A 57,671-nucleotide genomic window follows, 5' to 3' on the forward strand; every position below is an offset into this window, starting at 1 on the left:
GCACGCTGCTGATCTATCCCGGTGCCTTTAAATCTGTGCAACCTCGCCGCAACGGATTTGTTGTGACAAAACGTGAAATCATCCGCGCAGGCGAAAGCTGGCACCGCGGACCAGTGATCCTGTCCTGGGCGCATAGTTTGCGTGGCGCACAAAACCCTGTCGATGGCCAGAATGTGGTTATTCACGAATTTGCCCATCAGATCGACGATCTGACCGGCCAGACCAATGGCGTGCCCCTGCTGGCAAGAGGACAAAGCTTTGCGGATTGGGAAAACGCCATTCTGCCCGCCTATGAACAACACGTAAAGGATGTCGAACGTGGCCGTAAAACCGTGCTGGATGCTTACGGTGCTGAGGGACATGAAGAATTTTTCGCCGTTGGCACAGAAACGTTCTTTGAGAAACCTGAAGCCATGCAAAAGGATATGCCAGAGGTCTATCACCAGTTTGTAATGCTGTTCGGTATGAACCCGCTTGACTGGCAGGCAAAATAAAAAGGCGACCTGACGGGCCGCCTTTCCTATCAATACAAATTTCAGTCGCGATCAGCTGCGTTCCAGCAGGCCTTTTTGGCGGGCCAGTTCGCGCATGCGTTTCTGCAGCTTTTCAAAGGCGCGCACTTCGATCTGACGGATGCGTTCGCGGCTGACGTCATATTCGCCGGACAGGTCTTCCAGCGTCTTTGGCTGATCCTCAAGGCGGCGCTTCATCAGGATGTCTTTTTCCCGGTCATTCAGCGCTTCCATGGCTTCAGCCAGTAGCTCACGACGTGTTTCCAGCTCGTCCTTCGCTTCATAGTCGCCCGCCTGATCCGCATCTTCATCTTCCAGCCAGTCCTGCCATTGCATGGTGCCTTCGCCTTCAGACCCAACGGTCGCGTTCAGCGAGGCATCACCACCGGACATACGGCGGTTCATAGAGATGACTTCCTGTTCGGTTACACCCAGGTCATTGGCGATACGTGCCACATTTTCCGGGCGCAGATCGCCTTCTTCCAGCGCGCCAATCCGGTTCTTCGCCTTACGCAGGTTGAAGAACAATTTCTTCTGGGCGCTTGTTGTGCCCAGTTTCACCATAGACCAGGACCGCAGAACATATTCCTGAATGCTGGCACGGATCCACCACATAGCGTAGGTCGCCAGACGGAAGCCTTTTTCCGGATCAAAGCGTTTCACCGCCTGCATAAGGCCAACGTTTGCTTCTGAAATCACCTCAGCCTGCGGCAGACCGTAACCACGATAGCCCATGGCGATTTTCGCGGCGAGACGCAGGTGGGACGTTACCATTTTGTGGGCGGATTCAGAATCCTGATCTTCCACCCAGCGTTTGGCCAGCATGTATTCTTCTTCCGGCTCAAGCAGCGGGAATTTACGGATTTCCTGCATATAGCGGTTCAGCCCCTGTTCCGGGCTTGGCGCTGGAAGATTTGCATAATTGCTCATATCGGCCCTCGTCCTGTAAAATACGGGCTTACCCCACCCGCTGCGCAAACTTATGTTTACGCGATTAACATACTATCAGATAGTTCGTCCTAGCACATTTTCAAGCCCCCGCCCTAACAAATGCGCCTTAATGCACGGTTAAGTGACGCGATAAAAACTCTCTATTTTAACCTGATTAACCATCACATCAGAGATACACCTCTGAAAAACGCGATTCATGCCCTTGAAAACCCACGATCTTATGGGCTTTAAAATCTGCATACAACGCGTCCGAAACGACGGGATCGCCACGTTTCAGATCGGCATCTGTCCACAGATGGCGTTCACCAACCACGCTTTGACGCACATCAACCGAGGGTGAAGAGCGGTTGGCGTAAGCGATTCCAGTTTTGGGTTAACACGACGCCAGGCAAGGTCTGATTCCTCAATCACCAACCCGCCGTCTAACGGTTCCTGTGGGTAAAAGAAGAAATGATCAGTATTCAACAACTCCCCTCGAGGCTTCCCCTCTCCTTTGAATGCATAAATTTCGACAGGAACGTAGATATGTTGCGCCGGATCCTTTGCCTCAACCAAATCGCGAAAACGCTGACTGACCAGAGTGTCGCTGGTTGTTGCCCCAATTGTATAGTCAGGGCGGGTCTTGTCTTTTGTGGTCTGCAGCAGGCGAATAGGCCAGTGTTTCTCATCAGGCACCTTCCCCCTGCGGATTAAGAACAAGGCATCCTCCTGGCCAGGTTCATACACCAGATCTAACGGGTTTCTGGTATGGGCATTCCACGCGATCTTGTCCAGCTTCCAGGGCATTAATGTGTTCCTTCTGCAATAAAGTCGTGGCTTATAACGGACACATTCACACAGAAAGAAGGCTAGCTTGTGATGCCCGCCCGCAATTTATCCGCCAGCCCCTGCATATCCACAGGATCCGGTGCTTCAAAACGCAATGTCTCGCCGGTATCAGGATGCACAAACCCAAGGCTGGCCGCATGCAGCGCCTGACGGGGGAAGGCGCGCGCGGCGGCGGCGGCCACTGGACCAACCGCTTTATCCGCCAGTTTGCGTTTACCACCATAGGTCTGATCCCCGATCAATCCATGACCCGCGTGTGTCATATGCACACGGATCTGGTGTGTGCGGCCGGTTTCAAGCCAGCATTCCACCTTGGCCGCCACCGCAGGATTGCCATAGCTTTCCAGAATACGCACCCGTGTCACCGCATGGCGTCCACCCGTGAAAATCGCCTGCTGTTTCTGACGGTCATGTTTGTGCCGCGCCAGCATGGTGGTGATTTTCATGATGTTGCTGGTTTCGAAATTCACGCCCTTCACGCCGCGCAGGCGTGGATCAAAGGCATCCGGCACACCGTAAACCATCGCGTGGTAGTGGCGTTCAACCGTGTGTTTCTCAAACTGTTTTGCCAACCCCTGATGGGCTTTATCGGTTTTCGCAACCACCAGCAGACCGGACGTATCTTTGTCGATCCGGTGCACAATGCCCGGACGCGCCTTACCACCGACACCCGACAGATCACTGCCGAAATGATGCAGCAGGGCATTCACAAGCGTGCCAGATGGCGTGCCTGGGGCGGGATGCACCACCATACCCACGGGTTTATTCACCACAATCAGGTGATCATCCTCATAGAGGATTTCCAGTGGAATATCTTCCGGCAGAATGTGTGTGTCCTGCGCCTGTGGCACGGCAATAGAGATCACATCGCCTGAAGCCACTTTCGCCTTCTGATCCGTGACAACCACACCTGCGCGGCTGACAGCCCCTTCTGCGATCAGTTTCGCAAGGCGCGAGCGTGACAGCGCAGCTTCCTCTGGCACATCGCGCGCAAGGGCTTTATCAAGACGAGGCGGAGGATTTTCCGCAATCACGACCTCAATGATATCCTGAGAAAGATCCTGCATGTCTGATGTCCCTTCTGACGTCCCGAATGAAGAACCGGTGGAACTGCCCGCCAGCCTGAAGTTTCTGAAACTGCTGGTCACAGTGCTGACCGGCGTGATGATCCTGGGCGTTGTAGTGATCATTTACCTGCTTGTCACGCAGCTAACGCGCATGCCAGATCCTCTGGTGCTGCCGGAGGTGATTTCCCTGCCCGAAGGCCACAGCACCACGGCGTTTACCCGCGGCACAGACTGGTTTGCCGTGGTGACAGAAAGTGAGGCTGGCGAGGCGATCCTGATCTATGACCTGGGCAGCGGCGCATTGCGTCAGGAAATCACGGTGGAGTAACTATTCCTGCGTCGGTTGAGGTGCAAAGTCGAGATCATACCCCTTCACTTCCCAGGCCAGATCGAGCCGGTTCTGACGCAGGTTTTCATGGAAATACAAATCCTGGAAAAATACCTGTTTCCCGCCCACCTCTTGCGCAGATTGCAACCGTGTCTGTTCCTGAAGCACTAGGGTTCCCTCACTGCCCGGATAGCAGCCCATAATCGCATCATATAATATAATGGCCTGCGCAACTGTGATCATATTGTCTTGCTTAACCTCAATCTGGGCGATTGTTGCCCCTGTGTAAGATGTAGCAGCAACAATCCATGATTTGTCCGGATCCTGCATCGCTTCATAAAGTGAAATTCCGTTTTCAAGTGGCTCCAAAATTCCCGGCTCTGCTACAGCGCTTAACTCAATCGCGTCTTCACAACTGATTTCAGGCCGATCGCCACGCTTTTCCGGCCAAAGCGACGGGCAATCATCTCCCGCCCCCAGGCAGTTCACCAAAAACAAACCGGCAGCCTTTGCATTCTCTGGCTCACGCCGAACCAACCCCTGAAGCGCGAATGCACTTAGTGCGAACTCTTCGCGCGTCGAATGAAGTGACCCCAGAAGATACAGCGCAAAACGATCCCCCGGCTCAGCATCAATCTGATCGGTTAATTCAGCAATCCGCGCCTCGGCCTGGCCGCTCTCATTCACCATCCGCGCCAGTTGCATAAACAATTGGCGTTCATCCTTTGCCTCCGCCTGCAACAGGTCAAATTCCGCCTCAAGCAGCTCTGCCGCCTGCACATATTCCCCAGACTCTTCCAGCGCATCAACCCATTTCTCAGTGATTGAGGCCCGGTCAGGTGTATGTTCGACTACGATAGTATTGTGGATTTGAGCAACATCATCCTCACGATCCAGCTGTTTCAAAGTATATAACAGCGCTCTTATTCCCCTGTCATGCTCAGGATCGATCTCAAGCGAACGTATTATAAGCCCCAGGCCAATCTCATACTCCCCATCCAAACGGTGAAGCCAAGATTTATGACGCAGTGTATACGCGTGATCAGAGGCAATTTCATATGCGATTTGTACGGCTTCGCGCGCCTCCTCAAAGCGATCCAGTTTTTGGTAACGCCAGGAAAGACGGGTCCAGGCACCCGCGACATCTTGAGAGGAAGCATTTTCAGGAACAAGAGCCAGGCCGCGCTCAAAGGCGCCGACGGTTTTCTCATAGTCTTCATCATCGACATCAGTGTATTCATCGGCCATCTCAAGCCAAAACAAATATTCCAGTGTTTTCAGGTCAGGATTGGCCTGTGTAAGCTGATCCAAAATATCGTCCAGATCATCCTGACGCTCCATCAAGCTTAACAAATATGGCAATTCTCCAACGGCCCAATCATCCGTTGGTCCCAGTTCAAGGGCGCGGATAAGTATCGGCAGTGCTATGTCATATGCACCGTTTTTCCGGTGTAGCCAGGCATTAATTTCAACAGTGTATGGATAATCCGGCGCAATTCCCATGGCGGTTTCGGACGCGACCATCGCATCACTCAAACGTCCCGCAGCCTCATAGCGCCAGGCCAGTTGGCTCCAGATGTTTGCAACCCGCTCAGTTGGATAACTTTCCGGCAACACATCAAGCGCTCGCTCAAAAAGTTCAACGGAATTCTCATATTCCTGTGAATCGGATAACGCAGAGGCTCCAGTCAACAAGGCGCGATAGCGGTCATCCCAGTCACTGTTTTGTAATTCAGTCAGTTCACGAATTGCAAACGCCACCTGACCCGATTCATGCAAACCGAAATAACGCCAATAACGGAATTGGTAGTGTTCATTTGCATGAAAGCCGCCCCCCTCTAACAGTTCGTTGCAAGCGGCGACACCCTCCGCCGGGAAGCTTCCTGCCTGGGCACATGCAAACATCATGCGTTTGTCTGGTTTTTGGCTCCAAACAAATGCCGCAGCAACAACGCAAAAGATCGAAATGAGACGTAGTGTTCCAGATGACATAATGGTGACCTTAAAAATCTTGCCTCCATTTGACATGCGATTATGTCTAAAAGTTGTTAGTCACTCACATTTTTCGCTTGAGTTCCGCCAGAACCGCATCTGTATCTGCCCCAAAACGCGGCGGGGCACGGCGGTAAGTAACCGGGGTTGCAGAGAAGTTCAGAGGGTTGCCCAGCACCGGGATCACACCGTCGGCAGCGTCATCCGAGGGCAGACCCGGTGCCATGTTGCGCGCGGCCACCTGGTCGCTTTCCATCACCTGATCCAGCGTATTCACAGGGCCAACCGGCACTTTGATCGCTTCAAGACCTGAAATAATCTCTGCCATCGGGATCTTCGCCAGTTCAGGTTCAATCATCGCATAAAGCGTGTCGCGGTTTTCAAGCCGCGCGGGGTTGGTCGCATAACGCGGATCAGAGGCATGTTCGCCCAGACCCAGCCACGTCATAAATCGCTGAAACTGCGTGTCATTGCCAACAGCCAGGATCACATGCCCATCACTTGCCGCACAGGTTTTATAGGGCACAATATTGGGGTGACCATTGCCACGCCGTTTCGGCAGTTCGCCCGATACCCGGTAGTTCACCCCCTCATTGATCAGCCATGCAATCTGACTGTCCACCAATGCAATATCAATCTGCTGCCCTTCCCCGGTCGCATCGCGATGACGCAGGGCCGCGAGGATCCCCGTGGTCGCATACATGCCGCACATCACATCTGCGATGCCAACGCCGACTTTCATCGGCTCGCCTTCGGGTTCGCCCGTCAGCGACATGATCCCGCCATAGCCTTGGGCCATCAGATCATAGCCGGGTTTTGAAGCATTCGGGCCGGTCTGACCGTAGCCAGAGATCGAACAATAAACGAGGCCAGGCAGATCATCTTTCAGGCTGGCATAATCCAGCCCGTATTTCGCAAGAGACCCGGGTTTAAAATTCTCAATCAGCACATCTGCATCTGCCGCCAGATCACGGATCACCTGCTGGCCCTCGGGCGTGGAAATATCCACAGAAACGGATCGTTTATTGCGATTGGCACAGATGAAATAAGCACTGATATCACTGTCAGACCCATCCGCCATTTCCACATAGGGCGGGCCCCAGGCGCGGGTATCATCGCCGCCCGTGCGCGGATTTTCGATCTTGATCACATCCGCCCCCATATCCCCCAGAAGCTGGGTGCAGGTCGGACCAGCCAGAATGCGCGACAGATCGAGAACTTTCAGCCCGTGCAGGGGGCCATTTACCGGGGTTTCAGACATGATCAGATCTTTCCATCATAGGCGCGGGCTTCAATTTCTGCCGCAATCACGGTGAATGTACCCGCCGTTTTCGCCGCTTCAAGTGCTGCGCGCAGCTCGTCACGATTTGTCACACGATAGCCCTGCCCGCCCAGCGATCTGCCAAGACCTGCAAAATCATGCCGCCCAAAGGCCACCCCATGTTTCGCCATCTGACGGCCACGTTGTTTCAGCTCGATCAGGGCAAGTTCCGCATCGACAAAGACAACAAAGATTGGGTTGCCGCCCAATTCCGCAGCAGTCGCCAGTTCTCCCGCGCACATCAATGTGCCCGCATCACCTGAGAAACTGATCACCTGACGATCCGGGGCTGCGAATTTCGCCCCCATCGCCAGAGGCAGCGCGCAGCCCATGGTGCACAGCGCCGAGCTTTGCAGCAAACCACGTGGGCTGTCACAGTTCCAGATCTGAGACAGAAGGATACGGTGTGCGCCACTGTCTGCGGTGGCGATGGTGCCTTCCGGCATGGCGTCACGACATTCCGCGATCACCGCTGCAGGCCCCCAGTCTTCCGATACGTCAAACAGGTCCGAAAGCGCCGCTTTCGCCGTCGCAATCTTATTTCCAGACCAAGTTTCAACTGGCTCAACACCCTGGCTCAGCGCCTTCAGAGTTGCGCCAGTATGCGCGATGAAATTCACTGTCGCCTGATGCATGTAATGATCATTCATAACCGGCGCGATATCGATGACATTAACCTGCGCAGGATCCCAGATTTCACGCCAGCCCGGGCGCATTTCAATCGGGTCATAGCCCGCGCAAATGATCAGATCCGCGTCTTTGACAAAAGGCACAAGCACCGTATCTGCACGCGGCGACAGGCCCGCGCCCCCAAGGCAAAGCGGATGATCCTCGCGCAAAACGCCCTTAGCTTTGTAGCTGGTGATCACGGGGATGTTGAAGCGTTCTGCAAACGCCTGCAGATCCGCGTGAGAACCTTCAGTCAGCACATCAAGCCCGGCAATAATGACAGGTTTCTTCGCTTTACCCAACCATTCACGCGCCTGCGCAAGATCCGGGCCTAAAGGAACCACTGGACTTGCAGGCGCGAGGCGACGCAGACGTTTTGGGGCAACCTCCATATCTGCAACCGAAATCGGCACGTCAATATGCACAGGGCCCGGGCGCGGCGCCATCGCAATAGACACCGCCTTATCTGCAATAATATCAGCACCTTCAGCAGTTAACTTAAAGGTTGCCTTGGTGACCTCATTTAGTACCGCCTGGTGATCCAGAACCTGGTGGGTATAGGTCAGGGCTTCGTCATCATCGACACAACCTGACAGCACAATCATCGGCACGCGATCCTGATGGGCGTTGGCAATCACATTGACGCCGTTCAGAACCCCAGGCCCTAATGTCGCCACCAGGATACCAGGCGCGCCATCCACGTGATGCACGCCTTCCGCCATAAAGCCCGCCGCATTTTCGTGCTTACAGAGGGTGAATTTGATGCCCGCGTTTTCCAGCGCATCCACCATGGTCAGAACCTCGCCGCCGGGCATGCCAAAGGCGTGGCGGCATCCGGCCTCATACAGGCGGCGGGCCACCAGATCTGCGGCACGTGTTACTTCAGTCATTTTACGGATCCTTCGGCGATTTTTACGTAACCATCACGGGTTTGCGGCACTTTAATGCCCAGCAGGCCACCCGCAACCTGTGTTTTGAGAATTTGCGCCGTACCTCCCCCGATTGTGAACATACGGACATCGCGGTACATGCGTTCAAGCGGCTCCTGGCTGCCATAACCGCGCGCACCAAACATCTGCAGCGCGTCATTCACAACAGATATCGCATTTTCACTGGCGAACATTTTCGCTCGCGCTGCCAGATGCATGTCCGGAAAGCCCTTGCCGCACAGTGTCTGCGCCGCCTCACGTAACATCAGACGCGACGCATGCACTTTTGCGTCCATCTCAGCCAACATCCATTGCAACCCCTGAAATTCCCCAATGGGCCGCCCGAATTGTTCCCGTTCCTTCAGGTAGCGCGTGGCATGGTCCAGCGCGCCAGCGGCGATGCCCATAGCAATTGTCCCCGCACCCACGCGCTGACTGTTATAAGCTGTCATCAGATCGGCAAAACCACGTTTAAAACCGGAGGGCGGCAGAACGACCATATCATCTGCGATAAAGGCATCCTCAAAATGCAACTCTGCCTCGGGCATGCCACACAGCCCCATGGTACGTTCACGTCGCGCGACAGTGAATCCTTCGCAATCGTCACCATTGTCCGGGTCATGTAACAGAAGAAATCCACCAATGCCCTGATCCACACCTGCATCATCCAGCACCCGCGCAAAAACCAGATGCAGCTTTGACATGCCCCCGCCGGTGATCCAGTGTTTCACCCCGTTCAGACGATATCCGCCCTTCACCTTTTGCGCTGTGCTGGTCATTTCTGTGGCGGCGGATCCCGCATCCGGTTCTGTGATGCAGATCGCTGGTTTATCGCCCGCGAGCACATATTTCGCGCAGAATGCCTTCTGTTTCTCCGTCCCATAAGCCATCACCGCGCTGATACCACCCATATTGGCCTCAACAATAATACGGGCGGTCAGGGTGCAGTGGCGGGCCACCTCTTCAACCACATCAACGACCTGAAGGAAACTCGCCCCCTGCCCGCCATATTCACGTGGGATCGACATACCCATGAGTTTCGCAGCCACAAGATCGGGAATGTTCTCATGACAATATTCGCGGCTTTGGTCCCATTTATGCGCCCGCGCCGCAAGCGTCGGGCCAAGGCCACGGGCCGCTTTCAGAGGCAGGGTTTCGGTAGGGATCACAGGTGAAGCAGAAAGGTCAGACATCGGGGCATCCTTTGTTGTTACGCCCTCGCTACGCCGCTTGAAACTTAACATCAATCGAATATAAGTGAAGCATAAATTAAGGATCACTGAACATGAACATCCAGAGCCTGCGTACCCTGTTAAGCATCTCAGAAACCGGATCTTTTTCAGAAACGGCGGGCCTTCTGAACATGACCCTGCCTGCGGTTTCCATGCAGATGAAAGCCCTGGAAGAAAACCTTGGTGCGAAGCTGTTTGACCGCACTGCCCGCCCGCCACGGATGACACCAGAGGCACGGGCGCTTTTGCCGGATGTCCGGGTGATCCTGGCCGCACGCGCCCGTATTGAGGCCATGAGCCAGGAAGATGATGGATTACGCGGGCGTTACCGGATCGGATTTGTGCCGACAACCAGCGTGCGTCTGCTGCCCGGATTTCTGAAACAGGCGCAGAGCCAGGCACCAGAGGCCCGGTTTGAAGCCTCAACCGGGTTGTCCGCAACCCTGTGCAGCGCCGTGCAGGCGGGCACTTTGGACTGCGCCGTGGTCACAGATGACGATCTGCCCGACGGGCTGCACTGCACGACGATCAGCACCGAGGATATGGCACTGGCCCTGCCGGATGGGTTTGAAGGTGCAGCCCTGTCTGATCTGCCCAATGCCCTGCCGTTCCTGCAATTCCTGCCTGCTGGGGGCATCGGGCGACATATCGGCACCTGGCTGCGGGAAAACCGGCATCAGCCGAAGGATCGCATCACGTTTGATATGGTGGAACCGATCATTGAATGCCTGTCACATGGGATCGGTTATACGATCCTGCCACGTCCGGATCTGGAACGTTGGCCTGACAAACCCTTCCACATCCGCCCCCTGCCCGGCACGCCGCTGACGCGGGATCTGGTCTTTGTAGCACGTGATGGCATGCTGGGCGAAACTGCGCGGGCACAGATCCTTGCGATGCTTCAGAACCGCTGATCGTCAATGCCGGGCGTCGGTTTTGCCAGCCCGGTCAGATCGGCCTTATTTGTCAGACGTACGTCATATCCGCTGACCTCAACCCCATACGGGCCCAGCGCCTTAATCGCACGGGACAGATTTTCCGGGGTCATACCGAGGTAAGACGCCAAAGCACGTTTCTCCAGCGGCAGGCGGAATTCATCCGCGCCATATTCCACGCTTTTGCGCAGCATATAGTTGGCCAGCCGTTCAATTGAGGATCGCAGCTTCAGGTTCTTACTGCTTTTCACAACAGACCGGTAACATTGCGCAAGTTCCGTCACCACGGCCCGGGCAAAGCCTGCGTCTTTATCAAAAACATCACGCACGTCAGCTGAAGGCAGCATGATCAGGCGGGATTTCTCCATTGTGCGGGAACTCATGAGATAAGGTGCATCGCGCACTGTGGCGGCCAGAATGAAGGTTGAGACCGGGCGTACAATCGCCATGGTGCTGTCGCTACCATTCCAGGACGCATAAAGTTCGACGCTGCCCGACATCAGCACATAAAGAAAATCCGCACGATCCCCTTCATGTGTCAGTTCCACCTGTGGCGGGAACATCTGCACATAGGCCCCCCGCATCAGACGTTCAAAGTTGTCGGATTCCATATTTCGAAAGAGATCCAGTTTCAGGATCTCCGGAATGTCTGACTCGCGCATGGCTTGCTACCCTTTTCCCCTGCAACGTGTATCACGTCGCAATTGACAAAAATCAAGTAACATTTTCGAATTTGCAAACCGCAGCTTGACAAAATGTCGCAACGCACACCACGCATTTCGGTTATCCATTTATTTCAACAGGCAAAAATCCGCTTTTGATCTAAGTCAAGTTTTCCCCCAACCGGAAGGCGCAAACCCTGACCAGAGCCCACAAAACGGGCAGAGTATCTGGAGGGACAGATGGAGCTACAAAACAAAGCCACAAGTCTCTGGCGAAATTTCTTTAACGTCAGAATGGTTCAAATCCGTACATTTCACATGACATGGTTTGCGTTCTTCGCATGTTTCTTCGCATGGTTCGGCATCGCGCCGATGATGATCATCGTGCGCGAAGAACTGGGCCTGACCAAATCCCAGGTCGGCTGGACCATCATCGCATCCGTTGCCGTGACCGTGTTCGCGCGCTTCTTTATCGGCTGGTTCTGTGACCGGGTCGGCCCGCGCATCGCCTATACATCCCTGCTGCTAGTCGGGTCTTTGCCTGTTGCGGGGATCGGCCTTGCCAACAGCTTTGAAAGCTTTCTGATCTTTCGCCTGCTGATCGGTGTGATTGGCGCGTCTTTCGTGATCACTCAATACCACACCACCGTGATGTTTGCGCCCAACGTGGTTGGTACTGCAAATGCGACCTCTGCGGGCTGGGGCAACCTGGGTGGCGGTGTCACACAGATCGTTATGCCTTTGATCTTCACAGGCTTTATCGTTGGCTTCGGTTTCACAGATGCGGCTGCATGGCGTGCGTCTATGGTACTGGTTGGTGGTGTGACATTTGGCATCGGGATCGCTTATTTCTTCCTGACACAGGACGCGCCTGACGGGAACTTCAAAGACCTGCGCGCCCAGGGCAAGATGCAGTCAAAGGACAAAGTCACTGGCGCATACTTTGCTGCAATGGCCGACTACCGTGTCTGGCTGATGTTCGTGATCTACGGCGCGTGTTTTGGCATTGAGCTGTTGGTCAACGGGTCTATCGCGCTCTATTTTGTCGACTACTTTGACTTCTTCAAAGGCATGCCACTGGCCCGTGCTGCGGTGACCGCGGGTATGATTGCCGGTCTGTTCGGTCTGATGAACATCTTTGCCCGGACATTGGGCGGCATCTTTGGCGACAACTTTGCAGCACTCTGGGGCCTGAAAGGTCGCACAACCTGGTTGTTCATTGCCCTGTTGGGCGAAGGCCTTGCGCTGATGTTGTTCAGCCAGATGCCCATCCTGGTTCTCGCGATCCCAACCCTGATCCTGTTCTCTCTGTTCACACAGATGTCTGAAGGCGCAACCTATTCCGTGGTGCCATTCGTCAACAAAAAAGCACTTGGCGCGGTTGCCGGTGTGGTGGGTGCAGGCGGGAACGCCGGTGCGGTTCTGGGCGGGTTCCTGTTGAAAAGCGAAGCTTACAACAGCAACTGGGACGATGCCTATCTGACCATTGGTATGATCGTAACCTGCGTATCCGTTCTGGCCCTGTTCATCCGTTTCTCACCTGAACAGGAAGCTGAAGAACGCGCCTTGTTTGAAAAAGCCAGCATCGATGGCCTGCAGATGCATGCAGATCAAGCCAACGCAGCCCTGGCACGATCCGTGGCGATTGTTGAGGACTACAACCGCACACACCCTGACAACAAAGCATAACAATACTCACAGGCGGGTCATCCGGACCCGCCGCAACCCTCACACTGAGGAGGAACTAAAATTGGGACAAGATCTTAGAAACTATACACCAGAAGACGAAACCTTCTGGCAGAATGAAGGGAAGGCGATTGCGAACCGCAACCTCTGGATCTCCATTCCATCGCTGCTTTGCGGCTTTGCGGTCTGGCTGTACTGGGGCATCATCACCGTTCAGATGATCAACCTTGGGTTCGGCTTTGAAAAATCTGACCTGTTCACTTTGGGTGCGATTGCTGGTCTGACCGGTGCGACCCTGCGTATCCCGTCCACATTCTTCGTGCGTATCGCGGGGGGACGGAACACTATTTTCTTCACCACCGCCCTGTTGATGATCCCTGCCCTTGGCGCGGGTTACTATCTGCAAGACCCGAACACACCGCTGTGGAAATTCCAGGTTCTGGCATTCCTGTCCGGTATCGGTGGCGGTAACTTCTCATCCTCCATGTCCAACATTTCTTTCTTCTTCCCGAAAAAGATGCAGGGCTATTCCCTGGGCATGAACGCGGGTCTTGGCAACTTTGGTGTGACCACCATGCAAATCCTGATCCCGCTGGTGATGACCTTTGGTCTGTTCGGTGGCGAAGGCCGTGAGCTGGTGAACACTTCCGGCACACTGATCGGTAAAATCCCTGCGGGCACTGAAACTTACATTCAGAACGCTGGTTTTGTCTGGCTCTTGTTCCTCGTACCGCTTGCCTTTGCAGGCTGGTGGGGCATGAACAACATCCGTGATGAACATGTATCCCCTGACATCCCGTCCCCTGTAGGCGCATTTGGCACCATCACCGGTATGTTGCTGGTGGGTTTCCTGACCGCCGCTTTTGGTCTGTGGCTGATGTTGCCTGCGAAAGTTGGTGGGTCTGGCTTTATGATCTCTAAGTGGATCGTTCTGCCCATCGTGATCGCGCTGACTGTGTTCCTCTTGAAAATGATCCCCGGTCAGGTCGGTCAGAACCTGTCACGTCAGTATAAGATCTTCGGCAACAAGCACACCTGGGCGATGACCGTGATCTACACCATGACCTTTGGTTCTTTCATCGGTTATGCGGCGACCTTTGCCCTGGCCATCAAAGTTGTCTTCGGCTTCCAGCACGTTGAGATTGACGGTGTGATGACCCATGATCTGGCCAACCCGAACGGCCCTTCTGCCCTGATGTATGCCTGGATGGGCCCCTTCATCGGCGCGCTGATCCGTCCGGTTGGTGGTATGATTGCTGATAAACTGGGTGGCGCACGTGTGACACAGTGGATCTCTATCGTGATGGTTGGTTCCGCCCTGGGTGTGGCTTACTTCCTGAAGCAGGCTTACGTGTCCGCAACCCCGGAAGAGTTCTTCTTCCCCTTCATGATCCTCTTCCTGATCCTGTTCGCAGCAACTGGTATCGGCAACGGGTCCACCTTCCGCACCATCGCTGTAGCGTTCAACAAAGAGCAGGCTGGTCCTGTACTGGGCTGGACCGCTGCGGTGGCTGCTTATGGCGCCTTCATCATCCCGAAAGTGTTTGGTGAGCAGATCAAAGCCGCGACACCTGAATACGCGCTTTACGGTTTTGCAGTCTTCTACGGCGTCTGCATCCTGATCAACTGGTGGTTCTACCTGCGCCCCGGCGCCTACATCAAGAACCCTTGATTTCCGACACTTCAGTTCCGGCCACCCTGGCCGGGGCTGAGCCAGCCCGCCCCGCCCTTCCGCACTTCCCGTGCACCGGGGCGGGCCAGCAAACCTAAGGAGAACATGAGATGAGCCATCTGCTCGACCGTCTGAATTTCTTCCAGTCAAAGCAACTGGATACCTTTTCCAACAAGCATGGTCAGACCACAAATGAGGACCGCGCCTGGGAAGATGTTTACCGCAACCGCTGGCGTCACGACAAAGTTGTGCGTTCGACCCACGGTGTGAACTGTACCGGCTCATGTTCGTGGAAGATCTACGTAAAATCCGGCATCGTGACCTGGGAAACCCAGCAAACTGACTACCCACGCACACGCCCTGATCTGCCGAACCACGAACCACGCGGCTGTGCCCGTGGGGCCAGCTATTCCTGGTATCTCTATTCTGCCAACCGGGTGAAAAACCCGTTGATCCGCGGTAAGCTGATGAAAGCCTGGCGTCGTATGCGCAAGAACATGGAACCCGCTGCGGCCTGGAAAGCCCTTCAGGAAGATCCGGTTCTGCGCGCAAGCTATGTGAAAACCCGTGGTAAAGGCGGCTTTGTGCGCGCGACCTGGGATGAGAGCACTGAGATCATCGCCGCCGCCAACGCCTATACCGTGAAAACATACGGCCCCGACCGCGTCTTTGGCTTCTCGCCAATTCCTGCGATGTCCATGGTGTCTTATGCCGCTGGTTCACGCTACCTGTCGCTGCTTGGCGGCGTCTGCATGTCATTCTATGACTGGTATTGTGACCTTCCACCTGCCTCTCCGATGACCTGGGGTGAGCAAACCGACGTGCCTGAATCTGCTGATTGGTACAATGCGGGTTACCTGCTGTTGTGGGGGTCTAACGTTCCACAAACACGTACCCCTGATGCACACTTCTATACAGAAGCCCGTTATCGCGGCACGAAATCCGCCGTTGTTTCGCCTGACTATTCAGAAGCCGCTAAGTTTGGTGACATCTGGCTGAACGCAAAACAGGGCACCGATGCGGCGCTGGCCATGGCTTTTGGCCACGTAATCCTGCGCGAATTCCACTTGGATCGTCAGGCCGAATATTTTGAGGATTACACCCGCAAATATTCTGACTTTCCGATGCTTGTCACCATGGAAGAAAAAGATGGCCGCATGATCCCGGGTCGTTTCCTGCGGGCGGATGATCTTGCCGGTAAGCTTGGTGAAAAGAACAATCCCGAATGGAAAACCATCGCCTGGGACAGTGAAAATGGCCTTTGTGCACCAAACGGGTCTGTCGGTTATCGCTGGGGCGAAGACGGTGAATGGAACCTTGAGGAACGCGCCAAGGGCAAAGACACTGATCTGAAGATGTCCTTCATCCTTGAAGAAGATCACGACGAAGTTGTCGGCGTTGATTTCCCGTATTTCGGCGGTGAAGCCACTGAAAACTTCCATAAATGTGACCACCCTGACGTTCTGACCCGCAATATTCCGGTCAAGAAAATCAAGTCCGGCAAAAAGACCATCACCGTTGCCACTGTGTTTGACCTCTTCTGTGCGAACTATGGTCTGGATCGTGGCCTGGGCGGTGAATGGGTATCTAAAGACTATAACGACGATATCCCCGGCACCCCGGCCTGGGCTGAGAAAATCACAGGCGTTTCCCGTGATAAAATCGAAGCCGTGGCCCGTGAATTCGCCCTCAACGCTGAGAAAACCAATGGTAAATCCATGGTCATTCTGGGCGCGGGTCTGAACCACTGGTACCACATGGATATGAACTATCGCGGTATCATCAACATGCTGGTGATGTGTGGTTGTATCGGTCAATCCGGCGGTGGCTGGAGCCACTATGTGGGCCAAGAAAAACTGCGTCCGCAGACCGGTTGGCAGCCGCTGGCCTTTGGTCTCGACTGGTGCCGTCCTCCACGTCACATGAACTCCACCTCTGCCTGGTATGCGCACACAGATCAGTTCCGTTACGAACAATTGTCAGCAAATGAAATCCTGTCCCCGACCGCACCGGAAGGTGACTGGGATATCAACCTGATTGATTACAACATCCGTGCGGAACGCATGGGCTGGTTGCCGTCCGCACCACAGCTGAAAACCAACCCACTTGAGGTGGCCAAAGCTGCGAAAGAAGCTGGCAAAGAGATCCCGGCTTATGTGGCTGAACAGCTGAAATCCGGCGATCTGGAAATGTCCTGTGAGGATCCGGATGCACCGGAAAACTGGCCACGCAACCTGTTTATCTGGCGTTCCAACCTGCTTGGTTCTTCCGGTAAAGGTCACGAATATTTCCTCAAGCACCTGCTTGGCACCGATCACGGTGTTCTGGGCAAGGACCTGGGTGAAGAAGGCGGCGCAATGCCGAAGGAAGCCAAATGGCACAAGGACGCCCCGAAAGGCAAACTTGACCTTCTGGTGACCATCGACTTCCGCATGTCCACCACTGCTGTGTATTCAGACATCGTTCTGCCGACCGCAAGCTGGTATGAGAAAGACGATCTGAACACCTCAGACATGCACCCGTTCATCCACCCGCTTCAGGCGGCGGTTGATCCGGCGTACGAAAGCAAATCTGACTGGGAAATCTTCAAATCCATCGCGCAGAAATTCAGCGAAGTCGCACCAGAAATCCTGGGCGTTGAAACTGACATTGTGCAATTGCCAATCCTGCATGACACCCCTGCCGAAATCGCGCAGGATCAAGTGCTTGACTGGAAGAAAGGCGAATGTGATCTGATCCCTGGTAAAACCGCGCCAAACTATATCGCGGTCGAACGGGATTACCCGAACCTGGGTAAAAAATTCACCTCTGTCGGTCCTCTGCTTGAAAAGCTGGGCAACGGCGGCAAGGGCATCAACTGGAACACCGAAACGGAGGTGCACCACCTTGGTGATCTGAACGGTCGTGTACTGGAAGATGGCGTTTCCAAAGGTCAGCCAAAGCTTGATACTGCGATTGATGCGGCGGAAATGATCCTGATGCTGGCGCCTGAAACCAACGGCGAAGTTGCGGTGAAAGCCTGGAACGAACTGTCTAAGGCAACCGGTCGTGAACACGCCCACCTGGCCCTGCCGAAGGAAGACGAAAAGATCCGTTTCCGTGACATCGCGGTGCAACCGCGTAAGATCATTTCCTCCCCTACCTGGTCCGGTATCGAAAGCGAAGAGGTCTGCTATAACGCAGGTTACACCAACGTGCATGAGCTGATCCCATGGCGTACCCTGACCGGCCGTCAGCAGCTGTATCAGGATCACCTGTGGATGCGCGCATTTGGTGAGGGTTTTGTCGGCTGGCGTCCTCCAGTGGATCTGAAAACCATCAATGCGGATATTCAGGACGATGGCGATAATCTGATCCTCAACTTCATCACACCGCACCAGAAATGGGGCATTCACTCTACTTACAGTGACAACCTGATGATGCTGACCCTGAACCGGGGTGGCCCTGTGGTCTGGATTTCCGAAACTGATGCGAAATCTGCCGGGATCGTCGATAACGACTGGGTCGAAGTCTATAACGCCAATGGTGCCCTGACTGCGCGTGCGGTTGTGTCCCAGCGGATGAAAGACGGTACGATCTTCATGTATCACGCCCAGGAAAAAATCGTGAACACACCGGGTTCTGAGAAAACCGGTCATCGCGGTGGCATCCACAACTCGGTCACACGGGCAACCGTGAAACCAACCCATATGATCGGGGCCTATGCGCACCAGTCCTATGGTTTCAACTACTACGGCACAGTTGGTTCCAACCGCGATGAATTCGTGGTTGTGCGTAAAATGCGCAAAGTCGACTGGCTTGATACCCCTGCAACCCAATCTCCGGAGGCAGCAGAATGAAGATCCGCGCACAAATTGGCATGGTGCTGAACCTTGATAAATGTATCGGGTGCCACACCTGTTCCGTGACCTGTAAGAACGTCTGGACCTCCCGTGAGGGGGTCGAGTACGCATGGTTCAACAACGTTGAAAGTAAGCCTGGCACAGGTTACCCGAAAGACTGGGAAAACCAGAAGCGTTGGAATGGCGGCTGGGAACGGACCAAAAAGGGTAAACTTCAGCCCAAGATGGGGTCAAAATGGCGGGTGCTGGCGAAACTGTTCGGCAACCCCGACCTGCCCGAAATCGACGATTACTATGAACCATTTGATTTCGACTATGACCACCTGAAATCCGCGCCGGAAATGAACCACTATCCGACCGCACGCCCGTTTTCCAAGATCACAGGCGAACGGATGGAAAAGATCGAAACCGGTCCGAACTGGGAAGAAATCCTGGGTGGTGAATTCGCGAAACGTGGCGAAGACTATAACTTCGAGGGCATCCAGAAAGAGATCTACGGCGAATATGAAAATACATTCATGATGTATTTGCCACGTCTCTGTGAACACTGTCTGAACCCCGCCTGTGCCGCCGCCTGCCCGTCAGGTGCGATCTACAAGCGTGAAGAAGACGGCATCGTTCTGATTGACCAAGAAAAATGCCGCGGCTGGCGCATGTGTGTGTCCGGCTGCCCCTACAAAAAGGTCTATTACAACTGGGAAAGCGGCAAGTCTGAGAAATGTACCTTCTGCTATCCACGCATTGAATCTGGTCAGCCAACTGTCTGTTCCGAAACCTGTGTGGGACGTATCCGTTACCTGGGTGTGATGCTCTATGATCAGGATCGCATTGATGAAGCGGCCAACGTAAGTGATGAACAGGATCTGTATAAATCCCAGTGTGACATCTTCCTTGATCCGAACGATCCGGAAATCGCCGCCGAAGCCATCCGTCAGGGTGTGCCGCAGGATTGGGTGAAATCTGCCCAGAACTCGCCGGTCTATAAAATGGCGATGGACTGGAAGATCGCCTTCCCGCTGCACCCGGAATACCGCACATTGCCAATGGTCTGGTATATCCCGCCACTGTCCCCGATCCAGAACGCAGCAGAAGCCGGCGCGATTGGTATCGACAAGGAAATGCCGGACGTCAAATCCCTGCGTATCCCTGTGAAATATCTGGCAAACATGCTGACCGCCGGTGAAGAATCCCCTGTGGTTTCTGCCCTGGAACGGATGCTTGCGATGCGGGCGTATATGCGCAGCAAAACCGTTGACGGTGTGATTGATGCGGGCATTGCCGAACGTGTGGGCATGACACCGGAACTGATCGAGGACATGTATCACATCATGGCGATCGCCAACTATGAGGATCGTTTTGTTGTGCCAACCGCGCACCGCGAACAGGTTGAAGACGCCTATGACATCCGCAGCGGCTGTGGCTTTACCGATGGCAACGGCTGTTCCACCGGCACAAGCAAGGGTTCCATGTTTGGCGGCAAATCCAAAGACTTCCGACTGCCAAACCCAATGCATACCGGACCACAGAATATGGAGGGCAAATGATGCTTATGCCATTAAAAGCCATCTCGGCTATCTTAAGCTACCCGTCGACCGATCTTCAGGCGGCAGGCCCGGAACTGAAGGCAGCCCTTGCAGAGGGCGACCTTCTGACACCCAAACTGGTCGATCTTCTGTCGCGCCTTGTCGATGACATCGCGGGCATGGATATCTATGCGGCACAGGAACGCTATGTGGGGCTGTTTGATCGGTCCCGCACCCTGTCCCTGAACCTGTTTGAACATGTGCACGGCGAAAGCCGTGACCGTGGCCCTGCCATGGTGGATCTGGTCGAAATGTATCGTGCCGGTGGGTTTGAACCCATCGCGTCCGAGCTGCCCGATCACCTGCCGGTGCTGCTGGAATTCCTGGCCTCTCGCCCCATGGCAGAGGTGAAAGATGTGATCGGTGATACCGCGCATATTCTGGAAAACCTGCAAACCCGCCTGACCCGCCGTGAAAGCGGTTACGCCGCCGCCATGGCCGCCCTGCAACACATCGCAGGTGTCAAAGCCGACGCCGCGGCAGTTGAGGCGCTTTTAAGCGTTCCGGATGAAGACCCGGACGATCTCGAAGCGCTGGATCAGGTCTGGGAAGAAGCCCAGGTCACCTTTGGTCCCGATCCCGCCGCAGGGTGCCCACAGGTCCGCGATATGCTTGCGAACCTGGATCAGCCCGTCAATCAGCCAACCGATGGCAATCGCGCCACCGCAGCCGAATAAGGAGAATAGACATGCATGAATTTCTGTTCGGAACCTTCCCCTATATCGCGATCACTGTGATGATTGTGGGATCCATCGCCCGCTATGAACGCGACCCTTTCACCTGGAAATCATCGTCCTCACAGCTGTTGCGCCGCAAACAGCTGATCATCGGATCCAGCCTGTTTCACGTCGGTGTTCTGGGCATTCTTGCCGGGCACTTTGTCGGCCTTTTGACACCCATCGCGATCTTTGACGCGATCGGCGTGTCCCATGGTGCGAAACAAATGCTCGCCGTTGTCGCTGGTGGCATCTTTGGCATTATGGCGCTTGTCGGCGGTGCAATGCTGTTTCACCGTCGCTGGACCGATCCGCGCATTCGCAAGACCAGTTCTTTTGCAGATATCGCAATCCTTGCGATGTTGCTGGCACAGTTGATCCTGGGGCTTGGCACGATCTTCAGTTCTCTGGGTCACCTGGATGGTCATGAGATGGTGAAATTCATGTCCTGGGCGCAGGGGATTATCTTTTTTGACGGGGCCGCCGCCAGCTATATCGCGGACGTGGCACTTGTGTTCAAACTGCACATCCTGCTGGGCCTGACGATCTTCCTGGCCTTCCCCTTCACACGTCTCGTTCACATGCTGTCAGCCCCCGTACGGTATTTCGTACGCCCCGGCTATCAGATCGTGCGTTCGCGTCGTAAATCAAACTAACCCTCTGTGGAGTAACGAAAAATGGCAAAGCCCCTTTTCCCTGAGGTCACAGTAAATGGCCAGGTGATTGCGCAGGAAGACATCGCGCAGGAAGCCCAGAACCACCAAGCCCCCAAGGGAAAACCGGGCTGGGCCTGGCAGGCGGGCGCACGCGCCCTTGTCATCCGCCACCTGATCCTGGAAGAGGCCCGCAAAATGGGCCTCTCCCCCGCACCAAACGAGGTTGCGCCGGGCAAGTTCGAAACCGAAGACGAAGCCCTGGTGCGCCAGGTGCTGGAAATCCGCGTCGAACCCGAGGACGTGACCGAAGACGCCATCAAACGCGCCTTTGACACCCACGGCGATCAGTTCCGCGCGCCGTCTCTGTATGAAGCCGCGCATATCTTGTTGGCCGTACGCTCGGATGATCAATCCTCACAGTTGGAAGCGAAACTAAAGGCGTCTGAAATTCTCAAACTGGCGCTGGAAAACCCGAAACGGTTCGACACGCTGGCGCGCGAAAACTCTGACTGTTCTTCCAAAGACAATGGCGGCGTTTTGGGGCAGTTGTCTTCGGGTGACACGGTTCCCGAATTTGACGCAGCCCTTGCCACGATCAAGCAAGGGGCCGTGCATCCGGAACTTGTGGAAACCCAGTTCGGCTTTCACATCATTCGCCTGGATGCCCGCGCCGAAGGGGCACCCCTGCCCTTTGACAGCGTCAGACAAACCATAAGTGACGCCATGGAACGGGCTGCCTGGGCGCAGGCGGCGCAGCGTTTCACGGCAGAGCTTGTCAACACAGCAGAAATCACCGGTGTGCGTTTCTCCGCCCCGGCTGAAAAGGTCCCGGCTGCCTGAACAGGTACCCACATGGTGAAATCCGTGTTGACATTTACCGCCCGGAGCAGAGAGTAACGACGACAACTCCGGGCGGGCTTTTCCGCCTTCTGATATATGAGGCCCGACATGAAAATCGGCTATACAAAACTGACCGGCCAGGGTGAACTGGATCTGCTTCTGGCGGGTGTCGCTGACAAGCTGACAGCACAGGGCAAACGCTGCATGGGAATTGTGCAGATCAACTCTGACCGCGATGACTGCCATCGCTGTGATATGGATGTGCAGGTGCTGTCCAATGGTCCAAAAATCCGTATTTCTCAAGACCTTGGCAAGGAAAGCCGCGGCTGTCGCCTGAACCCCGAAGCCATGGCCGAAGCGGTTTCCGCCGTCAGCCAGCGTATGGAAGATGGCTATGATGTGTTCCTGCTGAACAAGTTCGGTAAACATGAATCCGAGGGCAAAGGCTTTCGCGAACTGCTGGGCGAAGCGGCGGCTGCGGGGGCGACTGTCATGGTCGGAACCAACGGGCTGAATGAAGAGGCCTTTGTGGAATTTTCCGGTGGTGTCGCAGAATTTGTTGCCCCGGATGAAGCGGAAATTCTGGCCTGGATCACTGATACAAAGTGATCCCGCAAATCCCCTGAAATCCCCCCTTCCCCCGCATACACAATCCATGCACAACATATGCACATCTTATGCATATCACGCGCCCGCCGCATTCAGGGCGCGTTAAGGATTGATTTAGGGGATTTGAGATGACGGATTTAGATTTTTCAGACGCAGGTTTCACGCTTTCGGTGTCGTGGCAGTGGCTGTTTCTGATCGGCCTAACCGCGCTGTTTATCATCCTAGCCAGAATGACGGTCAAAACACACGGGCTGAAAATCCCTCAGCTACACGAACGCCCCTTCTTTAATTTGGCTCTCTGGGCTGGCGCTATGCTCGCGACGTTGCTCGCCGTCATTGCACTTTATGAGTTCGCAGCAATTCTTCTGATCACCGACTATCTCGGAGACTATACAGACCGGCACACTGCCCTGCGCAATGTAGGCCTTTTCCTTGCGGCTATCTTTGGTGCTCCTTTCCTCGTCTGGCGTACCGTGATTGCCAACAAACAGGCCCACACCGCTGAACAAGGCCTCTATACAGATCGCATCGCCAAAGCAGTCGAGCAGATCGGTGCCGATAAAGTGATGAAGCAGCAACTGAAATCCAAGTCAGGTAAACCCAGATTTGAAAACAAACGGAACACCGATGGAAAACTGGTAAAGCACAAGACGACAGGTAATCCCGTAATTGATTCCAAAAAGCCGATCATGATCGAAAGAACTGTCCCCAATCTGGAGGTGCGTATTGGCGGGCTGTTTTCCCTACTGCGAATAGCAAATGATAGCCCAACTGACATTCCGAGCATTGCTAGGGTTCTTTGCGCCTATATCCGTGAGAACACGCGACAACAGATAAGTGAAATTTCGCTTTCAGAGAAAGGCTTTCATGCGCTTCGAGCCGACATCGCAGTTGTGTTTGATATCCTCAAGGCAATGCAAGCTAGCGGCTATTCAGAACGATTGAATCTTACTCAAACAGATTTCAGAAAGCTCTCGCTAACAAACAAAGTTTTGAAAAATGTCGACTTTAACGGAAGCAACTTCAGCGACAGTAGACTAGATGGATCTGATTTTTCAGGAAGTAACTTCCAAAGTTGTGAATTCACGTATAGTAAACACGACGATATTTTGGATCGCGATACCGAGCTTCAAAGAGTTTGCCTCAGAAACACTTCCTGGAAGCTCACCGAAATTGAGCATCTGCATTTCAAGCGTTGCGATTTCTCTGGTGCTTTTTTCCACAAGACATGCTTCCGTTCTGCTGTGAATTTCTGGAACTGTGAATTCAAAGGAACGGCATTTAGAAGTACAGCCTTTGAAGTAGATAATCGTGGAAGTAACAAAATCTCTCGTACAATAGACGATATGAAGGTCTTTTCCGATGCCAGTAACGTCTGGGCGAGTGGTATCCATCCTCGAGACGACCAAGACCTCCCCAATCACTGGCCAACTGATGATTTGACAAAAGCCGAATTCATCGAACAATGGCGGGCCTGGCAGAAATCCATTGGGTTTGATCCTGAGAACCCAGAGGGCAGCGCCTGACCCTGGGTGGGTGCGAAGCGCCCTCCCGTGGGGAGGGTCGGGCGCTGCCCGGGCACGCCGGGCGGGGCTTCGACGCACATATAAACGGCCCGTTTCCCCCCGCGTAAAAATCGCTATAACACTCCCATAACGATTCACTTTAATCAGGAACCTGACAGATGCATGACATCCGGTTGATCCGCGAAAATCCCGAAGCTTTTGATGCGGCCATGGCGCGCCGGGGGCTCTCTGGTGTGTCATCTCAGGTTCTGGCGATTGACACTGCACGCCGCGCAAAGATCCAGGCGGCGGAAGAAGCCCAGGCAGAGCAGAACAAAGCCTCTAAATTGGTGGGGGCTGCCAAGGCCAAAGGCGATGAGGCGGAATTTGAACGTCTGCGCGCGCTTGTCTCTGCAAAGAAGGCTGAAGTTGCGGCGCTGAATGATGAGGCGAAGCTTGAGGATAAGACGCTTTACGATCTGCTGATGGCCACGCCAAACACCCCGCATGACGATGCGCCGGATGGGGACGACGAAGATGATAACGTCGAGATCCGCCGCTGGGGCACGCCAAAGGAATTCGCGTTTAAGCCGAAGGAACACTATGAGCTGGCCTGCGTGCAGGAGGGGCTTGATTTTGAAACCGGTGCGAAACTGTCTGGTGCGCGTTTTGCCGTGATGTCTGGTGCGGTGGCCCGTCTGCACCGGGCCTTAGCGCAGTTCATGCTGGAGCTGCATACAGAGGAACATGGTCTGCGTGAGACCTGGACCCCGGTTCTGGTGCGCGAAGAAATGATGTATGGCACCGGCCAGCTGCCGAAGTTTGGCGAGGACAGCTATAAAACCACGGAAGGCATGTGGTTGATCCCGACGTCTGAGGTGACGCTGACCAATATCGTGAATGGCGAAACCCTGGCTGAAGATTACCTGCCGCGCCGGTATTGTGCGCATACGCAGTGTTTCCGGTCTGAGGCCGGTTCTGCGGGCCGTGACACCGCGGGTATGCTGCGTCAGCACCAGTTTGAAAAGGTCGAGATGGTGTCTGTGACGCATCCTGACAAATCCATGAGCGAGCATGACCGCATGACACGCTGTGCGGAAGCTGTGCTGGAACGGCTTGAGATCCCGTACCGCACGGTTGTTCTCTGTACCGGTGATCTGGGGGCTGGCATGCGCAAGACCCATGATATCGAAGCCTGGCTGCCTGGTCAGGATACCTATCGCGAGATTTCGTCCTGTTCCGTTGCGGGTGACTACCAGGCGCGTCGTATGAATGCGCGGTTTAAGCCTGCGGAAGGTGGCAAGCCAGAATTTGTGCACACACTGAACGGATCTGGCGTGGCTGTCGGGCGCTGCCTGATTGCGGTTCTGGAAAATGGTCAGCAGGAGGATGGATCTGTGCGGCTGCCCGAAGCCCTGCGTCCGTTCATCGGCGGCAAGACCATGATCAGCGCCGAAGGTGTTCTGGTTTAAGGGTCAGCACTTTTTGAGAGGTTTCAGACGGGCGGAGGGCGAAATGCTCCCGCCCGTTTTAGTTCTGACGAACAAAAACCGTTGGGCCGGGCAGGCTACGCCTGCAATCCCTTTAGCCATCAACCTGGGGGGGGATTGCAGTCACCACATCAATTCTATGATCTGACGTTCTGATTTGATAATGGTGCAAAGGGCCGGGGAAATCCGAGGTTGCCCAGTTTGCATTACCGACAAATGCGAGCAGATGAGATTGTGTCACAACGCTGACCCAGCCCCCTTCATAGGTTTCACTCGCGCTGTCGGTTGCATACATCTCAGCGGTCACCGCATAGGTCACAAAATCCAGAAAACTGAATTTGACGGTCGGGCTTTCGGGCTTTATCTCAATCATCTGAACACCGGAAATCCCACCCAATGTTGTTCGATCCTCATCCACGAGGCCCTCTGAAACCGTGACTTCAAGTAAAGCCTGATTGATGGGCTCAATCAACGCGGTCATGGGGCGTTTCCAGCTGTTTATTTCGCGACATGCCGGATGTTGAAGGAGCGCGTGCATTTCAGCCATGGACAATTATCCGTTGTGATTATTGTTTTATTTCAAATCAGATTTCGCCACCAACCCGTCCCCACGCCAGGGGATCAGCGCCAGAAGTGGGCCGGGCGTCATGTCGAGGGCATGTTTCTGGTGTGGGGTGTGGTGGATCGTGTCGCCGGGGCCGGCAAGGCGTGGGGGATGACCTTCAGAATGGAAGATCGCGCTGCCGGCAAGAACGCAATAGATTTCCTCCGGGGCATGGGAATGTTCGGGATAGAAAAGCCCCTGCCCCCAATATCCGATGGTCACGCGGGCACTGTCTGAACTAAACATGCCTTCCGGCGAAATCAGGTTCAACCAGGCGTATTTGTTCAGGAAATCGCGGGAAAATCCGTCAGCCTCGGTATAGGTCTGCTGCCAATGCAGGCGATCAACCAGATGGGCGATTTGTGTGACCAGGGGACGGGTCAGATCATTGGCAAGCGGGATACAGGCGGCGAGGTCCACGCCACGGGGTGGTTCTTCTGGGTGTGCTGGCACAAAACCATAGGTATCGCGCCTTTGATCAAAGAAATCCGCTGCCCCCGGGAAACCCTGAGCGAGCATCCCTGTGACGTCATTAAACAGCGCATCAAATTCCATCCCGACCCCATCTTTTGCCTGACCCAACAGGGTTTCGGGGCAAATAGCAAGGGTCGGAACGGCGGATGGATCAGCCCTGGGCTTCGAAGTTATCTTCGCGCAGCAGGGCCTGGCCGTCCGGCTGCATCACCCAGAGTTCACGGGTGATGATGCCGTGGGCGTTGTTCATGGTCCAGGAGGCGGAAATCACGGCTTCGTTCTCGTTCAGAACTTCAACTTTCGCATCGGTATAAGCCACCTCGGCGAAACCTTTGGACACAAGATCATCCCAGAACGCCTGAATTTCGGCCCGACCCCGGAAGGTTCCAAACGGGGCGGCTGTCATGACCGCATCTTCTTCATAACAGGCGGCGCAACCCGCGCCATTGCCGCTGTTAAAAGCTGTTTTCCATTCAGCCAGTTTCGTCAGTGCTGCAGTTTCAATCGCTGTGGTCATCGTCACATTCCTTTTGTTTCTTAAGGGATATGTCGCCTGCCGCCCGGTCTGAAACAAGGTTGATTGTGTGAAATAATAGTTTAATACAATTACACAATGAAACTGAACCCAAATGACCTTCTGATCTTTCTGACGATCACTGAAACCCGGAGCCTCACTGAGGCGGCGGCGCGCAACGGGTTGACCAAATCGGCAGTCAGCCAGGCGTTGAAGCGGCTGGAAGATGCGATTGGGGCGAAGCTGTTGTTCCGTACAACACGTTCACTGTCGCTGACAGAGGCCGGGATGCGCCTGCTGCCCATGTGCCGGAAGATGCGTGAGGCCCAGCAGGAAATTGACGCGGTTGTCTCGGATCTGACGGATAAAAGCGCCTCGCTGACAGTGACCGCGCCGCATGCGCTGTGTCAGCCCCTGCTGATCCCGCTGCTTTCACAGATCAGCGAAACAGATATTCGTGTGATTGCCGATGACGCCGCGCTGAACCTAGTGGACCACCAGATTGATCTGGCCATCCGTGTTGGCGCCCCTGCCCCGCAATCGGCACAGATCACACGGATCGGAACGCTGAATGAAAGCCTCTGGGCGGCGGACGCCTTGGTTCAGAAAATGGGCGGTGTTCCCGGTGATCTTCGGGCGCTGGAAACCTGGCCCCATGCGGCAAATGACTGGCAGGGTAGCCCCTTGCGCTATCCGCTGGAAAACGGTGACATTCTGACCGCCCATCCCCGCTTTCGCTGCAATACTGTGCATGGTTTGCAGGGGTTCATCGCACAGGGCAGTGCTGTGGGCTTGCTGCCGGATATTCTGACGCAGACCGATCCCCGTCTGACACGGCTGGTGCCGATCTCACAAAGTCCGGTTTACGCCCTGCACCAACACGGCAAAACACCCCCACCGGGATTGCGGGACCTTATTCAGGCACTGCGTAACAGGCTGAAAAAGATCTGATCCATTATAAATGCCCCGGTTTGGGAAAACTGTCAGTCAGAGAGGCGTTCATTCCATACAAGTCACACAGGCACTGCCATTCACTGGCAAATTTATGGGCAAAAGCTTCACGTTCGACCGAGGGACGTCTGAAATAAGCATCCCCATGATCGTCCTGTCCCTTCAGACGCAGATAGTCCACCCAATGGCCAAATTCGTGTAAAAGTGTGCGGCGAAACAGCGTGTTGCCGACACCTGTTTCGGTCAGCGAAATCTTGTATCCACGTCGATCTTCCGTGATCTGATGCCCATCCAGCCTGAGACGGGCAAGCTCTTCCTGATCCATCAGTGTCAGCTTGCGGGGCCAGGAAAGCTCTGTGCCTGTGCGTTGTGCTTCCAGCATAAGCGCAGACCCTTTCGGTCCCGAATGCCCTGCAACTGAAAACTCTGCGTGGAACTGCATCCGGCCCCAAACCGGAAACTGCGAAGTTTGTTTGTTCGTGGGCTGACGAAAGACCAACAGATCCGGGAGAACAAAACCAGCCTCAGCCAATCTGGTAAGTGGTGCAAGGACCGCATCGGGCGAATTGCCAAAAGAAAATCCCGGGCGGGTCTCTTCTATGATCAGCGCGATCTCTTGTCCCGCCAGAGCATGATGGACCACAGTCACCTGTCCCAGGTTTTCATGCGCAAGATGCCAGACCTGGCCGCACTGACGCGGCTCAGGGATACGCATCGTATTGTCCTGCCCGTGGCCTGCGGCCCTGGTTCCGATCTTACGGTTCCGACGAACAGGATTGCGCATGATCAGCTGCCGTGGGGCTTTTTACCCAGGTGTTTACGCAGACGCGAAGGTGTTGATTTTGTGCGGTCTTTATACGGGTTGTCCTGACTGCGCATCCAGAGACGGATCGGAATGCCGGGCATGTCGAAATCCACCCGCAACCCGTTCACCAGATAGCGTGTATAGCTTTCGGGCAGCTTTTCGGGCAGCGAACACATGATAACAAAGCCAGGCGGGCGTGTACGCACCTGTGTCATGTAACGCAGTTTAATGCGACGGCCAGATGGTGCGGGGGGCGGGTGCGCCTCGAGCATGTCCATGAGCCAGCGGTTCAGTTTCGCGGTGGAAATCCGGCGGTTCCAGATGTCATGCACGCGCAGCACAGCTTCGCGCAGACGTTCCATACCACGGCCGGTTTTCGCGGAAATCGTGATCAATGGCGCGCCTTTCAGCTGCGGCAGCAGACGGGCAAAAGATTCTTTGAGGTCTTTCAGCTTTTGCTGTTTTTCGTCCTCAATATCCCATTTGTTCACCGCGATCACCACGGCGCGACCTTCGCGTTCCGCAAGGTCGGCTATGCGCAGATCCTGTTGTTCAAACGGGATCGCCGCATCCAGCAGAACCACCACGACTTCGGCAAATTTTACCGCGCGCAGACCATCGGCAACGGACAGTTTTTCAAGCTTTTCCTGCACTTTGGCTTTTTTGCGCATACCAGCGGTGTCAAACATCCGCACAGGTGTGTCGCCCCAGTCAAACCGCAGGGAGATCGCATCACGGGTGATGCCCGCTTCGGGGCCCGTCAGCAGGCGCTCTTCGCCCAGAACCTGGTTGATAAGCGTGGATTTACCAGCGTTCGGGCGACCAACAACAGCGATCTGCAGCGGGCGGCCCGTTGTGAAATCGCGGCTTTTGCCTTCGACTTCGGCGTCAGCTTCTTCATCGGTCAGCTCGACGTCAACGTCGGGCATTTCTTCTTGTTCTTTGGCTTCATAGGCATCAGCCAGCGGCATCAGAACCTGGTACAGATCTTCCATGCCTTCGCCATGTTCGCCGGACAGGCGCAGCGGTTCACCAAGACCAAGCGAATAGGCTTCAAGCCAGCCTTCTTCGCCGGCTTTGCCTTCGGATTTATTCGCGGCCAGGATCACATGTTTGGCGTTTTTGCGCAGGATATCTGCGAACAGTTCATCCGTCGCCAGAACACCGTCACGTGCGTCGATCATGAACAGACAGATGTCTGCCATTTCAGCCGCGCGTTCCGTCAGGCGGCGCATCCGGCCCTGAAGGCTGTCATCTGTCGCGTCTTCCAGACCGGCGGTGTCGATCACGGTGAACCGCAGATCCCCCAGGCGGGCCTCGCCTTCGCGCAGGTCACGGGTCACGCCCGGCTGGTCATCAACAAGCGCCAGCTTCTGCCCGACAAGGCGGTTAAACAGGGTGGATTTCCCCACATTCGGACGGCCAACAATGGCGACGGTAAGTGTCATGATTCATTTCCCCGGACGGATAAGCCGCCCCGATACACCATATATGCAAAAAGCGAAAGGGGGCGTGGTATTTCGCCCCCTCTGCAAAAATCGAAACGCGCCCGTCAGCGGGCGGCGTGTTACCGGTATGCCAGCAACTGGCCTTTGGCGTTGACCACATAAAGCGTGCCACCGACAACCGCCATGGAGCTTGCGGCCCCACCCGGCAGCGGCGTTTCAGAGATCAGGCTGCCGTCTTCGGGCGAAAACGCCCGCAACATGCCGTCACCAGAAGCCACCATGACCTGCCCACCGGCAAGGATCGGGCCGAAATGCGGGTAAACGCTTTCGCGGCGGCGCACTTTACGGGCCTCAAAATACGGCAGGAAAGCCCCCCAGATACGTTCACCCGTAGCGGCGTCCAGACGCAGAAGTTCCGCCTGATCAGACACGGCAAATACTGCATTGCCAGACGCCCAGACCGGGTTCATCGCACCATCGGTTGCAGTCCAGATGCGTTCGCCGCTGGTCGCTTCCAGGGCAGCGATCCGGCCGGCAGAAGAACCTACATAGATACGATCGCCGGAAATCACCGGATCGCCTGTGATATCAACCACTTCCGCATAGACACGCCCGCGACGTTGCCCCGCAAGGCTGGCCGCCCAGAGACGCACACCGCCACGTGGGAAGGTCGCGTTCAGATCGCCAGAGGCATAGGGGAAGACTGCGATATTGTTGTTCACAGCCGGGCCTGCCCCGCCCGAGATACCGCTTTCAGACGGGATGCCCGGGATGTTCCATTGCACACGACCATCGGTCTTATCAATCGCCCAGGCTTTGCCGTCACGGGACACCACATAAACGAGATCGCCGTAAACCGTTGGCACCCCGGTTGCAGCCCCTTCCAGACGCTGCGTCCAGAGTTCATCACCGGTTGCGGCCTCAACCGCGACAAGCGTGCCAAAACCTGTTGTGACAAACAGGGTGCCGCCATCAATCGCAAGCCCGCCACCGCTGGCCGCGTCATTGTTGTCAAAGCCCGGCGTCACGTCTTTTGACCAGAGGCGTTCACCACTGGCAGATGTCGCCACAAGCTGTGTGCGGCTGTCCAGCGTAAAGATACGGCCATCCGCCACCACTGGATCAGCGGTGATCTGATAGCGGCGGCTGTTGCCTGCCCCGATATCAGCGGACCAGATCAGTTCAGGTGTGCCGTTGAACGCCGGGTGCTGTACGCGGTGGCTGGCCGATCCGTTGCGGTGGGTCCAGCTTGCATGATTGACCTGCGCAGGCGCGTTAAAGCCCACGGCACGGTTTTCACGCAGCACCCGGTCGCCAGAGCGTTCCAGTTCTTCGCGGGTTACACGGATTTCTGCTTCGGCATCCCCCGCTTCAAATTCCTGACTGACATTCGCAGGTGCGCGCAGATCATGGCGTTCACCCGGCAGGATCACTTCCCGCTTTGAACAGGCCGCCACCAGGATACCGGCCGCCATAAGCGCCATAACTGAGGCCCGGAAAGGCATATTGCTGCGCAGAGGCGCGTTGTTTGAACTGTTTTTCACGGTCTGACCTTTATCTGTCACGATCTGGCCCCTTTGCCTGAAATATGCCGCAGCCCTGCGGCCTTCTGCCCTGCAACCCGCAGAGCAGAGATTCACGTCATCAGATTATGTCGTCTCAAGGCTGCCGCCAAGCGCCTCAAGCAATTGCAGAACACGCACGCGCTGTGCAGAGGTGATCTCTGAATCAACGGCGATGTTTTGCAGACGTTCAATCGCAGCGTCGGTTTCACCCGCAGCAAGATCAAGAGACGCCAGCTGTTCTTCTGCCAGAAGACGGAAGGCCGCCCCCGGTGCCGCAATGCTTTCAAGCGATGTGCGGGCTTCGACCGCATCAATACCCGCAAGAGAGGCGCCTTTGAGAACAGCAAGATCGCGATAAACCTGCGCCAGTGAACTGTCTGCCGCAACTTCCGCATACAGCGTGGCAGCGCGGGCCGTATCCCCGGCATCGGCAGCCTCAGCCGCCTCATAGAACCCCAGAACATTTGCAGCACCACTTTCAGAGGTTGCCGCAGCGCGGGCTTCGGAAAGAGCCTGGATCCGTGTCTGGGGATCTTCGGTTTCAAGCGCCAGAATAATCCCGTCCCCTGCAGCCTGAGCCGCGGTTTCCATCTGAGATTTCCGGATTTCATTCCAGGTTGCGCCACCAACAATGGCAATGACCGCGACACCCGCGATCCAGCCATAACGCCGGACCATCGTCCAAAGCTGTTCCTGGCGCACCTCTTCGGTGACTTCTTCAATGAAACTGTCTGTATTGCTCACAGAGCTGCTCCCATAATTTTGCGCGGGGGATCTGTCACCGCCTGACATCATTCCCCACATATAATTTTCTTCCCTCTTAGCGCGTCTGGCGCAGCTTTGCCAAGGGTTGATACCAGGTCTGAGGGATCGGCTGGCTGCCACAGGCGGCTTCCCGCCCGCAATTCTGCATATTTACACAGTCCGGCTACGGTCTTACGCGAAACCGAACACTGACAGAAACCTTGCCAGACAGTCTGAAACTGCCTAAATAAACTAAACTGTTCAGAACGCCTGCAGCAAAACGCCATATTTTCTGAAACAGCAAGATTTATATCCCGGATTTCACTATTGTTCCGGTGACAGGAATGGAAACGCCGGCCGACGGGCTGGTCATGCGAAGAGGCGCGACGCGCCCGGAAGGTTAAGATGAGATTTTTTTCTCTGCTGACAGCAACACTGGTCGTTGTGTTTCTTTATGCCCTTGTACTTGAACGCGACAGCCTGCGCGCCTGGGCTTCCGGTGCGGCGGCAGAGGAGAACCCTGAAGGCGAAGGGATCGCCCTGCCCGAACAGCTTGTGGCTGTGGTTGCGGTGAAATCCCAGGCCCGTTCCGTTGAAAATGCCCTGCTGCTGCGCGGCGAAACCGAAGCTTCACGTCAGGTTGTTGTGTCGTCGGAAACATCCAGCCGTGTGGTTTCTGAACCCATCCGCAAAGGCGCATTTGTCGAGGCCGGTCAGTTGCTTTGTGAACTTGATCCCGGCACACGCCCAAGCGCCGTCGCCGAAGCCCGTGCCCGTGTCTCAGAAGCCCAGGCAAATGAAGTTGCCGCACGCATTGATATTAACGCCGCCGAACGCCTGGGCGAAGGCGGGTATGCCTCAGAAACCCGCGTCGCAACCGCGCGCGCAGCCCAGGAAGCGGCCCTGGCCGGTGTGCAGGCTGCTGAGGCGGGTGTTGCCGCCGCTGAAAAGGAAATCGAACGTCTGAGCATCCGCGCGCCTTTTGCCGGTCTGCTGGAAAGTGACACAGCCGAACTGGGGGCTTTGATGCAACCAGGTACGCCTTGCGCCACGGTCATTCAGCTGGACCCTGTGAAACTGGTGGGCTTTGTGCCGGAAACCCAGGTCTCTGACATCACCGTTGGTGCCCTGGCAGGTGCACGGCTGACGTCTGGTCATGAAGTCAGCGGTGCTGTCACCTTCCTGTCCCGTTCTTCTGACCCGCAGACCCGCACCTTTCGCGTGGAAATCGAAATTCCGAACCCTGATTTCTCTATCCTTGACGGTCAGACCGCTGAGATCCTGATTGCCTCCAGCGGGTCTGATGCCCATCTTCTGCCCGGCTCCGCCCTGACTCTGTCCAATGACGGCACCCTGGGTGTGCGTATTGTCGGTGAAGGTGACATCGCGAACTTTGCCCCTGTGGACTACATCCGTGACACGCCGGAAGGTGTCTGGCTGTCCGGTTTGCCTGACGAGGTCATCGTGATCACCGAAGGTCAGGAATATGTTGGCAATGGCGAAAAGGTTGAAGTGCATTTCGCGGAGAACAACCAATGACCCGTATCATCGATTGGGCAGCAGAACATGCCCGAATGGTCCTGGCCTTTATCGTGCTGTCCCTGACAGCCGGGTCAATGGCTTATGTTTCCCTGCCGAAAGAAGGCGAACCGGATATTGATATTCCGGCGCTTTTCGTATCCGTGCCCTTCCCCGGGATTTCTGCGGAAGATGCGGAAAAGCTGCTAGTTCAGCCGATGGAAACGGAACTGTCTGATCTGGATGGCCTGAAAGACATGTCCGGCACCGCAGCCGAAGGCTACGCCGGTGTGGCGCTGGAATTTGAATTTGGCTGGGACAAGACCAAGATCATCGCCGATGTGCGCGATCGCATGGGCCGGGTGGAAGCAGAATTCCCCGCAGGTGCCGAAACCTACACCATTAATGAAATCAACTTCTCTGAATTTCCGATCCTGATTGTCAACCTCACCGGCAACGTGCCGGAACGCACTTTGTTGCGTGTTGTGAAGGACTTGCAGGACGCGGTTGAAGGGCTTGAACCGGTTCTGGAAGCAGGGATTGCCGGCCAGCGCGATGAAATGCTTGAGGTTCTGATCGATCCTCTGAAACTTGAGGCCTATAACGTCACTGCCCCTGAACTGATCCAGGTTGTCCAACAGAACAATCAGCTGATCGCTGCGGGCGAAATTGACAGCCCCTCGGGCACATTTTCCCTGAAGATCCCGTCCAGCTTTGATGAACCGCAGGATGTTTACAATCTGCCGGTTAAAACCAATGGCGAACGGGTGGTCACGCTTGGTGATCTGGCGGAAATCAACCTGACCTTTGAAGACCGCATCGGCACCGCCCGTTTTAACGGCGAAAACACCGTGGCGTTGCAGGTGGTGAAACGCAAAGGCTTTAACATCATCGACACGTCAGCCCTGGTCCGTGAAACCATTGAGGCGGAAATCGCCAATTGGCCAGCAGAGCTGAAGGCTGCGGTTGAGGTTGGTTTTTCCAATGACCAGAGCCGCACAGTCGGATCCATGGTCAGCCAGCTGGAAGGATCGGTTCTGACCGCGATTGCGCTGGTGATGATCGTTATTCTCGGCGCGCTTGGCGTGCGGTCTGCCCTGCTTGTGGGCTTTGCGATCCCCACGTCGTTCCTGCTGTGTTTCGTGCTGCTGGCCCTCATGGGGATCACCGTTTCCAACATTGTGATGTTTGGTCTGATCCTTGCGGTGGGGATGCTTGTGGACGGTGCGATTGTGGTTGTGGAATATGCCGACCGCCGCATCAAAGACGGCATTGGCCCGATGCACGCCTATGTCGAAGCGGCGAAACGCATGTTCTGGCCGATCATTTCATCAACCGCGACCACGCTTTGTGCCTTCCTGCCAATGTTGTTCTGGCCTGGTGTGCCCGGGCAATTCATGGGCATGCTGCCGGTGACGCTGATCTTTGTTCTCTCAGCCTCTCTGGTTGTCGCACTGATCTATCTGCCGGTGATGGGCGGCGTTGCCGGCCGTATGAGCCGCAGCTTTGGTCACATGGCCGACACCCTGCGTCCGCTGCATATCGGCATTCGGATTGCACTGGTTCTGCCGTCGGTCTTCCTGATCTATTCCGGCCTGAAAGCCATGCTGAATTCCGGGCAGTTCTTTGGCACGCTTCTGGCGCTTGGTGTCTTTGCAGTGGGGGGCATGGCGACCTCTGTCACCATGGCTGCCGCCCTGCCCGAGCCGCGTGAAAAGCGTATTCAGGCAGGCTTCCGCCGCAATTACTTTGGCCGCATGATCAGTTTCATTTCCGGCAACCCGGTGATGCCGCTGGTGGTGCTGGGGGTTTCCGGTTTCTTCGTGATGTCCACCTTCACCTATTTCGGTGCGAACAATAACGGCGTTGAATTCTTTGTGGAAAGCGAACCGGAACAGGCGATTGTTTATGTCAAACAGCGCGGCAACCTGTCGCTTGAGGAAAAAGATGATGCGGTACGCCGGGTCGAAGAAGTGGTTCTTTCTGTTCCCGGCATCCAAAGTTCCTTTGCCTTCGCAGGCCAGGGTGGCCTGAACAATAACACCGGCGGCGCACAGCCCCCACGTGACAGTATTGGTCAGGTGCAGATCGAACTAATCCCATGGGACGAACGCCCGACAGAAACCACGATGGAATTCCTCTTTGGTTTCATCCCCTACCCGGCCACTGGCATTGTGCCGGAATATGACGGCGATTACGTCATTGACCGTCTGAAAGAACGTCTGGCGGAACTGCCGGGGCTTCAGACTGAAATTCTGAACCTTGCCCAGGGCCCGGCCTCAGCGAAACCTGTGCATCTGCGTCTGAAAAGCGATGATCCGGAGGCCCTGCGTCTGGCGGCGGAAACCGCGCGGGCACAGTTTGATGGCACAATCGGCCTGACAGCGGTTGAAGACACGCTGCCCCTGCCCGGTATCGACTGGGAAATCGAAGTCGACGTGGCGCGTGCTGGTCGTTACGGCGCCGATGTGGCGACTGTGGGCGGCATGGTGCAGCTTGTGACACGGGGTATTCTGCTGGACACGATGCGGGTTGATTCATCCGATGAAGAAATCGAGATCCGCGTGCGCCTGCCGGAACAGGATCGCCTGCTATCTACACTGGATACGCTGAAGGTCCGCACGGCTGATGGGCTTGTGCCTTTGTCAAACTTCATCTCGCGCCGTCCGGTTGCAGCGCTTGCGCAGATTGACCGCGACAACCAGCAACGCAACCTGGATATCAAAGCTGCGGTGGATGATGGTCTGGTGAAATTCACCACGGAAGACGAGGTTGAGGGCGAAACGGTTGAGGTCATCCAAGCCATCGCATGGGCGCTGGAAGACGGGGCAGAAGCCCCGGCTGGCACCCGTCGCGTGGACAGTGATGCCGGCAGTTTTGCCTTCACCTGGTTTAATGAGGGCCAGTCTGCGGCTGCTGTGATTGATCTGCTGGATCAGGGCGATGCCAAGACCACGCCGATCACCGCCAATGAACGGATTGCTGAGGTCACGAAATGGCTGGAAAGCGGTGATGTTCTGCCAACCGGTGTGACCTGGGAGTGGACCGGCGATCAGGATGATCAGGAAGAAAGCGGGGCCTTCCTGGCCCAGGCCTTCAGTGGTGCGCTTGGCCTGATGTTCATCATTCTACTGGCGCAGTTCAACTCTGTCTATAATTCGGTTCTTGTGCTTCTGGCGGTGGTTCTGTCCACCACAGGTGTGCTGATCGGGATGCTGGTGATGGGACAGACGTTCTCTATCATTATGACCGGCACTGGTATTGTGGCTCTGGCGGGGATTGTGGTGAACAACAACATTGTTCTTATTGATACCTATCAGGAATACGCCCGCTTCATGCCCCGGCTTGAGGCGATTTCCCGCACAGCCCAGGCCCGGATCCGCCCGGTTCTGTTAACCACGCTGACAACAATGGCTGGCCTGACACCTATGATGCTTGGGCTGAACCTTGATTTCATCAACGGCGGTTATTCTATCGACAGCCCGACAGCGCTGTGGTGGAAACAACTGGCGACAGCTGTGGTCTTTGGCCTTGGGATTGCAACGGTTCTGACACTTGTGCTGACCCCATCTCTGCTGGCGCTGCGTGTCTGGATTTCTGTTGGGGCTTACCGGTCATTCTCTGGCCTGAAAGCCATGTCCATGGGGCCGAAAAGCCAGACCGCCCGTGACATTGCCCTGGGTCGTGCTGCGCGGAAGATCAAAGCGCCAGAGATCCTGTGGAATGTGCCAGAGGTGGAAACAGAAACCTCAACTGAGGACGAAGATCTGCCCGTCTATATGAAACAGGCGGCGCAGGACGATGTTGAAGCAGAAACACCCGATGAAAAGCCCGAGAAACCAGGCAAAGACATCAAAGCCGCAGAGTAAACAAAGGCCGGGGAAATCCCCGGCCTTTTCTTTTGTCAGCTTCCGTTCAGAAAATCGCAATCACTCACCGGCGGCGGCGGCCGTCAGCTTGTTCAATGCCCCGGTCATACGGGTCAGAACCTCTGCATCTTCCGGCAGCCCATGCACCGTGGAAAATTCTGATGGCGCATGCCAGGCCATGGTCACCTGACCTTCGGCATCCTCATAAACAACCACCCGCAAAGGCAGATCAAGACCCGCGGATTGCGACAGTTGCATCGCGGGCGTGCCCAGGGCGGGGTTGCCGAACATCAGCATTTCTGTCGGGCGCAGATCTGTGCCGACAGACGCCGCCCCCGCAGCATGGTCCACCCGGGCAAATACTTTTGCGCCGGCGTTTTCCACCGCAGCGGCCAGGCGATCTACGGTCTCAGTCACGGAATAGGCGCTGCTGCGTGTGACCAGGTTTTCAGCGAAAGATGCAGTTGTCATGAGCAGGCTCACTCCTAATGTCAGGGCAAAGTGTTTCATGGGATATATTCCATAGGTTTCATTGCCCGCAGAAAGCCCGCTCACAGATCAATTGGCAAATCACGTCACCGTCAGTTACGCCACTTCTTCTTCCGCACGCTGACGATCCCACATGCTGGAATAGCGGCCTTTGAGGGCCAACAATTCATCATGTGTCCCGCGTTCTGACACCTGACCACCTTCCAGAACGATGATCTCATCCGCATCCGCCACAGTTGACAAACGGTGCGCAATCGTCAACACCGTGCGCCCCTGTCCCATTTCAGACAGGCTGGCCTGAATGGAACTTTCGGTCTCGGTATCAAGCGCTGATGTCGCTTCATCCAGCAACAGGATCGGCGGGTTTTTCAGAAGCGTCCGGGCAATGCCCACGCGCTGCTTTTCACCACCGGACAGTTTCAGACCGCGTTCGCCGACCTGGGTGTCATAGCCTTCTGGCAGACCCATGATGAAATCATGGATCTTTGCGGCTTTGGCAGCTTCGATCACATCGGCATGTGTGGCATCGTCGCGGCCGTAGGCAATGTTGTATCCCACGGTGTCATTGAACAGAACCGTATCCTGCGGCACGACACCAATCGCATCATGCAGGCTTTGCTGTGTGATATCACGCACATCCTGACCGTCAATTTTCAGGGCACCACTGTTCACATCATAAAACCGGAACAGCAGCCGACCTATGGTGGATTTACCGGCACCAGATGGCCCGACAATCGCCAGAGACCCGCCGGCTGGCACGCTGAGATCAAGCCCGTTCAGAATGGGGCGCTCATGATAATAGCCGAAGTGAATGTTCTCAAAACGGATCTCGCCGCCTTTCACCTGCAGATCAGCGGCATTGTCTTTATCGTTCACTTCCGCTGGCTGTTCCAGCAGACCAAACATTTCGCCCATATCCACCAGTGCCTGACGGATTTCACGGTAGACCGTGCCCAGGAAATTCAGCGGCATGGTGATCTGGATCATATAGGCGTTGACCATGACAAAATCACCCACTGTCAGATCGCCATTTTCCACACCAATCGCCGCCATCACCATGACGGCCACAAGGCCGCCTGTGATCAGGAAAGCCTGACCAAAGTTCAGGAACGCCAGGGAATAGGCGGTTTTCAGGGCCGCAACCTCATAGCCTTCCATGGCTTTGTCATAGCGCCGTGCTTCGCGCGCCTCTGCGCCAAAATATTTCACGGTTTCAAAGTTCAGCAGACTGTCGATCGCCTTTTGGTTGGCGTCTGTGTCCTGGTCATTCATCTGTTTGCGGATTTTCACGCGCCATTCCGTCACCTTGAAGGTGAACCAGATATAAACTGCAATGGTGCCCACAACGACAACCAGATACCAGACATCAAACACCGCCCAGAGGATCAGCGCGATAAACAGCAGTTCCAGCACCAGGGGACCGATGGAAAACAGCAGGAAGCGTAGCAGGAATTCCACGCCCTTTACGCCCCGTTCCACAATCCGGGACAGACCACCGGTTTTCCGGGTGATGTGATAACGCATAGACAGCTTGTGAATATGTTCAAAGGTACGCAGGGCCAGCATCCGCAGCGCGCGTTGGCCGACACGGGCAAAAATCACATCGCGCAGCTGCTGGAACCCGATGTTCAGCAGCCGTGCCCCACCATATGCCACCGTCAGACCAATCGCCCCCATGGCCAGAAGCCAGGCCGCGCTGCCATCTTCTGCCGCCAGAGAATCCACCGCAGCCTTATAAAGAAACGGTGTGCCCACGGCGATGACCTTAGACAAAAGCAGCATGATCATCGCCAGAACCACCCGGCGTTTCACCCAGCCCTGCCCTTCAGGCCAGAGATACGGCGCAACCCGGCGGATCGTCGCCCAGCCCCCGGAAAGGTTTTCAGATGTGGGCAGTTCGCCCCCTGCTGTCATATTGCGCATGTCAGTTCTTTCGCTGCCGATGGGTTGCTGTATTCCGGAGGTCATATCTAATGCGCCTGCCCGGAAATGACCAGAGTTTCCCCCGTGCAAAGACACACATATCAAAAAAAGATGATATATTTCCCGCACAGATCACGCGTCTCACAAAAACACCGCCAGGTTTCCCCGGCGGCGTTTTCATTTTTGTTCTGTAAATATCCCGGGGGTGTGGGGGTTGGCCCCCACCCGCACCTCAGCCTTATTCCGGCAGCTCAAAAATCTGCCCTGGATAGATCAGATCAGGATCCCGGATCTGATCTTTATTGGCTTCAAACAGCTGCACATAGAGGAAGCCATCGCCATAGGTTTCTGACGCAATCCCCCAAAGGGTAAAGCCCGGCTGCACCGTCACAATTTGCGGACGCGCAGGGGTGGGTTCTGCCTGGACCGCTGGCGACGTTGCATCACCCGTGCTTGCCACGGGTTCTGTCACAGCAACTGGGGCCGCCTCTTCCGTCGCTACAGCTGAAGCAACAGCAATCACATCGTCGCTGGTAATTTCTGTCACGGTTTCTGCCGCGCCGTTCTGATCGCTTGTCTCGCCCTGGTTCACATGATTGGTCACCACGCTTTCCGAAGCTTCCACCGCCGCAACGGTCAGTTCACTTTCATCAGCCCCCGCGTCAGCTTCCGGGGCTTCCGAAGCTGCGTTACCTTCTGTCACCACATCTTCCACAACCGGGCTTCCGGCACCAAGCTGCGCCGCCAGCACGGCTTCTACAGCCTCACGCTGGAACGGGATTTGCGCCCGGGAGGTCACGGCACCATCTGCCCCGATCTGATCCGCACGCAAGACATAAAGGCCGCTTTCCACATCCGGAAGCACAGCTTCCCATGTGAATACATCTGAAATATCTGCCGTGACCAATGCTTCATTGTTCACATAAATCCGTACAGTTTCATCCGCCCGGGTGCCCTGCCCGGCAATCAGAACTTCACCGGCGCTGCCATAGGAAATCGTATCGATGCGCACAGCAGATGGCGCAACAGCCGTGGGCAGAACGCGAATGCCGTCTTCATCTGCAATCACGGTCCGGGCTTCCACGGTTTCTGCCGTACCAGTCGCTGCTGCACTTGTCACGGTGTCGGCTTCAGCGGCCTCATCCGCCTCAGACACGGCGGCGGCCACGGTTTCTTCATCCGCAACCTCTGCCGACGTTTCCTGCGCAACAGTGCTTTCATCCACAGCCGGTTCTTCAGCTGCCACCTCTGCAACCACAACAGGCAAAGCGAAAGGTTCAACAATAACAGATTGTTCTGACAGAACCACCTGACCGTCTTCTCTGGTCCCCCGCAGGGTCATCACCCGGGGCAGATCTGAGGGTTCAACCATGAACAGCGCCGCAAATTCGCCGCCGGCATTCACCGTGGTTTCAGCAATCACATCTCCTTCAATCAGCACCTCTAGCCTGCCGGTTTCTGCATTCCCGGCGACAAGCGCGTTGCCGTCGGGATCAATACGCACAACATCAAACACCGGAACAATCGCGTTGGTGATCTCATCCGTGTCAGCGGCCGCGGCGGTTTCAAGGGAGTCTTCACCTTCAGACGTCTCGCTTTCATCCGCGGCATTGGCCGTTTCGGTTTCCTCTTCGCCATCCGCGACCGGACCTGCGCCGCTTTCTGCCACGACCGCAGTTTCAGCGTCACTGTCAGATGCGCTGGCCGCCGCAGCAACGTCAGTCGCGTCATCCGTGTCAGAAACAGCATCGGCGTCAACATCCGCCACCGCATCGTCCGCCTGAACACCCTCATTCGCCTCTGTGTCAGAGACCTGCTGAACAGCTGTATCAGCCTCGGGTGTCGTGGCGTTCTGATACACGCCCCAGCCAAAATATCCCGCCAGCAACAGCACAACCGCCCCTGCAGCACCGACGAATGACCCGCCGCTTCCCTTTGGTGTTTCTTCTGACATCGCCTATCCCCGGACTGCCTGTATTTCTGATTAACCGAAGGCAAATCAGATCATCGTGGTTTTTTCACGGCACCAGCAGAGGGGGCACAAAATCAACACCCACAACCGGGACCTGTGCGACCATAGCAAGGGGCAGGACACCGGTCAAAAGAAGCCTTGGGTTATTTCGGCTTTTAGTTAATTTTTCTGCGCCATAAGCGTCAGATCGTTTTGATCTCTACGCCATAAACGGGCCCAATCCGGAAAACATGCCCTTTGCCCGCTTTGCACAAATGGCCGCCTTAAAGTATCGTGTCAAAAACAGAATGGTTGCCTTATGTCTGAAACGTCAAACTCACCTCTTGCCAAACCCCTGACTTTGCCATGTGGCGTAATACTGAAGAACCGGATTGCTAAAGCTGCAATGTCTGACTCTCTTGGCGATGGTGCGGGTAATCCGACCAGGGACCAGATCAGTCTTTACGAACGGTGGGCCAGGGGTGGTCTGGCGTTGTCAATCATCGGAGAGGTCCAGGGCACGCCCCATTTTGCAGAGAAACCCGGAAACCTCATTTTGAACGGCCACTCGGATCGGGAACTGCTTGAACGCCTTGCAACAGCAGGCGCAACGGACAATGCCCAACTGTGGCTTCAGCTTGGGCATGCAGGTGCCATGGCCGATGCTGGTATCAGCACGCCAAAGGGGCCAAGTGCACTAAACCTGCCCGGCCTGACCTGCGGCGCATTGTCGTTGGATGAGATACACGCGTTGCCCGCCGAATTTGCCCATACAGCGCGGCTTACGAAACAGCTTGGGTTCGGGGGCGTGGAACTGCACGCAGCACATGGGTTTCTGCTGAACCAGTTTCTTTCACCCTTGTTCAACAAACGCACGGATGCCTACGGCGGGTCTTTGCAAAACCGGATGCGGTTGTTGCAGGAAGTGACCGATGCCGTGCGCAGTGCCGTCGGGCCAACATATCCTGTTGGCATCAAATTGAATGCGACGGATCAGCTTGAAGGCGGATTTGCCGAAGATGAATCCCTTGAAGTCGTTGCGGCACTGGACAATGCAGGCATTGACCTGATCGACATCAGCGGCGGAACCTATTTTCCGGGTGCGGCGTCCTCTTCTGATCGATCTGGATCTGGTCCCTATTTTCTGGATTTCGCAAAACGCGCCCGTGCAAAGACCGGCGTTCCATTGATGGTTACGGGTGGTTTCAAAACGCTCGCTCAGGCCAAAAGTGCAATCACCGATGGCACCGCCGATATCGTCGGGCTGGCGCGTGCCCTGGTTGTTGATCCTGAACTGCCGTCCTTCTGGTTGGCGGGTCAGCGCGGCGAAATTCAGTTTCCACGCTTCAAAAACCCGCCTGAAGGCGGTGTGACCGCCTGGTACACGATGCAGATCACGCAGAATGCAAAGGGTGAGGCCACGCTTGTTTCTGATGATTTAGAAGACGCGATTGCCGAATATGAGAACCGGGACGATGCGAGACGGCTGATCTGGAACGCACATCTAAGCCGGGCCTGACACGACTGCGGTGCATTAGAAAATTGAATGGCTGCCAAAGAAACTGCGGGCTTGCGATGTCACGGGCCTGGCCCTGATCTGATCCAGCCAACGTGTCAGATGTTCTGCCTTTTGCAGCGACAGGCCAAGATGATCGTGGATGTGCAGCCAGGGAAACAGTGCAATATCGGCAATGCTATAGGCGTCGCCGCATATGAATTGCCTGTCGCTTAAGTGGGTATTCAGATGTTCGACAACGCCATTTGCGATGTTGCGGTGCCGTTCCAAAGCCTCAGGGTTTTGGGTCTTTGCAAAGCGCGTCCAGTGTTCCACCTGACCAAAATGCGGGCCCTGTGTGGATGCCTGATAGAAAAGCCAGGCGGTCAGCTCCGGGTCGTCCCTCGTCCCCCAACCTGATGTCCGGGCCAGGTTTAGCAGGATTGAGTTTGATTCAACCTGGTGCCGTTGCCCATCAAAAAGCACGGGCACTTTGCCAGCCGGGTTTATGGCGCGAAATGCGGGGTCATGTTGTTCACCGGCGCGGATATTGATCGGGACGAATTCAAAATCTGTGTCGGTTTCCAGAAGTAACATCAAGATCTTAAGCGTATTGATCGTGTCGAACCCGTATAGTTTCATCATTGGATCAGGCCTGCCAGGATGTGGGCATAACGGGTGTCAGTTCCAACAGTGATTTCGTGTATGCGGCCGTTGGGGCTGTATAAACTGCATCTGTTTCACCGATCTCTTCGATCTTGCCATGTCGCAGAACCGCCGTTTCATCGGCCATCTGGCGCACCACGGCCAGGTTGTGGCTGATGAAAAGGATCGTCAGGCCAAACTTGCTTTGCAAATCTTTCAGAAGGTTCAGAATTTCCGCCTGAATAGAGACATCAAGGGCCGAGGTGGGTTCATCACAAATCAAAAAGCGCGGACGTGCCAACAGGGCGCGCGCCACGGCGATGCGTTGCCGCTGACCACCAGAGAACTGATGTGGATATTTGGTGATCGCATCCGGTTGCATCCCAACCAGCGCCAGCATTGATCTTGCCAGATTTTCGCGTTCGGTTGCGTCTTTGACAAAGCCGTAGAACCGCAGTGGTTCCGTCAGAATATCACCGATCCGGTGGCGGGAATTCAGACTGGAATATGGGTCCTGGAACACCATCTGAACCAGTTGGCGCGACGGGTGATGACGGCTGCGGGATTTGCCAAAAGGCAGTGCAGTGTCCCCCAGTGTCATTGTGCCCGCATTCGGCGTGACCAACCCGGTAATCGCCTTTGCCAGCGTGGATTTCCCGGACCCACTTTCCCCAACCAGCCCCATAATAGAGCCAGGCTTGATATTCAGCGTCACATCATCCAGCGCAACATAATGCGGTGGTTTGCGAAACAGCGATGTGCGGGGTCCGGCAAAACGCACGGTCAGGTTCTGCAGGGACAGTCCTGTCAGGTCGTGCTGTTGCCCCTCAAGCAGCCAGTTTTCTGCCAGGTCGCCATCGTCACGGCTGGCTTCATCCGCTTCGGGCACCTGAAAGCGATCAATCTTACGATCCAGCGGGGGAACGGCATCCATAAGGGCCTGGGTATAGGGGTGTTTGGGCGTGCCCAGAACCTGTGCGGTGCCGCCCGTTTCCATAACGCGCCCTTTGCGCATGACGGTGACACGATCCGCGACCTGGGCAATCACACCAATATCATGGGTGATCAGCATGAATGCGATCTGGCGTTCTTTCGCCAGGCGTTGAATAAGGTCAAGAACCTGCGATTGCACCGCCACGTCAAGCGCGGTTGTCGGTTCATCCGCGATGATCAGCTCGGGGTCGGTACTGACGGCCAATGCAATCACCACCCGTTGACGCATCCCGCCAGAGAACTGATGCGGATAGGCCTTGATCCGCTGGGCCGCGTTTTTGATCCCGATCTCTTCCAGCAAGTCCACGGCACGTTTTCGGGCGGCGCTGACGCTGACATCGGAATGGGCCTGAATGGTTTCGATCAGCTGATCCTCAATGGTCATCAATGGATTCAGGCTGGTTTGCGGATCCTGGAAAATCATAGAAATGCGATCACCGCGCATGACATGCGCCTGATCAGGGGTGAGCGTGCGCAGATCCGTATCACCCAGCGTCAGGGTGCCGTTCGCCACATAACCCGGGGATTGCAACAGCCCGATGACCGCCGCACCAACGGTGGATTTTCCTGCGCCGCTTTCGCCCACAAGCCCGTGGATTTCGCCGGGCTTAATCACCATATCCACGTCTTCAATGGCGGTGATATCGCCAAAACGGGACGGGAATTTAACGGAAAGATCTTTGATCGTCAGCATTTAGCGCAACCTCGGGTTAAAGACATCACGCAGGAAGTCGCCAAGAATATTGATCGACACGACCAGCACCACAAGGAACACGGTCGGGATCCACAGGATCCACCATTCGCCGGACAACAGGAACTGCATCCCAATCCGGATCAATGTGCCAAGGCTGGGGCTGTCGGCGGGCAGGCCAATGCCAAGGAAGGACAAAGTCGCCTCCAGCAGAATGGCCGAAGCAAGGTCAACCGTCATAATCACCAGAAGCGGCCCAAGAATATTGGGCAAGATATGCACAAACATCACGCGCAGCGGATGTTGCCCCATCATGATCGCGGCCTGCACGTATTCTTTGTTCATCTGCACAAAGGTCGACGCCCGCGCCGTGCGGGCAAAGTTCACCCAAAGCGACAACGCAATGGCCAGTGTCAGCACCGCAACACGCAGGTCCTGTTGAATGGCGGTGGGCAGAATGCCGCGTGCGATACCGTCAATCAGCAAGGCCGTCAGGATCGCCGGCAAGGCCAGCTGCACATCCGCGATCCGCATGACGATGGCATCAAAACGCCCGCCATAATATCCGGCAGCAAGGCCCAGGCCGACACCCAGAACAGCGGCAATGGTGAGGGCGGACAAGCCGATGACCAGCGACAGGCGTGCGCCATATAAGATCGACGAAATCATATCACGGCCCTGATCATCCGTGCCCAAAAGGTATTTGGGATTGCTGCCGTCTTCCCATGCGGGGGGAAGCAACCCGTCAAACAGGCTGAAGGACGCCAGATCATAGGGGTCCACCAGCGCAATCCAGGGTGCAAATACAGCGCCCAGCAAGATCAACGCCGCTAGAAGGGCCGCGATCATTGCCGCAGGGGAATGCACAAACAGCCAAAGGCCTTCGTATTTTTTCAGGAAAGCGATCATGACACGTCCTTTATGCGCAGACGCGGATCAATGGCGACATAGAGCAGATCAACGATAAGGTTCACCAGAACAAAAAAGAACGCGATCACAACAAGATACACCCCCATCACAGGGATATCGACAAAGCGGATCGATTCAAGAAACAACAGGCCCATGCCGGGCCACTGGAACACGCTTTCGGTGACGATGGAAAAGGCGATCACCCCGCCAAATTGCAGCCCGATGATTGTGATCACCGGCACCATGGTATTTGCCAACGCATGTTTGTAATGCAGGCGTCGCATCGGGACACCACGGGCCATGGCAAAACGGATATAATCGGTGCGCATGACTTCCATCATTTCCGCGCGAACCAGCCGCATGGTCAGGGTCAGCTGATAAACACCCAGGGTGATTGCCGGCAGCAGCAGTGCCCGCCAGCCATCAATCATAAACAGCGAGCTTTCCCAGCCGCCGATCTGAACCGTGCCACCCCGGCCAAAGGTCGGCAGCCAGCCCAGCTGCACACCAAAAATAAAGATCAGCATAATGCCAATCACAAACGTCGGGATTGAGACACCCACAAGCGTGGTCATCAAAATGGCCTGGGTCAGCACACCACGTGGTTTCAGCGCTGTGTAAACCCCGGCGGGCACCCCAACGAGAAGCGATATAATCAACGCCACCACGCCCAATTCCAGGGTTGCAGGAATGCGGCTGGAGATCATGTCTGCCACAGGTTGGCGGGTGCGATAGGAAAAGCCAAAATCACCCTTCAGCATATCGCCGGTGAAACGTGCGAACTGATAGACAAAAGGATCATTTAACCCCAGTTCTTCACGCAGACGTTCCTGATCCGCGACAGAGGTTTCCACCCCTGTCATCTGGGTGATCGGATCGCCGACAAACCGGAACAGCGAAAAGGCCAGAAAGGCGACGGCCAACATCACGAATACGGACTGAAACATCCGTTTCAGGATAAAATATACCATCGCCCTTTTGCCCCTATGCCCGGATCAGTTCACTGAAACCCAACGCAACATGAAGAAGTTATCCGCACGTTGTGTCAGTTCAATGTTGTCTTTGGCCGCCCAGATCAGGGGCTGTGTGTAAAGCGGGATATACGCGACTTCGTCCTGCGTAACAGCCACCACTTCGTCGATCATGGCCTGACGTGCTGCGGGATCGATTTCCTGCTGAATAAGCGGCAGCAATTCATCGACACGTGCATTGGAATAGTTCCCAAAGTTCCAGGAGCCCAGTTTGCGTTCATCATCCTGGCTGTGCATCAGGAAGCGAATTGGGTGTTCCATGTCAAAGGTGCCCGGGGACCAGCCCAGCAGATACATGTCAAAGTCATCTTCACGCAGCTGTGGCCAGTAATCGCGTACCGGACCTGTGCTAAGCTCGGCATTCAGGCCGACGGCCGCGAACATAGACGCTGCCGCACGACACAGGGCTTCGTCGTTGATGTAGCGATCATTCGGGCATTTCAAACCGAATGAGAACCCATCGGGATACCCTGCTTCTGCCAGCAGTTCTTTTGCGCGGTCCTGATCAAAGGCCGGGCGATCCTGGTTTGCTTCTGAATACCCGGAAATACCTGCTGGAACCAGCTGGCTTGCCGGATCAATCTTACCCCGGAACAAGACGCGGTTGATGGACGCAAGATCCAGCGCATGGGCCGCTGCCAGACGCACACGCGGGTCCGTGAACGGGTTCGTGTCCGTGACGTCTGATGAATACAGCAGTGCTTCATGTTCATGACCAAAACCAAACATGATCACGCGGGTTTCTTCGCCTTCCAGCACTTTGAAACCATCACGGCCTTCAACCTGGGCGACGTCTTGCAGGGGGATCGGCTGAATGAAGTCGATCTCACCAGACAGAAGGGCCGCAAGGCCGGTGGCGGAATTGCCGATGGGGGTGAAGACGGCTTCGGTGACGTTGTGATTTACCTCATCCCACCAGTTTGCGTTCGGGGCAAGCGTGGTGCGTACGCCCGGGTCGCGGCTGGCCAGTGTGAACGGGCCTGTGCCGTTTACGTTCATGGTGGCAAAGTTTTCCGCATCGCGTGCCGGCAGGGCGGCGTCATTGGCCATCGCCCAATCCTTATCTAGGATCATAAAGTTCGCGATTGAATCGGGAAACAGCGGGTTGGGTGCTGTGTTGACGAAATCGATTGTGAATTCATCCACAATGCGCACGTCGGAAACAGGCGCAAACCAGGACCGTACGTCAGCCGCTTCGTCAGAGGCGCGCTGGTAAGAAAACAGCACATCTTCTGCGGTAAACGCGGACCCATCCTGGAAGGTTACATCTTTGCGCAAATGAAAACGCCAGCCGTTTTCACCAGTCAGAGGTTCCCAGGATGTGGCCAGAGATGGTTCAATCGACATGTCCTGCCCACGCCGGACAAGGCCTTCGTAGATGTTGTTGAGGAAAGACAGCACAGGTGCCGAGTTTACGGCATGCGGATCCATTGTTTGCGGGTCGGCGGTCGACGCCCAGCGAAAAGTTTCAGCTGAAGCGCCCATCGCTGACATGATCAACGTGCCTCCGAGGACGGCCGATTGTAATGTTTTCATTTTTCTCTCCGTTGATTTCAGGCAGCAATTTATCTGACTCAGTTAATCATCTTCGCCTAATTCCGACAACTCCGGAAAGTTACCCCGATCATGCCTGGCGCATTTGCCAGATCACATAATCGTGAAGATGAACCAAAACCACCCGATCGGGTCAGAGGCCAGGGCGTTCGGCCTGCAGCTTTGGTTTACGCAGCAGAGTTTCCCAGGAATACAGCCCCAGCGCGGTCCAGATCAGGGCGAAAGCGATCATATGCCAGAGGGTAAAGACCTCCTGAAAGACAAAAACAGCGATGGCGCCCTGCAGGGTCGGGTTGAGGTATTGCACAAGCCCCACCACAGACAGCGGTGCGCGGCGCGAAGCATAGGAAAACAGGATCAGCGGCACGGCGGTGACAGCGCCGGAAAGGATCAGCAGGAGCGTATCAAAACTGTTCTGACCGAATATCCCAAGATTGCGTCCGACAAGCCCCTGCCAGCCCAGCAAATGCACGCCGTACAGCCAGATCATTGCCAGAGGCAGCAACAACGTCACTTCGGCAGCGACAGATATGACTGGTCCGGCGTCCAGATGTTTCTTCAGCACGCCGTAAAAGCCGAAGGTTATGGCCAGCGCGAGCGAGACCAGCGGAACAACCTGCAGACCAATGGTCAGCGTGATCACGGCCATGGCGGCCAGAGCGACGCAGAACCACTGCACCTGAGATAGCTTTTCGCGAAAAATTATCGCCCCCAGCAAGACCGCAACCAGCGGGAAGATGTAATACCCCAGCGAGCTTTCGACTGCGCGGCCTACCTGGATAGACCAGATGAACAGGCCCCAGTTGGTGGAAATCAGGATCGCCGCCATCAGAATGACCCAGATCACCCGGGCATTGGTGAAAAGCCGCAGGAATTCCCCCACCCGTTTCTGAAACATCATCAGGCCAATAAACAGCACAAACGACCAGAGCGTGCGATGGGACAGAACCTCAAGCGGCGGCACATGGGCAAGTGCTTTGTAAAACAGCGGCGACAGGCCCCAGATCACACAGGCCAGCACCATGGCGGCCACGCCTTTAACTGTTTCGCTCATGTGATGATCCTTCCCGTCCGCAGGCCAGGGTTTCACAGCACTTGAGGATTGTAAATCCCGTATGCGTACGGTGGGATCACCTGAAGTTCACGATCACCGGTCATTCTTTTCCGTGATCATGATCTTCCGGGCTGACATCCCGGATACATATGTCGGATGACAGATCCCTGCGGGGATCGGAGACACCGGTTTATCCCTGCGCCCTGACAAGCGCAGTCACAGAGTGCATCCGCAAAGGGCGGCCGCCACTTTAGTATGACGACAAACAGGATCATACGGATTTCACCGCGCAGACAAGGATCTGGCGCGGCAAAACCCGTGCGATTTAACCCGCGACAGCCAGCGCTTTTTCGGCCTGATTGTCTTTGCTTTTATCAACTTTGTGCTGATCCTCGGTGCGCCCTGCCCGCCAGTAGCTGGACAGGTAGAACTGATCCCGCGCAACACCGCGTTCCGTGCGGTAATAGCTGCGCAGACGACGCATGCTGTCAAATTCACAAGCCGTCCAGACAAAGACATCGCCATCGCGCCAGGGCAGTTCCATAATGCGATCAACCAGGGCACCTTTGGTGACATCCGGTGTCGGATTGAGAACCCAGTGCAATTCCATCCCTGCAGGCAGGTTCAGCGCGCGTTTGTCTTCTTCTGACGTGATCTCAATCACCACATAGCCCTGCGCATCCTCAGGCAGGCGTGCGAAGTTGCACGTAAGCGCCGGGAGTGCCGTCATATCCCCCGCCAGCAGATACCAGTCGCGCCCCGGTGCGGCGAGCTTCACAGAACCAGGCCCGGCAACCGGAATTGTATCCCCCGCCTGTGCGGACATGGCCCAATCAGTTGCAATGCCACCACTGTCACCATGCAGGGCGAAATCTACAGTCAGGGCTTGCTGACGGGCATCATGGGCCAGGATCGAATAGGTGCGCATCACCGGGCGATCCGGGTTGCTGCGGGGTTCATCCGGGAAGATCAGCTTAATGTAGCCGCCCTCATGCCCCTCCGGGAAATCGACAAGCCCCGCCCCGCCAAAAGTAATACGCCGCATGTTGGGCGTCACCTGTGTGACCTCCTGCACGGTGAGGATGCGGTGATTGGAAGATGCCATGGTGATACCCCTGTGGAACTGTTCGCGTCAGGGGTAAATATTAGTATCTTATTGTTTTAGTCAAGTATCTGCTTTAGCAGCCCCCGTCTTTTTGAGCCGGGGAACATCTGCCCCTCACATGCAGCCCGCAGCACGTCATTCAGTTGGATGAATCTGGTGTTGGACCAGTTGGCGGGATCGTCGTCAGACCAAAGGCCGTAAACAATTTAGTACGCGCAACGCTTGCCTGAATGGATATTTCCCCCCACGGCAAAGCTGTTCCGGAACAGTTCACCGGATCAGAGACATCGTCAGCCATCTGCATATACCAAAGATCAGAGCAAACCTGGTCAATGTGATAGATCAGTCCCTTGTGATGTTCATCCTGCAACCAGCCCCCAGTGAAACCGGCACCTGCGATCTGTCGTGCAAGACGGAGACTTTCGGAAATTGCATAGCGTTCATCCCCATTTGAGTTCACGCTGATCGCATTCAAAAATTCCCCGCCCACATATCCACGCAGACGGTTGCATTCATGTTCCATCACAGACCGTGAGGTTCCATCAGCATCTGTCACCATCACCCCCCCGGCTGTACCGCAATGGGCTACCATTGCATGGGCCATGATCACCGACATATCCCGATAGGTTGCCAGATAGCGCATTAACACAGACACCAACCTGTCTGCTTTCAGCGTCAGGCGTAGCAGATCGGTTCCGCTGAGCCCCCGCAACCTGTTCACATTCACTTTCAGGTTCAGATTGTCGACGACTTGACGACTGAGCCGGAACAGACTGCGCTGGGTCGCCAGCGTATGGGTCTCAAAGGCAAATGTGCCATGATCAGTTAACAGAGGACAGGATGCCGCATTTTCCGCACACTCCAGGCCCAACAGCTCATGCTGTGCGCTGATAGAGCCATATAAACCATTGATAGCCGTGGCTGAACTCTTGGCTTCCTCACCGGTCTGGCTGGTCGCCGCAAGCAAAGGTGCCAGAAAAGCCATACTGATAAAATATCGCTCTACACGCTGATTATAGCTGCTAGCCTGTATCAGACGCTGGTCGGCCTGATAGCCGATATTCCCACCGGGGTGACCAGCTTCCCTGCGAATGAGACTACAGGATGCAAGACTGCAGATGATGAGAATAGTGAGAATATGTCTCATGAAAAATGCTCCGCTGAGTTTAAATATTATGTCAAAAAGAATCACACACCCCATTATACCCCAATCCAGATACAAAAAAAGGCACCCCGGAAGGTGCCTTTCTAAATTATTGCTTTCGCGGGGAATTACATGCGGGATGCAACGTTTTCCCAGTTGACCAGGTTCTCAAGGAAGTTGGTCAGGTATTTCGGGCGGGCATTGCGGAAGTCGATGTAGTAGGAATGCTCCCATACGTCACAGCCCAGCAGTGCAGTCTGGCCAAAGCACAGCGGGTTCACGCCGTTTTCAGTCTTGGTCACAGCCAGGGAACCGTCCGCGTTTTTCACGAGCCAGCACCAGCCGGAACCGAACTGACCAGCGCCAGCCGCACAGAATGCTTTGTTGAACTCTTCCACGGACCCAAAGCTGTCTTTCAGCGCAGCTTCCAGTTCAGACGGCATGTTGCGGCCTGACGGGCCCATCATTTCCCAGAACTGGTTGTGGTTCCACAGCTGAGAGATGTTGTTGAAGATGCCGTTTTGCGCCACAGCAGATTTGTCGTAGGTGCCGGTGATGATCTCTTCAAGGGATTTGCCGTCCCACTCGGTGCCTGCAATCGCGGCATTGCCGTTGGTCACATAAGCGTTGTGGTGCAGGTCGTGGTGATACTCAAGCGTCTCTTTGGACATGCCACCATCGGCAAGTGCGTCGTGTGCATAAGGAAGTGCGGGAAGTTCAAAAGCCATTTGGGCCCCCTGTTACGTGCGTTACTGTTGCGTTCTAAATGGTCTGTCCATGGGGTGCAGGTCAAGAGAGAAGTCAGCACAGAGCAGCTTTGCGTTTCTGCACATCCGCCCGTGACCTGCTTTCGTTTATTTCTGCCAGCAGGTGCCGCGCCCGGACAGGTTCCCGCGGAAATCCACCGGATCCGCACGCAGGTGGATAGCGTTGTCTGCATCAATATTCGCAGTGTAACGCATACGGATGCGGTTGCCGAGATCATCTTCCGCATTCACGGACCAGGAAATCCGGTGACCGTTGCGGGTCTGACGCGCACGTGCCTGCACCGCACCACCTTCATAATAGTCTGTTATCCCATCATGAACGGATGCGGAGCGCGATGAATTCAGCGTTATATTCACACTGGGGGCAATCCAGCCATTTCCCGTTGACGCATCAACCTGGCACTGCCAGCCCTGTGCAGCAGCGCCGCTTGCCGCCGCCCCTATGAAAAAACCTGCCATAATCGCAGAACGGATATTCCTATTTCTTTTCATCTTTTGCCTCACTGTTTCTAATCATTTTCCCAGCGCAAAACCGGCGCTGTTATTCCTGACGGCACTGCCCGCTGACACGCGGCATCGCCCGGAAGCCACGGGGCGTGATCTGAACGCTTGCACGCAGCGAAGGACGCTCAATAAAGGCAGAATAGCGCATGCGCGAGCGGTTGCCCGAAGGATCCTGCGCATCCAGATCCCAGGTCACCGTCAGGCGGCGGGCATTGTTCGTGCGCACCCGTGATGTCATCGGTTCCTCATTGAAATGCATGATCAGTGCGTCTGCGACGACAACGTCACCACTTTCAAGCACATCAAAAACCATGACCGGTGGCACCCAGCCGCCTGCCGCACTTTCTTCGAATTCGCAGGTCAGGCGTTCAGCCTGAACCGCCGAAACCGACACCGTCAGCGCGGCGGCTGCAGCAAGACAGATCTGCTTCATGTTCTTCATCTTAAAGTTCCTTTTTATACTTTTTTTTATATCAGTCTTCGCGCTGGCACTGGCCACTGACCCCTGGCAGGGAATTATATCCGCGCGGTGTCATCTGAATACGTGCTTCCAGTGACGGGCGTTTGATAAACGCAGAATAGCGCAGACGGGAACGCTGCCCCAGCCGGTCCTGCGTATCGACATCCCAGGTCACTGTCAGGCGGCGGGCACTATTGGTACGCACATTCGCCTGTGTCGGCCCGTCACCATAGTTCATCAACACGTCATCAGCGACAATCACTGAACCGTCCGCCTCAACGTCAAAAATGACCACTGGTTTCACCCAGCCTCTTGCACGATTGTCTTCGGGAAAATGGCATACCAGCCGTTCGGCCTGTGCTGCCCCCGCAAAGCTCATCAGTGATGCTGCAACCAAAAGTAATTTTTTCATAAAATCTGCCTTCTCATTCATTTACTCACTATATATGGTAATAATTATGCGATTTTCAAGATAATCGCATAAATACATCGCATCCTCAGATGGTGAACTCATCACAGTTTTCCCTGTGAAACAACTGTTTCTGATGCGGTATTTTCCTGCGATACCCTCTTAGTTTTCCGCAAGCCAGTTCAGGCAGGTCGAGGCTTCCAGCCGCGCATCCGCAGCGCCATTTGTGAACTGGTACCGGTAAACGACCGCCGTAATCCCGGAATGAAACCAGCCCTGGATTTCTCTGCAGATTCCCTGTGTCTCCGGATCATGAATGGTCAGAATGGCCTGCACTGTCGCCTTGGCGTTCTCGTCCATATATCCGCTGTCCCGAAAATGGTAGACGACATCATCACCAGCGATTTCAACACGGTTCAGCCAGAATCCCGGCTCCATTTCATGGGGCAGTGTTTTGTTGACCTGGCTCAGATCCAGCTGGATCATAAAACGTGGCGTTGCGAACTGAGGAAAGAGCTGCGCGAAAACCAGGAAAATGTTCACAACCAGCGTAAAGAAAGCAATGACAATTGCTGCCCATCCCCAAAACCCCGGGGTGCGGTTGTTGTAACAACATCTGACGAGCGCCCGGCACATCAACACAGCCCAGATCAGAAAGACAATATTGAGTGTACTTCCGATCATATCAAGGCGTGCGAATTCATCATCTGTCTGCGCAGACAGATACTCCCGGTTCAGGACTCTGCTCAGGATACGTGACAGCGAACCAGCAGCAAAGATGCCCAGCCAATAGGTTTTTGCAAGGCTGCTTTCACCATTCAGAAAGCCGATTAAACCACCTCTGGGTTGTGCTGTGTCGGAAATAGAATCTGGCATAATGTCCCTTTCAATACGGGAATACAGATACAGAAAAACCCGGGCCGTAACAGCCCGGGTTTTCAGAATTTATGGGGTTTGGATCAGAGGTATTCCGGTGCGGAGCCTGTTTCTGATGCCTGCGCAAGCAGATCACCGACATATTGCGCCACAGATCGGAAGGCGACGACGCGGAAGGCACCGTCTTCTTCGACCCAGAAGGCACCTGCGACCTGGGCAAGGCGTGTGCGGCGCACATCACCGACACCAAAAGATTCTGTTGCCAGATCAACCGGTGCCAGCTTCGCAAGAACTTCGCGCGGGGCAGCGCCCTCGCCTGACACCTCAAACATCACACGCGCATCAGACACGTTCACCGCCATGGCGAACTGATCTTTCAGCGCTGTGGACAGCGCATCAACGATCCCTGGTGCCTCGGCATGATCCACGACCAGCAGCAGCTCATCCGGGCTCATCCATGCAACCTTGCCGGATTTGCCTGTGGTGATTTTACGCTGTTCCGGCATGGCGGCACCGGTTGCGTCTTTCACCGCTTTGACCAGTGCCTTATCCGCCAGATCACCACGCAGGGTGATCATCCCGGTCAGGCCTGCTTCGCGTACCGTGGCAAAGCCAGTTGAGGCGAAGCCTTCCAGTGCAGATGTTGCTTTAATCGCTTCAGACATTCTGCTTCTCCCCTTCTTTGTCATAGAACACCGCATCAACGATACGTGTTTCCACCATGGTTTCACCGTCAACCAGACCGAATTTCACAGTCTCACCCATACGGGCCGGGCCGTTGTGGATCAGACCCATGGCAATGCCACGATCCAGCGTCGGTGAATAGTAAGTCGAAGTCACACGACCTTCCATATTGCGCTGGCCATTAGCATTCACACCCTCAGCAATCGCATAAGCGCCATCCGGCAGAACGGACCCATCAAGGGTTTCCAGACCCACCAGCTGCCAGCGGTCCGGGTTGTCCATGAAGGACCGTTGCTGCGCACGTTTGCCCAGATAGTCTTCTTTTTTCTTGGACAAGGCCCAGTGCAGACCCAGATCCTGCGGGATGATCGTGCCGTCGGTTTCATCACCAATCATGATGAAGCCTTTTTCAGCACGCATCACGTGCAGGCCCTCAGTCCCGTAGGGCATGATGCCGAATTCTTCGCCCG

The 57,671-nt window shown here is 55.4% G+C and carries 50 protein-coding genes (2 of these 50 cut by a window edge); 17 read left to right on the forward strand and 33 right to left on the reverse strand.

Annotation, left to right across the window (positions count from 1 at the left end):
• A protein-coding gene (locus H1D41_RS12400; RefSeq protein ID WP_228849205.1) for a M90 family metallopeptidase crosses the window boundary here: on the forward strand, positions 1 to 494 show its 3' portion. Its footprint begins 328 nt before the window's first position; the window shows 494 of its 822 coding nt (coding positions 329–822); the start codon falls outside the window, past its left edge; it ends in the stop codon at positions 492 to 494.
• Between the two features lie 51 nt (positions 495 to 545).
• Here the strand turns inward: H1D41_RS12400 and rpoH are convergent, their stop codons facing one another.
• From rpoH to H1D41_RS12415, 3 genes are all read right to left on the reverse strand, one after another.
• Positions 546 to 1,442, reverse strand: a complete 897-nt coding sequence (rpoH, locus tag H1D41_RS12405; protein WP_107498550.1) for an RNA polymerase sigma factor RpoH — start codon at positions 1,440 to 1,442, stop codon at positions 546 to 548.
• A gap of 294 nt (positions 1,443 to 1,736) precedes the next feature.
• Complete coding sequence (locus H1D41_RS12410) at positions 1,737 to 2,249, reverse strand: imm11 family protein (RefSeq protein WP_228849206.1); 513 nt, start codon at positions 2,247 to 2,249, stop codon at positions 1,737 to 1,739.
• Positions 2,250 to 2,311: 62 nt separating this feature from the next.
• The gene (locus tag H1D41_RS12415) at positions 2,312 to 3,358 is read right to left on the reverse strand and encodes an RluA family pseudouridine synthase (protein WP_228849207.1); all 1,047 of its coding nucleotides are present in this window, start codon (positions 3,356 to 3,358) and stop codon (positions 2,312 to 2,314) included.
• Here H1D41_RS12415 and H1D41_RS12420 point away from each other — a divergent pair.
• Positions 3,357 to 3,686 carry a DUF6476 family protein gene (locus H1D41_RS12420; protein WP_228849208.1) on the forward strand — a complete coding sequence of 110 codons (330 nt, stop codon included), beginning with the start codon at positions 3,357 to 3,359 and terminating at the stop codon, positions 3,684 to 3,686. The two genes, H1D41_RS12415 and H1D41_RS12420, sit on opposite strands and share 2 nt — an antisense overlap.
• Here H1D41_RS12420 and H1D41_RS12425 read toward each other — a convergent pair whose 3' ends face one another.
• Genes H1D41_RS12425 through acdA form a run of 4 tightly spaced genes read right to left on the reverse strand, consistent with a single transcriptional unit; the run spans position 3,687 to position 9,790 of the window.
• Complete coding sequence (locus H1D41_RS12425) at positions 3,687 to 5,714, reverse strand: tetratricopeptide repeat protein (protein WP_228849209.1); 2,028 nt, start codon at positions 5,712 to 5,714, stop codon at positions 3,687 to 3,689.
• A 28-nt stretch (positions 5,715 to 5,742) separates the two neighbouring features.
• Positions 5,743 to 6,939 carry a CaiB/BaiF CoA transferase family protein gene (locus H1D41_RS12430; protein ID WP_228849210.1) on the reverse strand — a complete coding sequence of 399 codons (1,197 nt, stop codon included), beginning with the start codon at positions 6,937 to 6,939 and terminating at the stop codon, positions 5,743 to 5,745.
• 2 nt (positions 6,940 to 6,941) lie between these two features.
• Positions 6,942 to 8,558 (reverse strand): thiamine pyrophosphate-binding protein, encoded by a 1,617-nt coding sequence (locus H1D41_RS12435; RefSeq protein WP_228849211.1) that lies wholly within the window; start codon positions 8,556 to 8,558, stop codon positions 6,942 to 6,944.
• Positions 8,555 to 9,790: a 3-sulfinopropanoyl-CoA desulfinase gene (gene acdA / locus H1D41_RS12440; protein WP_228849212.1), complete on the reverse strand. Its 1,236-nt coding sequence runs from the start codon at positions 9,788 to 9,790 to the stop codon at positions 8,555 to 8,557. Before acdA ends, H1D41_RS12435 begins: the two co-directional genes overlap by 4 nt.
• A 92-nt stretch (positions 9,791 to 9,882) precedes the next feature.
• On the opposite strand from acdA, the gene H1D41_RS12445 reads away from it, so the two are divergent.
• Complete coding sequence (locus H1D41_RS12445; RefSeq protein ID WP_228849213.1) at positions 9,883 to 10,743, forward strand: LysR family transcriptional regulator; 861 nt, start codon at positions 9,883 to 9,885, stop codon at positions 10,741 to 10,743.
• Here H1D41_RS12445 and H1D41_RS12450 read toward each other — a convergent pair.
• Positions 10,731 to 11,426: a cyclic nucleotide-binding domain-containing protein gene (locus H1D41_RS12450; protein WP_107498558.1), complete on the reverse strand. Its 696-nt coding sequence runs from the start codon at positions 11,424 to 11,426 to the stop codon at positions 10,731 to 10,733. The two genes, H1D41_RS12445 and H1D41_RS12450, sit on opposite strands and share 13 nt — an antisense overlap.
• 240 nt (positions 11,427 to 11,666) lie before the next feature.
• On the opposite strand from H1D41_RS12450, the gene H1D41_RS12455 reads away from it, so the two are divergent.
• The 10 genes from H1D41_RS12455 (at position 11,667) to serS (ending at position 26,007) form a co-directional block, all read left to right on the forward strand.
• On the forward strand, positions 11,667 to 13,115 hold the full coding sequence (locus H1D41_RS12455; protein WP_228849214.1) for an MFS transporter: 1,449 nt from the start codon (positions 11,667 to 11,669) through the stop codon (positions 13,113 to 13,115).
• A gap of 61 nt (positions 13,116 to 13,176) precedes the next feature.
• Positions 13,177 to 14,784: an antiporter gene (locus H1D41_RS12460; RefSeq protein ID WP_228849215.1), complete on the forward strand. Its 1,608-nt coding sequence runs from the start codon at positions 13,177 to 13,179 to the stop codon at positions 14,782 to 14,784.
• A 110-nt stretch (positions 14,785 to 14,894) separates the two neighbouring features.
• On the forward strand, positions 14,895 to 18,623 hold the full coding sequence (locus H1D41_RS12465; protein ID WP_228849216.1) for a nitrate reductase subunit alpha: 3,729 nt from the start codon (positions 14,895 to 14,897) through the stop codon (positions 18,621 to 18,623).
• Entirely contained in the window at positions 18,620 to 20,170 is a 1,551-nt protein-coding gene (gene narH / locus H1D41_RS12470; protein ID WP_228849217.1) for a nitrate reductase subunit beta, read from the forward strand. The genes H1D41_RS12465 and narH overlap by 4 nt, the downstream gene beginning before the upstream one ends.
• The gene (narJ, locus tag H1D41_RS12475; protein WP_324250281.1) at positions 20,167 to 20,886 is read left to right on the forward strand and encodes a nitrate reductase molybdenum cofactor assembly chaperone; all 720 of its coding nucleotides are present in this window, start codon (positions 20,167 to 20,169) and stop codon (positions 20,884 to 20,886) included. The genes narH and narJ overlap by 4 nt, the downstream gene beginning before the upstream one ends.
• Before the next feature lie 11 nt (positions 20,887 to 20,897).
• Positions 20,898 to 21,581, forward strand: a complete 684-nt coding sequence (gene narI, locus H1D41_RS12480; protein WP_228849218.1) for a respiratory nitrate reductase subunit gamma — start codon at positions 20,898 to 20,900, stop codon at positions 21,579 to 21,581.
• A 21-nt stretch (positions 21,582 to 21,602) separates the two neighbouring features.
• Positions 21,603 to 22,421: a peptidylprolyl isomerase gene (locus tag H1D41_RS12485; protein ID WP_228849219.1), complete on the forward strand. Its 819-nt coding sequence runs from the start codon at positions 21,603 to 21,605 to the stop codon at positions 22,419 to 22,421.
• A gap of 108 nt (positions 22,422 to 22,529) precedes the next feature.
• Positions 22,530 to 23,030: a DUF2478 domain-containing protein gene (locus H1D41_RS12490; RefSeq protein WP_228849220.1), complete on the forward strand. Its 501-nt coding sequence runs from the start codon at positions 22,530 to 22,532 to the stop codon at positions 23,028 to 23,030.
• A gap of 128 nt (positions 23,031 to 23,158) precedes the next feature.
• Positions 23,159 to 24,556 carry a pentapeptide repeat-containing protein gene (locus tag H1D41_RS12495; RefSeq protein WP_228849221.1) on the forward strand — a complete coding sequence of 466 codons (1,398 nt, stop codon included), beginning with the start codon at positions 23,159 to 23,161 and terminating at the stop codon, positions 24,554 to 24,556.
• A 158-nt stretch (positions 24,557 to 24,714) separates the two neighbouring features.
• Positions 24,715 to 26,007, forward strand: a complete 1,293-nt coding sequence (gene serS / locus H1D41_RS12500) for a serine--tRNA ligase (protein WP_228849222.1) — start codon at positions 24,715 to 24,717, stop codon at positions 26,005 to 26,007.
• A 112-nt stretch (positions 26,008 to 26,119) separates the two neighbouring features.
• Here the strand turns inward: serS and H1D41_RS12505 are convergent, their stop codons facing one another.
• The 3 genes from H1D41_RS12505 to H1D41_RS12515 form a co-directional block, all read right to left on the reverse strand.
• Positions 26,120 to 26,506, reverse strand: coding sequence for a hypothetical protein (locus H1D41_RS12505; protein WP_228849223.1), 387 nt, complete (start codon positions 26,504 to 26,506; stop codon positions 26,120 to 26,122).
• A gap of 93 nt (positions 26,507 to 26,599) precedes the next feature.
• Positions 26,600 to 27,184, reverse strand: a complete 585-nt coding sequence (locus tag H1D41_RS12510) for a dimethylsulfonioproprionate lyase family protein (protein ID WP_228849224.1) — start codon at positions 27,182 to 27,184, stop codon at positions 26,600 to 26,602.
• A 70-nt stretch (positions 27,185 to 27,254) separates the two neighbouring features.
• Complete coding sequence (locus H1D41_RS12515; RefSeq protein WP_228849225.1) at positions 27,255 to 27,620, reverse strand: YybH family protein; 366 nt, start codon at positions 27,618 to 27,620, stop codon at positions 27,255 to 27,257.
• A gap of 96 nt (positions 27,621 to 27,716) precedes the next feature.
• Here H1D41_RS12515 and H1D41_RS12520 point away from each other — a divergent pair, with 96 nt between their 5' ends.
• Positions 27,717 to 28,568, forward strand: coding sequence for a LysR family transcriptional regulator (locus H1D41_RS12520; protein ID WP_228849226.1), 852 nt, complete (start codon positions 27,717 to 27,719; stop codon positions 28,566 to 28,568).
• 4 nt (positions 28,569 to 28,572) lie between these two features.
• On the opposite strand, the gene H1D41_RS12525 is transcribed toward H1D41_RS12520, so the two are convergent.
• The 4 genes from H1D41_RS12525 to H1D41_RS12540 all read right to left on the reverse strand — a co-directional run bounded on the left by H1D41_RS12525 (position 28,573) and on the right by H1D41_RS12540 (position 33,130).
• On the reverse strand, positions 28,573 to 29,283 hold the full coding sequence (locus tag H1D41_RS12525; RefSeq protein WP_228849227.1) for a hypothetical protein: 711 nt from the start codon (positions 29,281 to 29,283) through the stop codon (positions 28,573 to 28,575).
• Positions 29,284 to 29,354: 71 nt separating this feature from the next.
• On the reverse strand, positions 29,355 to 30,821 hold the full coding sequence (gene der, locus H1D41_RS12530) for a ribosome biogenesis GTPase Der (protein WP_228849228.1): 1,467 nt from the start codon (positions 30,819 to 30,821) through the stop codon (positions 29,355 to 29,357).
• Positions 30,822 to 30,940: 119 nt separating this feature from the next.
• Positions 30,941 to 32,386, reverse strand: coding sequence for a PQQ-like beta-propeller repeat protein (locus H1D41_RS12535; RefSeq protein ID WP_228849229.1), 1,446 nt, complete (start codon positions 32,384 to 32,386; stop codon positions 30,941 to 30,943).
• Positions 32,387 to 32,470: 84 nt separating this feature from the next.
• Positions 32,471 to 33,130 carry a hypothetical protein gene (locus H1D41_RS12540; protein ID WP_107498618.1) on the reverse strand — a complete coding sequence of 220 codons (660 nt, stop codon included), beginning with the start codon at positions 33,128 to 33,130 and terminating at the stop codon, positions 32,471 to 32,473.
• 405 nt (positions 33,131 to 33,535) lie between these two features.
• On the opposite strand from H1D41_RS12540, the gene H1D41_RS12545 reads away from it, so the two are divergent.
• Positions 33,536 to 34,669: an efflux RND transporter periplasmic adaptor subunit gene (locus H1D41_RS12545; protein WP_228849230.1), complete on the forward strand. Its 1,134-nt coding sequence runs from the start codon at positions 33,536 to 33,538 to the stop codon at positions 34,667 to 34,669.
• The gene (locus tag H1D41_RS12550; RefSeq protein ID WP_228849231.1) at positions 34,666 to 38,517 is read left to right on the forward strand and encodes an efflux RND transporter permease subunit; all 3,852 of its coding nucleotides are present in this window, start codon (positions 34,666 to 34,668) and stop codon (positions 38,515 to 38,517) included. The genes H1D41_RS12545 and H1D41_RS12550 overlap by 4 nt, the downstream gene beginning before the upstream one ends.
• A gap of 60 nt (positions 38,518 to 38,577) precedes the next feature.
• Here the strand turns inward: H1D41_RS12550 and H1D41_RS12555 are convergent, their stop codons facing one another.
• From H1D41_RS12555 to H1D41_RS12565, 3 genes are all read right to left on the reverse strand, one after another.
• A complete protein-coding gene (locus tag H1D41_RS12555) occupies positions 38,578 to 38,988 on the reverse strand; it encodes a DUF302 domain-containing protein (RefSeq protein WP_228849232.1) in 411 nt (136 codons plus the stop codon).
• 114 nt (positions 38,989 to 39,102) lie between these two features.
• Positions 39,103 to 40,920: an ABCB family ABC transporter ATP-binding protein/permease gene (locus H1D41_RS12560; RefSeq protein WP_228849297.1), complete on the reverse strand. Its 1,818-nt coding sequence runs from the start codon at positions 40,918 to 40,920 to the stop codon at positions 39,103 to 39,105.
• Between the two features lie 247 nt (positions 40,921 to 41,167).
• A complete protein-coding gene (locus H1D41_RS12565; RefSeq protein WP_228849233.1) occupies positions 41,168 to 42,883 on the reverse strand; it encodes a LysM peptidoglycan-binding domain-containing protein in 1,716 nt (571 codons plus the stop codon).
• A gap of 316 nt (positions 42,884 to 43,199) precedes the next feature.
• Here H1D41_RS12565 and H1D41_RS12570 point away from each other — a divergent pair, with 316 nt between their 5' ends.
• Positions 43,200 to 44,399 carry an NADH:flavin oxidoreductase/NADH oxidase family protein gene (locus H1D41_RS12570; RefSeq protein ID WP_228849234.1) on the forward strand — a complete coding sequence of 400 codons (1,200 nt, stop codon included), beginning with the start codon at positions 43,200 to 43,202 and terminating at the stop codon, positions 44,397 to 44,399.
• Between the two features lie 15 nt (positions 44,400 to 44,414).
• On the opposite strand, the gene H1D41_RS12575 is transcribed toward H1D41_RS12570, so the two are convergent.
• The 15 genes from H1D41_RS12575 to H1D41_RS12645 form a co-directional block, all read right to left on the reverse strand.
• Positions 44,415 to 45,020 (reverse strand): glutathione S-transferase family protein, encoded by a 606-nt coding sequence (locus tag H1D41_RS12575; RefSeq protein ID WP_228849235.1) that lies wholly within the window; start codon positions 45,018 to 45,020, stop codon positions 44,415 to 44,417.
• Between the two features lie 4 nt (positions 45,021 to 45,024).
• Positions 45,025 to 46,707 carry a dipeptide ABC transporter ATP-binding protein gene (locus H1D41_RS12580; protein ID WP_228849236.1) on the reverse strand — a complete coding sequence of 561 codons (1,683 nt, stop codon included), beginning with the start codon at positions 46,705 to 46,707 and terminating at the stop codon, positions 45,025 to 45,027.
• Entirely contained in the window at positions 46,708 to 47,613 is a 906-nt protein-coding gene (locus H1D41_RS12585) for an ABC transporter permease (RefSeq protein WP_228849237.1), read from the reverse strand.
• Positions 47,610 to 48,584, reverse strand: a complete 975-nt coding sequence (locus H1D41_RS12590) for an ABC transporter permease (protein ID WP_228849238.1) — start codon at positions 48,582 to 48,584, stop codon at positions 47,610 to 47,612. Before H1D41_RS12590 ends, H1D41_RS12585 begins: the two co-directional genes overlap by 4 nt.
• 24 nt (positions 48,585 to 48,608) lie before the next feature.
• Positions 48,609 to 50,180 carry an ABC transporter substrate-binding protein gene (locus H1D41_RS12595; RefSeq protein ID WP_228849239.1) on the reverse strand — a complete coding sequence of 524 codons (1,572 nt, stop codon included), beginning with the start codon at positions 50,178 to 50,180 and terminating at the stop codon, positions 48,609 to 48,611.
• Positions 50,181 to 50,331: 151 nt separating this feature from the next.
• Positions 50,332 to 51,252 (reverse strand): EamA family transporter RarD, encoded by a 921-nt coding sequence (rarD, locus tag H1D41_RS12600; protein ID WP_228849240.1) that lies wholly within the window; start codon positions 51,250 to 51,252, stop codon positions 50,332 to 50,334.
• A gap of 325 nt (positions 51,253 to 51,577) precedes the next feature.
• Entirely contained in the window at positions 51,578 to 52,357 is a 780-nt protein-coding gene (locus H1D41_RS12605) for a siderophore-interacting protein (protein ID WP_228849241.1), read from the reverse strand.
• A gap of 139 nt (positions 52,358 to 52,496) precedes the next feature.
• Complete coding sequence (locus H1D41_RS12610) at positions 52,497 to 53,504, reverse strand: hypothetical protein (protein ID WP_228849242.1); 1,008 nt, start codon at positions 53,502 to 53,504, stop codon at positions 52,497 to 52,499.
• A gap of 125 nt (positions 53,505 to 53,629) precedes the next feature.
• Positions 53,630 to 54,229 (reverse strand): superoxide dismutase, encoded by a 600-nt coding sequence (locus H1D41_RS12615; RefSeq protein ID WP_228849243.1) that lies wholly within the window; start codon positions 54,227 to 54,229, stop codon positions 53,630 to 53,632.
• 126 nt (positions 54,230 to 54,355) lie between these two features.
• Positions 54,356 to 54,760, reverse strand: a complete 405-nt coding sequence (locus H1D41_RS12620) for a hypothetical protein (RefSeq protein ID WP_228849244.1) — start codon at positions 54,758 to 54,760, stop codon at positions 54,356 to 54,358.
• A gap of 49 nt (positions 54,761 to 54,809) precedes the next feature.
• On the reverse strand, positions 54,810 to 55,214 hold the full coding sequence (locus H1D41_RS12625; protein WP_228849245.1) for a hypothetical protein: 405 nt from the start codon (positions 55,212 to 55,214) through the stop codon (positions 54,810 to 54,812).
• 31 nt (positions 55,215 to 55,245) lie between these two features.
• Entirely contained in the window at positions 55,246 to 55,644 is a 399-nt protein-coding gene (locus H1D41_RS12630) for a hypothetical protein (protein ID WP_157947039.1), read from the reverse strand.
• A 159-nt stretch (positions 55,645 to 55,803) separates the two neighbouring features.
• On the reverse strand, positions 55,804 to 56,517 hold the full coding sequence (locus H1D41_RS12635) for a hypothetical protein (protein ID WP_228849246.1): 714 nt from the start codon (positions 56,515 to 56,517) through the stop codon (positions 55,804 to 55,806).
• Between the two features lie 83 nt (positions 56,518 to 56,600).
• A complete protein-coding gene (locus tag H1D41_RS12640; protein ID WP_228849247.1) occupies positions 56,601 to 57,182 on the reverse strand; it encodes a sarcosine oxidase subunit gamma in 582 nt (193 codons plus the stop codon).
• A protein-coding gene (locus H1D41_RS12645) for a sarcosine oxidase subunit alpha family protein (RefSeq protein ID WP_228849248.1) crosses the window boundary here: on the reverse strand, positions 57,175 to 57,671 show its end. Its footprint extends 2,518 nt past the window's final position; 497 of the gene's 3,015 nt are visible here — the last part of the coding sequence; its start codon lies off the right edge, out of view; it ends in the stop codon at positions 57,175 to 57,177. Before H1D41_RS12645 ends, H1D41_RS12640 begins: the two co-directional genes overlap by 8 nt.

Source organism: Halocynthiibacter styelae (genome assembly GCF_016123485.1).
Lineage (GTDB): Bacteria > Pseudomonadota > Alphaproteobacteria > Rhodobacterales > Rhodobacteraceae > Halocynthiibacter > Halocynthiibacter styelae.

What these genes read in the sequence shown, in the direction of transcription:
- rpoH (WP_107498550.1), bottom strand. Translation starts at nt 1,442, where the DNA reads ATGAGCAATTATGCAAATCTTCCAGCGCCAAGCCCGGAACAGGGGCTG.
- H1D41_RS12410 (WP_228849206.1), bottom strand. Translation starts at nt 2,249, where the DNA reads ATGCCCTGGAAGCTGGACAAGATCGCGTGGAATGCCCATACCAGAAAC.
- H1D41_RS12420 (WP_228849208.1), top strand. Translation starts at nt 3,357, where the DNA reads ATGTCTGATGTCCCTTCTGACGTCCCGAATGAAGAACCGGTGGAACTG.
- H1D41_RS12415 (WP_228849207.1), bottom strand. Translation starts at nt 3,358, where the DNA reads ATGCAGGATCTTTCTCAGGATATCATTGAGGTCGTGATTGCGGAAAAT.
- H1D41_RS12425 (WP_228849209.1), bottom strand. Translation starts at nt 5,714, where the DNA reads ATGTCAAATGGAGGCAAGATTTTTAAGGTCACCATTATGTCATCTGGA.
- H1D41_RS12430 (WP_228849210.1), bottom strand. Translation starts at nt 6,939, where the DNA reads ATGTCTGAAACCCCGGTAAATGGCCCCCTGCACGGGCTGAAAGTTCTC.
- H1D41_RS12435 (WP_228849211.1), bottom strand. Translation starts at nt 8,558, where the DNA reads ATGACTGAAGTAACACGTGCCGCAGATCTGGTGGCCCGCCGCCTGTAT.
- acdA (WP_228849212.1), bottom strand. Translation starts at nt 9,790, where the DNA reads ATGTCTGACCTTTCTGCTTCACCTGTGATCCCTACCGAAACCCTGCCT.
- H1D41_RS12445 (WP_228849213.1), top strand. Translation starts at nt 9,883, where the DNA reads ATGAACATCCAGAGCCTGCGTACCCTGTTAAGCATCTCAGAAACCGGA.
- H1D41_RS12450 (WP_107498558.1), bottom strand. Translation starts at nt 11,426, where the DNA reads ATGCGCGAGTCAGACATTCCGGAGATCCTGAAACTGGATCTCTTTCGA.
- H1D41_RS12455 (WP_228849214.1), top strand. Translation starts at nt 11,667, where the DNA reads ATGGAGCTACAAAACAAAGCCACAAGTCTCTGGCGAAATTTCTTTAAC.
- H1D41_RS12465 (WP_228849216.1), top strand. Translation starts at nt 14,895, where the DNA reads ATGAGCCATCTGCTCGACCGTCTGAATTTCTTCCAGTCAAAGCAACTG.
- narH (WP_228849217.1), top strand. Translation starts at nt 18,620, where the DNA reads ATGAAGATCCGCGCACAAATTGGCATGGTGCTGAACCTTGATAAATGT.
- narJ (WP_324250281.1), top strand. Translation starts at nt 20,167, where the DNA reads ATGATGCTTATGCCATTAAAAGCCATCTCGGCTATCTTAAGCTACCCG.
- narI (WP_228849218.1), top strand. Translation starts at nt 20,898, where the DNA reads ATGCATGAATTTCTGTTCGGAACCTTCCCCTATATCGCGATCACTGTG.
- H1D41_RS12485 (WP_228849219.1), top strand. Translation starts at nt 21,603, where the DNA reads ATGGCAAAGCCCCTTTTCCCTGAGGTCACAGTAAATGGCCAGGTGATT.
- H1D41_RS12490 (WP_228849220.1), top strand. Translation starts at nt 22,530, where the DNA reads ATGAAAATCGGCTATACAAAACTGACCGGCCAGGGTGAACTGGATCTG.
- H1D41_RS12495 (WP_228849221.1), top strand. Translation starts at nt 23,159, where the DNA reads ATGACGGATTTAGATTTTTCAGACGCAGGTTTCACGCTTTCGGTGTCG.
- serS (WP_228849222.1), top strand. Translation starts at nt 24,715, where the DNA reads ATGCATGACATCCGGTTGATCCGCGAAAATCCCGAAGCTTTTGATGCG.
- H1D41_RS12505 (WP_228849223.1), bottom strand. Translation starts at nt 26,506, where the DNA reads ATGACCGCGTTGATTGAGCCCATCAATCAGGCTTTACTTGAAGTCACG.
- H1D41_RS12510 (WP_228849224.1), bottom strand. Translation starts at nt 27,184, where the DNA reads ATGGAATTTGATGCGCTGTTTAATGACGTCACAGGGATGCTCGCTCAG.
- H1D41_RS12515 (WP_228849225.1), bottom strand. Translation starts at nt 27,620, where the DNA reads ATGACCACAGCGATTGAAACTGCAGCACTGACGAAACTGGCTGAATGG.
- H1D41_RS12520 (WP_228849226.1), top strand. Translation starts at nt 27,717, where the DNA reads ATGAAACTGAACCCAAATGACCTTCTGATCTTTCTGACGATCACTGAA.
- H1D41_RS12525 (WP_228849227.1), bottom strand. Translation starts at nt 29,283, where the DNA reads ATGCGTATCCCTGAGCCGCGTCAGTGCGGCCAGGTCTGGCATCTTGCG.
- der (WP_228849228.1), bottom strand. Translation starts at nt 30,821, where the DNA reads ATGACACTTACCGTCGCCATTGTTGGCCGTCCGAATGTGGGGAAATCC.
- H1D41_RS12545 (WP_228849230.1), top strand. Translation starts at nt 33,536, where the DNA reads ATGAGATTTTTTTCTCTGCTGACAGCAACACTGGTCGTTGTGTTTCTT.
- H1D41_RS12550 (WP_228849231.1), top strand. Translation starts at nt 34,666, where the DNA reads ATGACCCGTATCATCGATTGGGCAGCAGAACATGCCCGAATGGTCCTG.
- H1D41_RS12555 (WP_228849232.1), bottom strand. Translation starts at nt 38,988, where the DNA reads ATGACAACTGCATCTTTCGCTGAAAACCTGGTCACACGCAGCAGCGCC.
- H1D41_RS12560 (WP_228849297.1), bottom strand. Translation starts at nt 40,920, where the DNA reads ATGACAGCAGGGGGCGAACTGCCCACATCTGAAAACCTTTCCGGGGGC.
- H1D41_RS12565 (WP_228849233.1), bottom strand. Translation starts at nt 42,883, where the DNA reads ATGTCAGAAGAAACACCAAAGGGAAGCGGCGGGTCATTCGTCGGTGCT.
- H1D41_RS12570 (WP_228849234.1), top strand. Translation starts at nt 43,200, where the DNA reads ATGTCTGAAACGTCAAACTCACCTCTTGCCAAACCCCTGACTTTGCCA.
- H1D41_RS12575 (WP_228849235.1), bottom strand. Translation starts at nt 45,020, where the DNA reads ATGATGAAACTATACGGGTTCGACACGATCAATACGCTTAAGATCTTG.
- H1D41_RS12580 (WP_228849236.1), bottom strand. Translation starts at nt 46,707, where the DNA reads ATGCTGACGATCAAAGATCTTTCCGTTAAATTCCCGTCCCGTTTTGGC.
- H1D41_RS12585 (WP_228849237.1), bottom strand. Translation starts at nt 47,613, where the DNA reads ATGATCGCTTTCCTGAAAAAATACGAAGGCCTTTGGCTGTTTGTGCAT.
- H1D41_RS12590 (WP_228849238.1), bottom strand. Translation starts at nt 48,584, where the DNA reads ATGGTATATTTTATCCTGAAACGGATGTTTCAGTCCGTATTCGTGATG.
- H1D41_RS12595 (WP_228849239.1), bottom strand. Translation starts at nt 50,180, where the DNA reads ATGAAAACATTACAATCGGCCGTCCTCGGAGGCACGTTGATCATGTCA.
- rarD (WP_228849240.1), bottom strand. Translation starts at nt 51,252, where the DNA reads ATGAGCGAAACAGTTAAAGGCGTGGCCGCCATGGTGCTGGCCTGTGTG.
- H1D41_RS12605 (WP_228849241.1), bottom strand. Translation starts at nt 52,357, where the DNA reads ATGGCATCTTCCAATCACCGCATCCTCACCGTGCAGGAGGTCACACAG.
- H1D41_RS12610 (WP_228849242.1), bottom strand. Translation starts at nt 53,504, where the DNA reads ATGAGACATATTCTCACTATTCTCATCATCTGCAGTCTTGCATCCTGT.
- H1D41_RS12615 (WP_228849243.1), bottom strand. Translation starts at nt 54,229, where the DNA reads ATGGCTTTTGAACTTCCCGCACTTCCTTATGCACACGACGCACTTGCC.
- H1D41_RS12620 (WP_228849244.1), bottom strand. Translation starts at nt 54,760, where the DNA reads ATGAAAAGAAATAGGAATATCCGTTCTGCGATTATGGCAGGTTTTTTC.
- H1D41_RS12625 (WP_228849245.1), bottom strand. Translation starts at nt 55,214, where the DNA reads ATGAAGAACATGAAGCAGATCTGTCTTGCTGCAGCCGCCGCGCTGACG.
- H1D41_RS12630 (WP_157947039.1), bottom strand. Translation starts at nt 55,644, where the DNA reads ATGAAAAAATTACTTTTGGTTGCAGCATCACTGATGAGCTTTGCGGGG.
- H1D41_RS12635 (WP_228849246.1), bottom strand. Translation starts at nt 56,517, where the DNA reads ATGCCAGATTCTATTTCCGACACAGCACAACCCAGAGGTGGTTTAATC.
- H1D41_RS12640 (WP_228849247.1), bottom strand. Translation starts at nt 57,182, where the DNA reads ATGTCTGAAGCGATTAAAGCAACATCTGCACTGGAAGGCTTCGCCTCA.